The organism is Acinetobacter sp. YH12069 (genome assembly GCF_013419675.1).
Classification (GTDB): domain Bacteria; phylum Pseudomonadota; class Gammaproteobacteria; order Pseudomonadales; family Moraxellaceae; genus Acinetobacter; species Acinetobacter amyesii.
On record NZ_VOZS01000018.1, the window covers coordinates 1 to 51,034 of the forward strand.

Here is a 51,034-nt window from a genome sequence, read left to right on the forward strand (position 1 = left end):
GCAAGTAACTTGGACCAGTGTTGATCATTTAGCATTGTTCGAGGCATAGCGAGTGTAAAATTGGGTTTGGCGATTTAATTTTACTATCTCGCTATTTTTTTAATCAACAAATGTCAACAGATCCTATAATAAAAATTAAAAATTCATTCGCCATTTGCGAAATCTTCGAGCAATCATGTCCAAAAATCTTGCAACGCTGATTGGATTCAGTGCAATCTTACAATGGTCTTCTATTGTTGGTTTACTTAAGAAAATTAGTTTCAGTATTGGCCCTGATCTTGCTGTGCTCTTTATGTATACCTTGAGCGCAATTATTCTATTGCTCTTATTTAAAATTCCAAACCTTAAACTGGTTCCGCGCCAATTTTTGATATACGCCACCCTTTTATTTGTGATTTATGAGTTGTGTTTTTCGTATGCCATTGCTTTGGCTCAAACTGCTCAACAAGCGATTGAAATCAGTTTAGTCAATTATTTATGGCCGAGTCTGACAATTGCCGCGTTAATCTTATTTAAAGAATTAAAATTTAACTTTTTCGTAATCATTGGTTTAGCCATTTGTTTGGGTGGCATCATTTTGATCCAAACGGGTAATGGAAGTTTTAACTGGTCTACAGTCTTTACGAACATTCAGTCCAATCCATTAAGCTATTTTCTTGCTTTTATGGGAGCGAGTTTATGGTCACTCTACTGTGTGATTACACGTAAATACAGTCTTGGACATAACCCTATTTCATTCTTTTTCGTCGTGATCACGATTATGCTATGGCTAAAAATGTTGATATTTCACGGTATTCCGCGAATGCCTGCCGTAGACTTACATACCGGTATGTATATGTTGACCGTGTCCATTGTAACCGCTTTGGGTTATGCAGCGTGGAATGTAGGTATTATTAAAGGCAATATTACGATATTGGTGACTTTATCGTATTTTAGTCCGATTTTTTCTTCGGTTATTTCAATGTTTATATTACAGACACCACTGAGTTTAAGTTTTTGGCATGGTGCCATTTTGGTGACGTTAGGTTCGCTTGTATGTTGGATTTCAACCAGTTGGCCACAAATAAAAGCAAAATTAATGCAATTGCGTCATGAATAATATGGCGCAGTTAATTGCCTCTGATTATCTTAAACTGAATAACAAAACCGCGATTAGGCACAGCATGTGAAGTAACTGTGTTGGTGCAAAATATAGAAAATATTTCCATCCACCTGTGAGAAATGCATTCACACATTTTGAAATTGCATGGGCTGATAATCCAATCACCACAGCATAAACCAGTGTCAAATTATCGATATTACCTTGCATCACAACGGTTGCCATAGCTGCATGGACTTCAAAGAGTGATGCTAATAATGTCCCTAAAATTAAGCCTTTATCACCTAAAGCGAGATTTAATCCATACACAAGTGCTTGGATCAAAGTGAGCGTGATGGCAATGATTGCCGCCTGTTTTAAGCTAAACATTCGACTATCGGTATTTTCTAACGGCGCTGGTTCATTCGCTTCTACACAAAGTTTTTCGGGTTCTGTCTCTTTATTATGCTGAACTTGAGATGAGCCATAAATCAGATATAGCGCAGCAAGGACTAATATCAAGATGCCGACGATACTTGGTATAACTAATATTTTAAACCATGCAAAACTCACCCCAAGTACGATGATCAAGAGTTGAACCAATGTCGCAACACATGAAAAAAGTCCTGCCCCTGCATTACTTTTGGCACTGGCTTTTCCTGCTCGTACTTCCATACCTAAGCTTGCGATTGTTGCTGTGCTCGACACAAAACCTGATGCCAAGGCCGATAAAATAATGGCTTTATCAGAGGATAGAAGCCGCTTGGCGATGTGCGCTAATGACTGCACCACCAAGATCAATATCAGTAATTTTAAAATCACATAGGGATTTAATACTGAACCCCAATAGGCTTGATTCGGCGTTAAAGGTAAGGCAATTAGGATCAATGCCAGTAAAAAGACCCCATCTCTTAACTCATAGTCTTTGATCCAATGCGCTGCAAAATGATGTAAGCCTTTTTTTCCAAATAATATGAGGGTCAACACCACAGCCAAACAGGCAGCAAGTGGAATATTAAAAACACAAGCGGCACCGATCAAATAAGTCATTACAAAAGCAAGTTCAGTGGTTGTTCCAATATCTTGTTTTTGTTGACTTAATCCATAATAGCTAAACATACTGACGACAATTGCACCGATCACACCAACAGCTAAATGTATTAAAAAACACAATGCTCCAAACAACGCACAAATGGTAAATGAGCGTAAACCAGCAAAACTCTGTTCACGGTCCAAATTGTTGTTACGTTGACGCTCCAAACCGATGAGCAATCCACAGCCTAAAGCCGAAGCTAAAATAGTTAACAATGCTGGGAAGGATAATGTTTGTATGAGTATTTCCAAATTTAAGCCCTCCCATCAATACATTGTTTATATTGGCAATATAAATAAAAAATAATAAAAAAATTTAACGCTAAAATTCGAAAAATAAATATATAAATTGAACAACTTGAGCATTTTCAATCATGTTCAAAGTTTAGTCATCCTTTAAATCATAAACAATTCCATGATAAATATCTTAGTAAACATTAATTTTTCCCATATTTTAATTAAAAATATATTCGAAAAACTGACTTAAATTCGGCCTCTATTTGCCTTCATGACTGTTTAAAGCACAGATTAAGCCCAAATCACCATAATGGCCGCAATCACCACAAGGGCTAATCCCCAATGATCGGTTCTTGCGAGTTTTTCCTTAAAGAAATAGGCAGAGATTAAGAGGCTAAATAAGATTTCGATTTGACCTAGGGTTTTGACAATCGCAACCGTTTGCATGCTCATGGCAGTAAACCAGCCCAAGGACGCTAGAAAGCTACAGACACTAACGCGAAAGGTCAGACCGACTCTCTCCCACATGGCAATGAGCGTTTTGCGGCTAAATAGACTGAGGTACAGCAGCATAATCACACATTGAAAGCCAATTACACTCAACAGTACCCACGCCGCACGATGCAAAGTCGGTAAATCACTTAGCTCTAAACTGGCTTCACGAACCAATAAAGAGGTAATAGCAAAACTTAATCCACTCCCTACACCAATGCATAACGTTGGCAGAGATAATTTTTGTCGTTGAGAACCCTTGCTTAAAAGAAAAACGGCTATGCCACCAACCAAAACACCAATCCAACCAAATAAACTTAAATGTTCACTTAAGAAAATCACCCCCACTATGGCCGCAAAGATGGCTTCACTTTTCGCTAAACCGACACCGATGGCATAATTCTTTTGTTTAAAAAGCAAGACCATCAAAATCGTCGCTAAAATTTGACTTAGTCCTGCAATCACCACATAAACCCAAAACATAGGTGTAAATGTGGTTACCTGAGTCACAGGCTGTTGTTGGTACAACACGAACAAATAAATGCAGGCAAATGGGAGCCCAAAAATAAACCGTGCAAGGGTGACACCATACACATCAACAGTGGTACTGAGTTGCTTTTGAAATGCATTGCGCCATGACTGCATAAAAGCAGCCATTAAAGTGAATAAGATCCAAACTGGAAACATAAGAAAGGTGGTTTAACGGTGGATGCCTCATCAATTTACGCTTTTATTGAATTGAATGCGACCCAACACGGCCAGATTATTCATTGAACTTGGTTATAAATTCGTTGAAAAAAATTTATTTAAAAACCTAATATTAAGAGCTTGGTATGTATCAAAATTTAAGTTTTTATAAAAAACGCAAAGGCATGTCACCTTTGCGTTTTGCTCTTTACCAGTATTTAGTTAGTGACTTACATTAAGTTAGCTTCCTAGTAATACAGCACCAAATTGCTCACGTAGATCTTTTTTCAGCATTTTACCTGTTCCGCTCAATGGAATAGCATCCACGAAAATCACTTTATCTGGCACCTGCCATTTAGCGACTTTATCTGCATAATAATCCAAAATTTCTGTATCAGATAAATCGACATCTGGCTTTTTAATCGCAATTAGTACAGGACGCTCATCCCATTTCGGATGGCTCGCTGCAATCACAGCCGCCATTGCAATTTTAGGATGTCCCATAGCCAAATTTTCTAACTCAACAGAAGAAATCCATTCGCCGCCCGATTTGATCAAATCTTTTGAACGGTCACTGATTTTTAAGAAACCATCTTCATTCAGCGTAGCAATATCCCCGGTATCAAACCAACCATCTGAGGTTAATGCGGACTCTGTTTTGCCAAAGTAATTGCCAATAATCCAATGCCCTTGGATTTGTAAATTACCTGTCGTTTCACCATCACGTGCAACTTCATATGTACCGCTTTCTTCATCGGTAATACGTAAATCGACCCCAAATGGTGGACGACCTTGTGACAAACGCACTTGTAATTGTTCTTCTTCAGATAATAACAAATGTTTGGCTTTAAACTGGTTTGAAGAACCTAATGGACTGGTTTCGGTCATTCCCCAAGCATGAATCGTTTCGCAGTTAAATTGTTCTTTAAACACTTTTAACATCGCAGGTGGGCAAGCAGATCCACCAACCACATTACGCACTAAACTTTGGAGCTGACTACCCGCTTGCTGCGCAGCATTGATTAATCCCTGCCAAATCGTTGGAACACCCAATGCAACAGATACTTTATAATCATCAATCATTTGCGTCAGGCTCGCACCATCTAAACCTGGGCCTGGTAGCACTAAAGTGCAACCTACCATAGCCGCAGCATATGGCGTACCCCATGCATTGACATGGAACATCGGCACAACAGGCATCATAATATCTCGCGCTGAGATATTTAATGAATCCGGCATACAAATCGCATAACTGTGTAAGACTGTTGAACGATGGCTATACAACACGCCTTTCGGATTGCCTGTGGTACCCGAGGTATAACATAAAGAACTAGCCGATAATTCATCTAATTCTGGCCATGTATAGTCTGCAGATTGTCCCGCAATAAGTTCATCATAAAATTTAACATCTGGCACCGCTTCGACAATTGCTGCATCTGGTGCATCTAAACAAATAAAATGTTCAACAGATTTTAATAGTGGTTTTACTGCTTTGATTAACGGCAAAAAGGTTTTATCAAATAACATCACGCGGTCTGCGGCATCATTGATGATAAAAATTAATTGTTCTGGAAATAAACGCGGATTAATGGTGTGACAAACATAGCCGCTACCTGAAATAGCGTACCAAGACTCTAAATGACGGTGGTTATTCCAAGCGATGGTCGCAACACGATCCCCTAAATTTAAACCGAGTGATGCAAGAACATTGGCAAATCGTTTTGAATTTTTATGGACATCACCCCAAGTGGTTTTCGTAATCGTCGTGTCTGTATTTTTTGAAATTACTAAACTATCCGCATGATAGCGACCCGCATGTTCAATCATGCTACTAATCAAAAGCGGTTTAAACATCATATTACCAAGCATTCTTTGCTCCCACATTCATCCATATTGAGTTGTTGTTTTTCCACACTGTCCTGCAGATTTTTTAAAACTTTGCACCATGTCAAAAGTGATTGTTCTTTATCGACAAGGTTAAAGCAGTAGATATGAAACGCATATCCAAAACTGATTCTTATGTTTTAACCTTAATTGATTTTAGAATCCACTGTTTTATTGCTCAAAATATGAATGCTTTAGTGGTATAAAATGCAAAAATTAAAGCTTTAGCCCTATTCAAAATATAGTCTTATTTAGTTATAACACTGCTGCTTTAAAAATGTCGTTTTCAGTTATCAAATAATCGACTGAGTCAATTGGCATAAAAAAACCCAGTCTAGATACACTGGGTTCATTCATTGCATTAGCCGTTGCAGTTAAGTTGAAATAGTTACAGCACTTCAAACTCAATACGACGGTTTTTCTTACGACCTTCAGGCGTAGCATTGTCTGCTACAGGCTTATTTGAGCCCATCCCTTCAGTACTTAAGTTCGCCGCTGCAATATTTTTTGAAATCAGGTAGTTTTTAACTGCATTAGCACGATCTTGGCTTAAACTTAAGTTTTTCTCAGGATTCCCCGAGCTGTCTGTGTGACCAATAATTCGTACTTTTTTCCCACCGACGCGATTCAGTGCGACAACCATTTCATCTAAGATCTGTACCCCAGATGGCGCTAAAATAGCACTGCCCGATTCAAATTCAATAATACGATTACGTAAAGCCGCATTAATAATTGCCTGTTCAGCCTGATTGACAGAAAGCTGTGCATTGAAACGAAAAGGTGCTGTGACCAAAGACTGAAACTTGGTGGTCGTGGGTTGGATATCGTTTTGATTCGACATCTTGCCACTTAAATCGACTTGCGTTCCGCGAACAGAGAGTTTTCCCTGTTTTACTTTTTTTAAGTCATCATTAATCATTTGGCTTACGCTATTGCCCCAACCATTGGGTGCAGTAACCGCTCGAACCTGAATTTTATCAACCACATTTGCCTGACCATAGGTCAAATAGGCTTTATTTAATATTTCTTGCTTGGTTGCTTCATTCGGTACAGCGCCTTCAATCACAATAGGCTCTGCCCAAAGCAAAGTCGAACAACCTAAAATGCACACACTCGCAAGAAATTTGGGCAACATTGGTAAGATTCTTTGCATCATTATTCTTCTATAAAAGTCTGTCTAAAAAGTTTAATGCCATGAATAAGGCTGATCTGACGCTCACTCAAAGACTGTTCCAATACGGCTAAGCCTGCATTTTGTTCAAGATAAGGATCAATCCAACTGGCATCAATCAAGGAAACCCAATGATCACTTTGCATATTTTGGGTAAAAACATCATTGAGTGCAGTAATATCAGCACCTTGAAAACCAAACAGTAAAACTGGCGAATCACTGTGTAGGATGCCAATGAGTAACTCAGCATCTTGGTTTTCGACAAAGCGACTAATTAAATTGACCCAAAAAGCCGCAATTTCATAACAGTAACTAATATTATTGATCGGTAAGATCAACACTTTATTCAACCGAGACGTACCCTGATGAATAATCGGTTGTAGCAGCAAACCGAGACCAATCATGCTTTGCGCCAACTGATAAGGCGTAAAATTCAATAAACGTGCAAATGAATGCAACGTATGATGCTCATAAAAAGAAGAGGTTTCTTCTGTCCCGAACACTTGAATTTCGTTATTCAGTTTGCCTAATTTATCGAGCAAAATATCGGGATCGCGAATAGAACGCATCACTCGGTTACGCTGATATAAGTCAATTAAGGTTTGTTTATAACGATAAGGTGCATACAAAATATTATCGAAAGGATCATCGATTTCTAGCAGATGAGCCAGCACCATTGGAAATTGACGCTTTGAACTGTCTTCACTGCTAATCAAATTGGCAACCAAAAAACGCTTATCTTTTGGACTGGCAATAAAGAAATCTAATGAAGGCAGTGAGTTATACGCTGCATTAAAATTGTCTGAACGCATAGCGAACTCAAGCGCCTCCGTGATCCACTGATCGATTAACTGAATCAGTGAATATTGTTCACGGCTCTTTAAGAAGTCACCACGAGCTGGACATTTTCCATAATACAGCGGTGTCGTTCTCACTTCATACATCGTCACACTCCTTGTTCTTTTGCACGAATGCCACCGCTCTCATTTTTAAATTCATCATCATGGTGTTGCTGTTCCTTGTACAACACTCATCGGTGAAGTCGCTGGCGCTACAGGCGCTTGTCCTGCAGGCATCGTTTGCGCTGCGACGACACGAACACCTTTATTCGTCACCACTTGATCAACAAGAGTCATACCTGAATAGCCTGAACCTGTAGTTGGGCCAGATGCGTTACCACTAATTAAACGGAAGTTCACTTTTACAAACACTTTTGGATTTTGTTTGCTACGCCACACCATTTCAAATGAATTACCATTTTGTGTACGCTGAGCGCCTTCAACCAATCGGTTAATACCATATTCACCCGGCTCATCAAAAATCGTATGCGTTTGACCTTCCAAGTCAATTGCAGTAATACGTGCACCCGGAATTGCCCCTTTATTTGGCCAAACGAAGTTCACCCATTGCTGAACACCGTTTTCATACACCATACGCTGACCATCAATATCAATGGTATATGAAAGTAACTGTGTGTTTTCTAATGGGAAGAACTGGAAGTTCGATTGATTGGTTGCCGCAGGTGCTGCTTGACTCAATTCCCCTGTAGCAACGCCATTACTTGGCGCAACATAGCGTTGGAAATTCGCTACGAATTGTGGATTTAAACCAATGCCCAAATCTTTCCATGTTTTCGTGGTTAAGGTATAGCCACGACGAATCACCAATGGATCTAAATATTCTTTTACAAAGCGAGCGATACTTCCGTTTTCACCAAAAATTTGGCTAATTTCATTACTGGTCGCTTGTAAAGTAGCATTGCTATTAAATGGATATTTAGGTGCAAGATTGGTTGTAAATGGTTGATACGCCTGCATTGCCCACAACTTATTAATTTCGTTTTGAGCTGGAATCAAAAGAACTTCAAATGACTGAGTCACCGGCTGCATAAAGAGTTTTTGAATCAACTGTTGATCTAATTCATTCAGACCCACAGACATTTTTTCATCCACAAATTTTTGCGTGCTATTAAAGACAGAGCTTTGATCATTGATGGTTTGTTTCACCAATGTCATGCTTGCAGGCCCCATGTCACCGCCACTCTTCAAATCATTGAACTTACTACGTACTTGACTCAAAGACAGCATGTATTCATCTAAAATAGATTTGTTTTGCTGATCATCACGTTTACGAACCAGTTGATAGAACACATCAAACTCTTTTGCGATAACACCTTGACCGGCTTTAGAAGCAACTTGCTGTGCCTGCTGCGCATCATCACGGCTGAGAACTTTACGTTTAAACCACGCAATAAAGCCTTTCTGAGGTGCAGCCAGTTCTGCTTGAACAATTGGATTATCCCAGCTGGTTTCTTTCGCTATACGGTCGACCACTTTACGAATTGGCGAATTTTCAGGTTCACCTAAAATATCGATAAAACGTGACTGCTGAGCAACATCAGCACCCTTGCCATAATGTACTGCATTTAAGAATTTACGCCATTCAGCGATATATTCCTGCTTATAAAGTTCGGTTAACTGTTTACTGATCTGGTCTGGACTACCACTAAACGTCAGGTCATCAGAGCGATTGGTATTGAGTACCCAATCTTGAGTATCCGTCGGATTATTCGCAGCTTGGTTAATCGCATCTTTTACATAATCATTCCAAGCTTGGTAAGTAAAAATACCCGGCAAGGCATAACTACCCAACATGCTGTTTTGGCCTGTTTCACCTAATATTTGCTTCACTGTCACCGCAGGGAAACGTACCGAACCACGCATTTTAATTTCATTATAAACGCGGTCGCGTGCAGGAATACCCATGGTAACAGCCGTCAATAATTGACGTGTTTGATCAACCAATAAAGGATCAGATTCCATTTGCGGGAACGCAGGATCAGCAGCTAAAGTCATCGCATAAGATAAAACTTGTTCTGCTTTTTGAATCATTTCCCCACGTGGCATTTGACCACGATTTGAATCTAACCATGAACGCCAGAAACGAGTAACTTGGTCACTCAAATGGCTCGATTCCATATATTTATGATTGCTCATCATCAAATACGCCTTCAGTGCATTGTAGGCATCCTGAGGATTAGTATCCGATGGTTCTAAATAGGGCTGATTTGATTTCACAGCTTGAGTGATTTGCACATTGACGTGATTTTCTTTCAACGTCGCTTCATTGGCTTTAACGCGCTGTAAGTACTGCGCCATATTTTGCTGAGATGGTGCCAATACAATTTGTTGAATACCTCGTAAATACTCAACTTTGAGTTTTTCACGAATTTTATTCCCTTGGTATAAACCAAAGCTATATTTCAAAGGACGATCTTCATCAAAATGATCGAGCTGCTGTAAATGCCCTTGTAATATCAGCAATGCATCCAATTGAGTCGAAAGCTCACTTCCGCTACGGCTTTCCATTTGTACAACTTTGTCTAGGTCTGCCTGAACTTCAGCCACGAGTTGTTGGTTATTACGATACGACCAAACCCATAATCCAAGCACCACAGCAACCAATAATAATGCAGCAATAAATGCCATAAAACGCTGACGCTTACGTGCAGGATTGATATGTTGTTTAACCAGATTTTTATCTTTTAAAATGACGGTTGAAAAGAGTCCTTTTAAGAAATAACCATGATCTTGCGAAACAGAATTTGTCGGAATGCCAAACTCACTATCCGTACTTTTCACCAAATGAAAATCTTCAGCAATTTGTTCGGTCATTGGACTTTCAATCACACCTTCTTGCAACGCACTGGTGAAATAGAAACCACGGAATACCGGTTTAAACTGATAAGGGTTGTCTTGAAACAACGTACCAATAAAAGTTTTTAGCACTGGCTTTAAGCTTTTAAACTCTAGCGGAAATGTCATTACACTTGGAGAGATATTTTGCGAATGACGACGACTCAAGTGTGTCGTACTGACGCTCTTCAAACCATCATATAAAATTGAATAATGCTTTTCGAACATCTCAACAGCATGTTCGGATGAGTCTGGATCATAAGGCAGTGTTGCACCCCAAACTTGATCAAATTCATCCTTATCATAACAATCAAAAAATTCAGTAAAGCCAGCAATCAAATCCATTTTTGAAAAAACGATATACACTGGCGCAAAAATTTCTAAACGTTCCGTCAAATCCTGTATACGTGCGCGTAAGTTTTTGGCTAATTTGATTGATTTTTCAGGACTTTGACTAACAAGCTCCGCCACAGAAACAATCACGATTAAACCGTTAATTGGTGCTTTAGAACGGTTTTTTTTGAGAATATTTAAGAAACCTAACCATTCAGAATGGTCTTCGGCATAAACTGAATATCGACCTGCAGTATCGAGTAACACCCCATCTGTAGAGAAAAACCAATCGCAGTTACGAGTACCACTTAGACCTGCCGACACCATTTTCTGATGAGTTTCTTCAAATGGAAATCTAAGACCAGAATTATAAATCGCTGAACTTTTACCCGCTGCTGGGTTACCAATCACCATGTACCAAGGTAATTCATATAGGGCTGCATTCCCCTTTTTGTCGCCGAGTTTTGATTTACGGATAAGTTGAATCGAGTCTTTCATTTGCTGATTGATCAGCGCAAGTTCTTCTTTATTTTTTTGTTTACCGTATTCAGCTTCATTATCTTTGGCAATTGCCTCAGCAAGCTCTTCGCCTTGCTGTTTATGACGATAATGTTGTACTAACTCATAAATACCCCACAGAATTAATCCGAGAATATAAACAGCAACCACAATGTAAAAAGTCTTTTGCGGAATCGAATTATGCATAGCCACAATAGCTACAAAAAATGACAAAGCCACCATCGCTTTAGGATTGGTGACGTACTGCCAAACATAACCGAGGATCGTATAAAATAGTGTGTTCACAATGTTCTCAATTTCGTCTTAATTCTAATTAAACAGTTTCTTGTTCAAGTTCATCTTCGACTGAAAATGTTTGAATAAAAGCAAATGTCGATTCTTGGTCTGTGCTATAAATCATGGCAGTTAACTCTTCTGGCAAGTGCATACCCAACATGAATCCAAAAATTTTTGCCAATTGCTGGGTATTTCCAAGATTCTGTTTTGTATATAAAAAATGATAGGTTTCAATCGCGGTTTCATTAAATTTATGCTGTAATGTTTTCACCACTTTCATATCTGTAGCATCATCTAACATCAATAAAAAGGGTTGTTCTTGATCATACTGATCTAAATTATTCAGTGCTTGAAGCTCTAAATGACGTTTCAACTCAGGTTCATGTGCCACCACTTGTAGCACTTTATTTGGAATTAAGCCTCGAACTTGAACGTCTGAAGCAGCCAAACACCAACTCGATGTAAACTCTGCAGCAATGTATTTTTCTTGTAGCCACATCTTTTCATCAATCCATTCTTGATCGATTTCAGAGTCAGCATTGAGAATCAAACTGACTTCAGACTTTTGTTTTGAAATCATTTCTAAAATGGTTAACCATTCTGAATAAGCGACTTGAGTGCCGATAAAATGTGGCTCGATATGAATTTGTTCGGGAATGATCGAAAATCCGTCAGATAGATACTGCTGAATAATTTGGGCATAATCATCATTCCATTGATGAATCAAATTATCAGCAAGCAAAATATGGACATTTAAACGATTTAAACGTGAAACTTGCTGTGCATTGTTCGCCAAATGTTCTGGATGTTCATCTTGCGTATAATCTGAATCCACCCAACCCGGATGCATACGGTACTGATATGCCAATTCACTATCATAAAAGAGTGCTGATTGCTTCAGATGCTCAGCAATTAAAAATAGACTTTCAACGTGTTGCTCTAGTTGTTGCTGAATAAGTGACTGGATTCGTTTTTCACGCATGGTGATGGCACTATATTCATCATCTGCTTCTTCACTAGTAAGTTCATCTAAATCTTTGATTCGAAATGAAAGAACAGGCAAACCGTATGCATTAAATAACTTATCATCGAGTTCAGGACTTTTGAATTGCTGAATATCTTGGATGATTTGTTCGTTTTCACCAAAACTATGCCAAGCCGCTGAAGAATAAACATTTAAACGAAATTGCTGTACATCAATAGGCTTAGGTTTTGCTTGTTCAATGGCCTCAAGTTGTTGTTGCTCAGCTTGTTCTTCTGCACGTTTTTCAGCTTCAAGTTTTTTTTCTTTTTGATGTTGAATGCCTTTATAAATCAAATAAGGCGACAAAATAATTGCACATAAAGCTAAAGGAAGAAGTAAAAAGTATGTGACTAAATCGAAAGCCGTCGGGTCATAGCCTGTATCTCGCCAGTAAAAAATCACGAAAGCAGTACACAAAACAAAAAGCGTACTAAAGGTACCAATTATTAATTTCAGCATTATTATAAATTCCCCATTAAGGCATAACAGGTTTCTGTATTATCGACCTGTTTATTCGGCTGTAAAAATGCTCCCTGAGCTAAACCAATTCCGCTCAAAGAATTTAAACACACCGGTTTTATTTCTTCTTTTTGTAAAATTAAGCGCACATCCACCATTAATGTTGGACTGCACCAAGTTTGAATCATTTGTTTTAATTTTAGGCTGCGTGCCTGATTCGGTAAAAATGTTAAATAATCTTCATGATTTAAAGGTCCAATCACGATTTCAATTTTTTCGTCAATCTGTTGAATCTTCTCACCACAAAAAGTATTCAGCCCCAATAAGCTCGGCTGAGATCCACCTAAACATGTTCTCTGATCTTCTTCAAATACAAAAGTTTCAGGGATAAATTCTCGAATATCAAAATTCTGCTTAAAGATACAGTTCAGCATGGTTTTTAATGCATACGCTGTATTGTTTTGTCCCTGCATTAAACCTGAAAACTCTGCAAAATAATCATCTAAATCAGGCTGATCATGCTGGCTACGGATATAACCATTTAATGCATGTAAAATATCAAGATAGTGATTATCCTGCTCGATTTCATAACGAATAGGTAAATGATAATTTAAACTGGCATCAACATAATGTGCTGTTAATTTATGATTAAACAGCCCTAAAAACTTTTGAGTTTCGTGTCGCTGATGTCGCCCGCTGAGCTTAATCTTATTGGTATAACTATAAGGTAATGCACCTTGAATACCCGTTAAACCTACCATTAAATTTGTCAGTTCAACTTTCTCATCGTTGAACTCTAAACTTTCAATTTCAGTGTTCGGGAAGTTCAGATTAAGTGAACTATTAAACTCAAAGTCATTTGCCCAGTGAACTTGAGCCGCGCCATAAGGTGTATGTCTTAACAAACGAGTGGCTTGTACAAACTCGTAAGCTTTCGGTTCTTGAAAAAGTCCGTCAATTACAGAGCTTTCTTGCCACCAACGTTCTGCACGCATTGGTATAACTCCTGTTGACTATTTGCATCAAAAACCGAGACATCGACAAAGCTGTTCATATTGACTTTTAAGTTAAAGATATGTGCTAGCAATTGACTATATATATACAGGCTATGTCCTCTAAAGATATCTGCATCAATGTATAGCTGAACTTTTAAACCTCTGACAAATAATGGAAACGGTTTACTATCCACAAGTTTCTGCGTGGTAGAAAACTGAATATTTTTTATGGAGTCGATAATAATTTGGTTTTCTTTCGATTTAGGTAAATTATACAATTCCAAAAGTTCTTTAATATGAGAGACCGCATCGCCTTTCATTAAAGACATATTATTCAAAGATAAATGTGAAATGACCCGCCACTGTTCTTGTTTATTTTGCTCAAAATAATACGGTAACGACGGTCGTTTGAGCATCAGAGCACGACGTGCCAAATTACTATCATTCAGAGTTAATGCATTTTGATCTTTATTATAACTTTCGTAAGGTAACTCACGATTACTACATAGTAGTTCAGTACTAATAAAATCGGACTGAGTGCTATGTGGGTCTAAAGCACGAGATATGATTGAATAGTTTAATTCCTGATGTTTATTCTTCATCTGCTGCGGATTTAAACTATAAAAAAACTGGACTTTATCCTGATGATAATGACTCATTGCAAAAAAAGGCAGTACCGGATAATACACTTCATCTTGGTTACTTTTTTCACGCACCATATTCATTTTTAAAATGCTATAGGCTTGAAAATATTCAGGATAGTGTGCATCTGTCACCAATGGATATTCCATTCGCTTATGATTAATCTTTTGCGGCTCTGCTTGTTTATTGAAAAGATTAACAATTGGTGTAGCAAACAATTTAAAATTTGCAGCATTTAATTCAGAATAATTTCGAATCGCTGCTTGATCATTTAAATTGAGTTTAAAGTGCATTTGAACATCAAATTCACTATGTTCTAAACTTAAAAACTTAATGAAATCTAGATTTAGATTTAAAAAATTGAATTTTTCAGGAACACAAAAATATTCCATCAGTAAACGATATGCATGATGCGTATGTTGATCGATAGGTAGAACACTTTGAACTTCATCAAAGCCCATAATTTCAAATGGATTGGCAATATCAAAAATGTGCTGCCCCACACGAATCGAAAAACTTGTAGTCGATTTAAAAATACTATCTAAAACCTGCAAAGGAAAATTAGAAATAGCGTCTAAAAAGATCGGCAAAGTTTCATTTTTGAGTAAAGCGTGCTTATTCGAAAAAATTTCAAATCCTAAGCTCAATGTGGCATTTTGATTTAAATGCATATGTGCCGATGGATGAGTTTTGAAATTGAGCTGTTTTAATTGAATCGGTAATAATGTGACTTCTTGTACCGTCTGATATTCACATTGAACACCACGCGTACTTTTGGCTTTTAGACTGGTCGCCTTTGGAATAACGTGTAGATCTGTTAATTGCTTAATTTTATTTATATCTTCGAAGCTCACCACAGAACATGCAGGAAATGGTTTTAAATATTGAGGAAACATCACCTCAAAAATTGAACGGGTAAAAACGTCATAACTATCTGCAAGTTTTTTATCAATCCGTGCAGAAATTAAAGAAAAGGCTTGAATTAAACGCTCAATATGCGGGTCATCTATTTGTTCTTGGTTTAAAGACAAACGCTGGGCGATTTTGGGGTATTTACTGGCAAACTCACGGGACTGTTGTCCAAATTCCTGTAGTTGTTTTTCGTAATACGGTAACAGCTCTTCAATCACAGATAACCCACTTCATTAAGCTCTTGGAGAAATAACATATTGTTGTGTTGTTGGTTTTAATAAGGCATCAAAAATAACTGGTTCGTATAAAGGATGAATATTTAAATATGCCTGAATACTTAAACATAGTGCCCCCATATTATGGCCATCCATGAGCATTTCGACTCGAATCTGTTTTAAACGCGGTTCATGTGCAGCAATCGATTGCTCAATTGACTGGCAAATTTTGTCGCGATCCGATGGATTTGCTGTCGATAAGCCCACAAAATCGATAATACCAAATTGCAAAATAGACTTTTTTGCTAATGGAAAGTCATCAATCAGTTCATCTAACTTTGCCACCCGACTATTGAGGAGATCCTCTAAATCGGAAGCAACAGATTCACGAAGTTCTTGCAAAGACAGACCTTGAGTCTGCTGATCATCTGCTGGTAATAAGCGGTCAAATAAAGTCGTTCTAAAACCATAAGGATAAAGCTGATCGAGATTCATATCTTGTTATAAATATTTAAAAAAATGAAAATAGAGGCTACCCAAGTAAGCCTCTATCTGAATCCATCTATTACGCTGCGTATGAAGCAGTGTTGTTAGATAATGACCACTTCTTAGTAACAGCACCTTTCGCAGTACCGTTAATATCTTGTTGGTTATATGTCCACTCTACTGCAGCATATTTCAAACCAAATGATTCGTGTGGAACACCTTCATCATTTACAGTTGGTGTCACGCTAGAAACCAACACATGTTTCAGTTTGATTTGAAGATATTTAATGCGTTTGTCGCCATTCGCACGGTAAAAATCAATTTGAACTTCATCAAATGTATAACCTGCTGAACATGCTTCCCAAAGTTTAGGGCTTGTCGCATCTAAATCTTTAACAAAAACCATGTCAGAATGTTCTACACGTTCTGCAGTGTGACCACCCACACTTGAAGAAGTCGCAGATTTAGGTTGACGGATGTTATGCGTCCAAGAGTTAACTTCTAACCAACTCTTGTGCTCTGCATCACGAGATTCGCCGTCTACTTTGTACTTACCACGAAATTGAATGTATATATCTTTCATTGTTCTGAATACCTATTTATTTAAAGTTATTATAGTGTTGACCCAAAATTAATTTGAGGACTGAGGTAACTCGGTCACAAGTCGTAATGAAACAGACAACTCATCCAACTGGAAATGTGGTCTTAAGAAAACCACAGATTTGTAGTGACCAGGCAAAGCTGGATTTTCTACAACTTTTACAGAAGCTTCACGCAATGGATACTGAGCTTTAGCTTCTTGAGATGCACCATCATCAAGTAATACATATTGCGACAACCATTCATTTAAGAAGGTCTCAACATTACCCGCTGATGCAAAACTACCCACTTTGTCACGCATCATTGCTTTTAAATAATGTGCAATACGTGAAACTGCCATGATGTATTGGATCTGGCTAGACAATGCAGAGTTGGCATTTGCTGTATCGCTATCATATTTTTTAGGTTTTTGCGTCGATTGCGCACCGAAAAATGCTGCATAATCCGTATTTTTGCAGTGTACCAACGGAATAAAACCAAGGTCACTCAGTTCTTTTTCACGACGGTCAGTAATGGCAATTTCAGTTGGGCATTTAAAGACCACTTCGCCATCATTGGTTTTGAACGTATGGACAGGCAAGCCTTCAACTAAACCACCACCTTCTACACCACGAATCGCAGCACACCAACCATGCATATCAAATGCATTGGTTAAACGCGTACCAAAGGCATAAGCCGCGTTCATCCATAAATATTCATTATGATTTTCACCTGAAACTTCTTCAACGAAGTTAAATCCTTCAGTGGCAATGCCTTCTTTTGGATCATATGGCAAACGACCCAATACACGTGGCATTGTCAATGCAACATATCGTGCATCGTCACTTTCACGGAATGAACGCCATTGTACATATTCTGCTGTTTCAAAGATTTTAGATACATCACGCGGACGATCAATATCAGTAAAAGACTCTAGTCCCAACATATTCGGGCTAGCAGCCGAAATAAACGGTGCATGTGCAGCCGCCGCGACATGTGAAATTTGCTCAAGCAAATACATATCAGAAGGTGTACGGTCAAACTCAAAGTCACCAATCAATGTTGCATAAGGTGCACCACCGAATGATCCATATTCTTCTTCATAGATTTTTTTGAACAATGTGCTTTGGTCAAAATCGGTCGCACCTTGGAAATCTTTAATCAGCTCTTTTTTCGTCGTATTTAACATACGAATTTTTGTTAAAGAATTTGAAGGTGTTTCTTGGCAGAAATAATACAAACCACGCCATGTCGATTCAATTTTTTGAAATTCAGCATGGTGCATGATTTTACTTAACTGAGATGAAATCAACGCATCAATTTCAGCAATACGCTTATCAATTGATAAAGTCATATTGTCTGAAACGGTAATGGTACCTGCCATGACTTCTTTAGCAAGTTCACCAATCAAACTTTTTGCACGATCATGTTCTTGATCTGTACGCGCGATACGACTTTGTTCGACAATTGAATCTAAAAGTGAATATTCTTCGGTTGCTTCAAGGTTTGCAGCAGTTGCAGTATTATAATTACTCATTTTCTGCCTCCACGCTCAACTTACGAATTTGATCAGTGTTATGTAACACTTCATCCAATAAATCTTCTAGGCGTTCATTATTTGAAATTTTATTACGCAAGTCAGACAGACGCTCACGCGCAGCAACTAACTTTTGTAGTGGATCAACCTGTTGCACAACTTGCTCGGGAGTAAAATCGGCCATGCTCTTAAATGTAAGATCTACCGACATTTTTCCACCGTCTTCAGTCAAGGTATTTTCAACTTGAAAATTAGCACGTGGTGCTAAAGACTCCATGACTTCATCAATATTATCTAAATCAACATTAATGAATTTCTTGTCTTTTAATTTGGTTTTCTCTACTTCAGATGCCGCTGAGAAATCACCTAACACCCCTACAACGAATGGTAATTCTTTAATTTCTTTACCGTCGCCAACTTCAACATCGTAAGTCAATTGAACACGAGGAGGACGAATTCGTTGAAGTTTTTTCTGTACACTTTCACGTTTTGCCATGAGTGCTTTTCCTTGTTATTTATTTTTTAATGTATCGAAAGGTGAACCACTGGCAGCAGGTTTTTTCGCTGTAGTCTGCGTTTTTGCTGTCGTGGTAGTTTTCTTTTTGCTTGCTGCTGTAGTCGTTTGTTTAGACTTGGTAGACGCTGTATTGGTTCGTTTTTTAGCTGGTGTTGTCTGTTTAGGTTTCACATTGCTCGAAGATTCTGTACTTTTTTCACGAACATCTGCTGCAGCAGACGTAGATTTATCAATCGTCGGCTGAATATAACGAATATTATCCGACAACACTTTGGCAGGAGAATAGGTCTGTTCATCTAGAGTACGATTTTCATTACTCCGCATATGATTCAGCGCATTATAAGAAATAGCGATACCTGCTAAAAAAGTAACATCAGTAAGTTCAGGCGACTGATAGTTCTTTTCTCGCAGCAGATTGACCGCTTGCAATGCTTTTAAATTGTAACCATTGGCTTGATATTTTTTGGCAATATCTACAAAAATTTCATTTTTTAAGTTCTCATTTTTCTTATTTTTTTTGTCACATAACTGATTATAAAAACCAATAATCTCTGGATCTGTATCACCTACTGCCAGTGGATAATCCTTTAAACAGGATTTTTTCACAGATGCCGCTTTATCTTTTGCAAAAACGGTTTGTGTTAAACTGGCTGCTAAAATTATAGGTAATAAAACACTAAATTTATTCAAAATTGCCTCTGTATTTCTACGTGCTAAAACTTAATTTATGTGGAGAAATCACCACTTATTTTCCCGCGGGTTTTCTCTTCATTTATCAAAATTAAAAATATGCTGCAGATTTAACAAAAAATAAGCACATAGAGTCAATACAAAAATGTGCCAAATACTCCAAAGTTTGTTGACTATTTGTTTTTTTTTGTTTCATTTTATAAAAAAATCTTTTTCCTTTTTTTATTTAGTCTGTATTATATCGCCTAAAGCAAGACACTAATAATATATAAGGTGTTGATTTTAAAGTTTTTATTTTTATAGCAAGAAAAAAGAGATCACAGTCAAACTTGTAAAATTTTGTACTGTGGATTCTAAATTTGATGAGTTATTTATGAATAATTTAAAAGTTTTAATTACTAAACTTTCACCTCACGCCCGCATTTCACTCGAAAAGTCAGCCAATACATGTATTTCACAGCAAAATTATGAAATCGAAATTGAACATTTTTTACTCGAATTATTAACCTATAACAATAAAAATGACCTTCAAATACTCTTAGAAAAATACAAAGTTTCTGCAGATGGTTTGGCAGATGACCTCAAAGAAAGTATTGCTCAACTTCCAAAAGGAAATACGCGCACTCCTATTTTTGCCCAATCCATTGTGCGCTTACTTGAACAAGCTTGGTTATTAGCATCTGCTGAACAAGATCCACAAATTCGTAGTGGTCATTTACTTGTTGCGCTCCTTACCGCGCCAGATTTATACCAAATTGCAGCAAGAGCTTCTTCTCTTTTCGATTTATTACCTATCGATACGATTAAACATAAATTTTTAGATCTTTGCCTAAAGAGCATTGAAAATGAAGATTTAGCAACTGCATCACCAGATGAAAAATCAGCAGCACAAACGAATGCAACTACGCCAGTTAAAACACCTGCTCTAGACCAATACACCATTAATCTTACTGAAAAAGCTAAAAATGGTGGCATTGATCCTGTGATTGGTCGTGAGTTTGAAATCCGCTTAATGCTCGATATTTTGATGCGTCGTCGTCAAAACAATCCGATTTTAACGGGTGAGCCTGGTGTTGGTAAAACGGCCGTTGTTGAAGGTCTGGCATTAAAAATCGCAACCAACCAAGTTCCAGATGCTTTAAAAAACGTCAGCATTCATACTTTAGATATGGGCTTACTACAAGCGGGCGCCAGTGTTAAAGGTGAATTCGAAAATCGCTTAAAACAAGTCATTCATGAAGTTCAAGCCTCTGCACATCCAATCATTTTATTTATTGATGAAGCACACACGTTGATTGGTGCGGGTGGTCAAGCAGGTCAAAATGATGCAGCAAACCTGTTAAAACCGGCGCTTGCACGTGGTGAGTTAAGAACCATTGCCGCAACCACATGGGCTGAATATAAGCAGTATTTTGAAAAAGATGCCGCATTAAGCCGACGCTTCCAAGTAATTCAGGTTGAAGAACCGACTGAAGAAGTCGCAATCGATATGCTGCGTGCCATGATTCCCGTGATGGCAAAACATTTCAATTTACAAATTGACGATGAAGCTATCGTTACTGCAGTCCATGCTTCGCACCGTTATATCACTGGCCGTCAATTGCCTGATAAAGCGATAAGTGTCTTAGATACAGCTTCTGCGCGTGTTGCGTTAACGCAAAATGCACAACCAGTAAAATTGGATCAACTTCAAGCTCAATTACATAATTTGAAGCTTGAATTGGCGATTCTTGAAAATGAACATAAGAATATTCCGATTCACCACGAACGCATTGAAAGTGTAAAAACACAAATATCCGCGCTTGAACAAGAAATTCAGTCAACAGAAACGCAGTGGAAAAAAGAACTCGAAATCATTCAACAGATTAAAACACTTGAACAAGAGTCCGAGCAAAAACCAGAAAATATTGAAACTTTAAGCAATATTCGTAACCAATTGGCAACGTTACAAGGTCAAACGCCGCTTGTTTTTGAGCGTGTGAATGCACAAATTATTAATGAAATCATTTCAGACTGGACCGGTATCCCTGTTGGGAAAATGGTTAATGATGAAATTCAGCAAATTTTGAAGCTTGAAGCACAGTTAGAACAACGTGTGATGGGTCAAGATTATGCACTGCATCAACTGGTACAAGGCATTAAAACCTCCAAGGCAAAATTGGAAGATCCAAATAAACCTCAAGGCGTTTTCATGCTGGTTGGCCCAAGTGGTGTGGGTAAAACCGAAACTGCACTTGCGTTAGCAAACGAGTTATATGGTGGTGAGTCTCATTTAATCACCATTAACATGTCTGAATATCAAGAAGCACATACCGTGTCGTCTTTAAAAGGTGCTCCTCCAGGTTATGTCGGTTATGGCCAAGGTGGCGTACTGACAGAAGCAGTTCGCCGTAACCCATATAGTGTGGTTTTACTCGATGAGATTGAAAAAGCACACAGCGATGTTCAAGAGCTATTCTACCAAGTATTCGATAAAGGTACTTTGGAAGATGGTGAAGGTCGTGTTATTGACTTTAAAAATACCACTATCCTGCTGACTTCAAATACTGGCTCTAGTGCCATTATGCAGGCTTGTTTAAATCAGCCAGTAGAAGAATGGCCGTCAGCAGAAGAACTTCTAGATGTATTAAAACCAGCTTTATATAAACAATTTAAGCCGGCATTTTTAGGTCGTATGCGTATTGTGCCGTATTTCCCATTGCACGATGATCTGCTCGTACGCATTATTCAGCATAAATTAGGCAAAATCACCGCGCGTATTGAAAAACAATATGGTACGCAAACACGTTATACCGATGATTTAGTCGAATTATTATTAAGTCGCTGTACTGAGGTCGATAGTGGTGCGCGTAATGTCGATAACATTTTAAATGCGACGGTCTTGCCTGCTTTAGCCACTGAATTACTCATGGCAATGAGTGAGCAAAAGATTCCATCGGTCATTGAAATCGATGTCAAAGACGATGAAATTATTTATGTTTTAGATCCTAAAAGTAAACCTGCGAAAAAACGCAGCAGCAAAAAGACTAAAACCTTAGAAGCATAAGCTAGGAACGATGTAGAATATGAGTTTAGAGCTCGACGCTTTATTGCAACCGATTACGGATGATTTACCTTGCGGTAGTGATTTTTCATTTTCCAATGATTTTCATGCAATTAAAAAAGCTAAAACACAAGATGACCCGCTCTTGGATCAAGGCGACTGGATCGCAGAACCGAAACAAGCAGATTGGGGCTTTGTGCACCAAAAATCGTCAGATCTACTTCGCGAACAAACTAAAGATATTCGCTTATATGGTTGGTTGCTTGAAGCGTGGACTCACATTCATGGTTTTGAAGGGATTGCCAAAGGGATTGAACTTACACAAAAAAGTTTGCAAGACTTTTGGCTGCAGCTTCATCCTGAAATTGAAGATGATGACCTTGATCAACGTCTAGGTTTATTACAAGGGATAATTAATCAAATCCCAACATTAATTAAATCAGTTTCAATCGTTCATGGCGCGGCAGCTTATTCCCTATCCGACTATGATCGACTACTTCATGTTCAAAACCAAAGACGTAAATCCAACCATGAAGATGATGATCTAGAAGAGTCTTTTAATGGTATGGAACAGTTTGAACATGCCTTGTTCAATACGTCAAAATCAATTCAATACCAGTATTACCAACAGTTTTTAGATATTTTAAACCATTGGGAAAACTTAAAAACGACTCTTGATGATTTGATGGGTTTAGATGCGCCAAGCTTTGCTGGCATTGACTCTCAAATCGATATGATTCACTTGAGCTTGAAAAAAATCTATAAAGCAGATGCTTTTATCAATTCATCGAGCGCTGAACAGGTTCAATCAAATTCTCCAATTGAAAGCCAAACACTTTCCACTGTAACTTCCGTGCAGAATGATATGCAAATAATACAACAACAGCATACACAGCAATTTAAACCTCAAGTGCAAAATCATCTTGAAAACCGTGAACAAGCCATGAAAGTCTTGCAAGATATTGCGGACTATTTCCAAGTGAATGAGCCGCATAGCCCTGTCAGTTATATGCTGCAAAAAACCATTAAATGGTCACAAATGCCACTGCATGAATGGTTAACTCATGTGATTAAGGATGAAAACCCTCTTGAAGCTGTACAAGAAATGTTAGGTGTTCAGCAACAAAGTAATGAATCGAATAGCGACTGGTAAAAACAATGTTTAAAGCAGAAAAAATTTTATGGGGTGAAGGATTATTTTTACGCCCACAACACTTTCAATTACAAGATGCTTATCATGAACAGCGTTTAAACCATACGGTTCGCGCAACGATACCGTTCGCTTATGGTATTCAAAGTTTAATTTTTGATGAATCGCAACTCAGTACCAACACATTAGCTTTGAATAAAGTTGAAATGATTTGGCAAGATGGCGAGATTTATCAAGCACCTGCACAAGACTTATTACCTGAGCCTGTACTACTTGATTCATTAAATTTACGCGGTGAAATGCAAATTTATTTAGCATTACCAATCGTTCAACCGAATAAACGAAACGTCAATTTTGAAGAAAATACCCAATCGAGTCGCTATCATTCACATTTGACTGAAACTCATGATTTGTTTACAGATGCAACGGCTGCTGAAATCACTTTATTACGCCGCCGTGCAGAGTTCAAAATCTTTGAATTAGGCCAAGAACCACAGCACAATCTTGATGGTTTTCTTTACATGCCTATAGGCCGAATTAAGCGCCAAAGTTCAGGTAATTTTGTTTTAGATTATCAATTTATCCCACCAATATTACATATTAGTTCGTGTGATTCACTGATTACCGGGCTTAAACGAACGCTCAATATTATCAAAGCTAAAATTAAAACCATTCAATCGAATAATCGTGAAAACGAACAAAAGTTAATTGAATTCCGTTCTGGTGATATCGTTTCATTTTGGTTGGTTAATGCGCTGAATACTGCGCATGCGACCTTAAATCATTTATTGCAATATCCACTGATTCATCCTGAACGTTTATATTTTGAATTATTACGTCTGACAGGTTCTTTACTCACCTTCTCTACAGCTTATGAAGTAGATCAACTCCCACAGTATCAACATCATAATTTGCAAGAAAGTTTTGCTCAATTAGATGTGATTTTACGTGAGTTGCTCGATACGATTATTTCAAATCGATATATCAGTATTAACTTGAAAGAAACGCGTCAATCCTACTGGGTGGGCAGCCTTGAAAGTGACAAAATTACTCGCGATTCTCGCCTGTATTTAGCTGTTTCAAGTAGTGTGATGCCTACACATGACATTATTTCTTATGTACCGCTGCGCTTTAAAGTCGGTAATACCGTTGATGTTGAACAGCGTGTCATGGCGGCATTACCTGCTGTTCCATTGCAACATATGATGCAAGTGCCAACAGCAATTCCGGTACGTTCAGGTGTGAGTTATTTTGAAGTTGAGCCAAATAATGATTTGTATCAACGTATGCTTGATTCTGAATCCATCTGCGTTTACATACCAGCTGGCTTCCAAGATATCTCGATTGAACTTATTGCAGTGATGAATGGTTAAGGAGCAATCATGAATATTTCAAATAATGCCCCTTCACTTTTTGACGACGGTCAAATTGGATTAGGCTCTTCAAAACCAAGTGCTGAACCGAAAATCAACAGTTCAACCAATTTAGTTGATCTACTGCATGATGGTTTTTACATCGTGTTCTTACTCAAAAATCAATATGTTCCATCAAGCCCTGAAAGCTTCAGGACAAAAATTATGGATCTATTAAACCGATTTGAAAGCCAAGCTCGTAAGCTTCAATTCAGCAATGAAGATATCACGGACGCAAAATATGCTTATTGCGCTTTACTGGATGAAACCATTGTCACCCAACAAGATGCTCGCTTTTTTGATTTACAAAACAATTGGATGATGAATCCACTGCAATTAAGTCTTTTTGGTTCTCAGCTAGCTGGTTATCGTTTTTTTGAAAATTTAGAGCAAATTCGTTCTAAGAATAAAGATCGCTTAGCCGCACTTGAAGTTTATCATTACTGCATGCTCCTTGGTTTTCATGGTAAATACCGCCTTGAATCGATTGAAATGCTCAATTCACTCGTTGCACGTGTTGGCGATGAAATTGATTATATGAAAGGTAAAAAGGCGTTTTCGCCTTTCGCTGCATTGCCGGATCAAATTAAAAACATTATTCACCGTGAATTACCATTTTTTTGGATCATTATCTTTTGGGCTTTGTTTGCTGTATTAGCATTTGGTGGACTGAGATATATGTTATCTAGCCAAAATAATCAGGCGTTATCACAATATCAAAACGTCATAACTGCCCCATCGGAACAGGCTTATATCACCATTCATTTACCATAAGACTTAGACACCATGGCAAACGAAAAATCAAATAACGTTAGAATTTTACAGTCGACTCAAAAAAATAATTTACCGCCTTTAGCTCATGCTGCTATCGGCTTTCTTGTTGGTGCAGCGGTGATTATTGTTGTTGGCCTGGGATATTTTTATCTAAATTCTGACGATCAGCCTACAAATGCAGAAATGACTACTTCTGCCCCAACTGAAGATAAAGCTGAAACTGAGGCATCCGCTGTACCTCGTCAAAACGAAAATGAGCAAGCTTCAGCTGAAAAAGCACCGCAAACCGTTCATGCAACTGAAGAAAAAGATCAGGATAGTGGTTTATATTCGAATGATTTAGCTACTGCTTTCAATCATGGTAACACGGCTAAGGTAACTCAGCCTGTTCAAGCTGTGGCGAATAACCGTTCACCTTTTGAAATTACCCAACCGCAGCGCCCTGTTGTAGCTGCTACAACAACCGTTAAATCACATATTCCAAATACTATAGCGAAACCAAAAGCTTCGCCAACAACGGCCAAGGTGACCAAGCCTACAGAGCCATCTACGAAAGTAGTGAAAGAAGATGAGCACTTCGAAGAACCGATGGGCGGAACGCAAATTTCTGAAACCAAACGTCCAAAAGTGGTTGCTGCAACAAGCACTGCCAATGCGACTGTGAGCGCTACAGTTTCTCCATGATCATTTTTTTGGTTAGTTGTTTCTTTGTCTTAGCACTGGTGACAGTGCTTTGCTTTTCTTATGAGCTTAGAATTAAAGTTCAAGATTTTTTCTTTCAAATCATTCCACAAAGCAAAAAAAGAATTCAGCACGCCAAGAATTTTGCTTATGAACTGAACTATGCTGCAGCACCACAACAGATTCAATCACACTGGCATTTACAACAATGGTGGATTTTATTTGCAGGCTTTTTACTGTTTGCCAGTATTTTATTATTTGCTTTTACTCGCCCGATTACTGCAAGTAAAGTAGAAGCAGATTATTTACGCAAAGTCGATCCTCAAATTTACTCGATGCTCGATGGGCAAGTTTTAGATGCACCTCCTGAAGTCGAAGAATATCTTGTTCAAGAAGCAATTGCAGAAGAAGCTGCAATGATTGAGCAGCCATCTGTTATGGCCTCAAGCTTTAATCCAGAAGTTCAAGATATCCATACGCATTCATACTCTACAGATGTGCCTTCAGCAGATCGTAAATGGCATAAAATGAACCCACGTTATAAGCAGCGTTTATTGATGGTATTTAAAATTATGCGTGAACAGCATGGCTACGAAATGGTTTTGCTCGAAGGTTATCGGAGTCCTGAACGTCAAAATAATTTAGCCACCAATAAAAATACCACTCGTGCCCGTGGCTTCCAAAGTTATCATCAGTTTGGTTTAGCAGCCGATGTCGCCTTTAAACGCAATGGCAAAGTGGTCATTACTGAACGAGACCCTTGGGCTATGCGTGGTTATCAACTTTATGGTCAAGCCGCTGAGTCTGTTGGTTTAACATGGGGTGGACGCTGGAAATCTATTCAAGATTATGGTCATACAGAATATCGTATGCCAGGCCTGAAAAAAACTGCAGAGATGGCGGCATTACTCACCTCTGAAGGTCAGCTTCAAGCCAATAACATTTCGATTGAGTAATATTTCGATGTTGTGCCTGCAAAATATATTTGAAGGCACACCGTATTAATTTAAAAAATTTTGTATTTGCTCTATAACTTCAGTTGTTTTTTCTGCATGTAACCAATGGCCTGCACCTTCTATTTCTACAATTTTCGCATGTGGAAATTGGTGTTCTATCGCCTTAGTATGTTCCGCTTTTGAAATATAAGGTGATTGTCCACCTTTGATGAACAATACAGGCTGTTGCCAAGTATTTCCGAAATTTTCCCAACCAATAATTTGGTCATACTGTTTATACAGCGCATCTACATTAAACAACCATTGTCCTTTGCTAAAAGACTTGAGTAGAAACTGTATCACCATATCTGAATGAATATACTCACGCATAATTTCTACCGCTTGCTGTCTAGATTGAATTTGCGCATTTTGTACAGCAATCAAAGCTTTAAATATTTCATCATGATGACGTTCCTGATATGCAAAGGGCGCGATATCCAATACAACAAGTTGCTCTACCCGCTCTGAGATTAAAGCCAATTGCATTGCGACCTTGCCACCCATGGAATGGCCAATCACTGAGAACTTATCGATGCCAATCGCATCTAATGTCTCAAGTACATCGTTTGCCATCTCACGATAATCCATTTCTGTACTTTGAGGTGATTTACCATGGTTTCGTAAATCAAGCTGAATGACAGAATGTGAATTTTGAAAAGCTCTGGCAAGCATCCCTAAGTTACTGAGGCTGCCAAATAAACCGTGAATAAAGACTAGTGGATGCGTTTCGCCCTCTAATTTTTGATGATATTCGTAATTTAGGATCATTTTTGAATACTTTGCTATGTTGATATTATGATGCCTAGTTGATGGAATGAAATCAAATGACAGTTAAAAATTATTAGTCTTACTTAGGCTATTTGTATGTGGTATATGATTTAACTTGCTTAGGCTATTTTATAAATGAAATAGCCAACCGCAATCAACCTAAAAGATCTTTGTCTTTAATTTGCAGATTTAAAGTGATTAAAAGGAATTTTTAAATAGCGAATACCATTCCCTTCTGGTTTTGGAAATTTACCTGCATCCATATTGATTTGTATTGCAGGTAAAATCAGTTTTGGCATAGCCAATTTTGCGTCACGCTGAGTTCGCATTGTGACAAAATCTTCTTTTTTCGTACCAACGTGGATATGAATATTCTGCTGTTTTTGCGCATGTACACTGCTTTCACAGCAGTATTCTGACCGATTTTCTGGTAAATAGTCATGGCATAAAAACAAGCGCATTTCAGGTGCTAGCTGATAAATCTTTTGTACTGAATCGAATAATACTGCTGCACTGCCCTTGGGAAAATCACAGCGTGCTGTGCCATAATCAGGCATAAATAAGGTATCACCGACAAACACAGCATCATCACCAACCACATAGCTCAGACAAGCAGGTGTGTGTCCAGGCGTTGGAATGTTATACGCATTTAACTCGCCGATTTTAAATGCTTCATAATCTGCAAATAAATAATCAAAAGACTGATGTGAATTAAAATATTTCACATCAAAATTATAAATGGCACTGAATGTTTCCTGCACAATCTTGATGTTATGGCTCATCGCAATTTTGCCACCAAGAACCTGTTTTAAATATTGTGATGCCGTTAAGTGATCTGCGTGCACATGCGTTTCTAAAATCCATTCTACGCTTAGGCTATTTTCTTGAATATAGCGAACAATCAAATCTGCATGCTTCGTTTGAGTAGTTGCAGAAGCAGCATCATAATCCAATACACTGTCTATAATCGCACATCGTTTTGTTTGTAGATCAGATACCACATAACTGAATGTATTGGTATTTTCATCAAAAAAAGGTTGTACCTGTGCACGCTTTGACATTAATTTGCTCCCGCAAATTTTCGATGTAGATAGACGCCTGCAAACATCGCCACAACAAAATAAATTGCTTGATAGTAGCCAAGTCCAATCAAAGTAAAGGCTGGCGCTGGACAGATTCCTGCAATTCCCCAACCCATTCCAAAGATAACACTCCCCATGATGAGTTTTGCATCAATTTGATTATTACTCGGTAATTCAATCGCCGTCCCATCAAAGGTTGTCGGTTTTGATTGACGAACGGCCATTTGAAATGGAATAAATGCAACTGCAATGGCTCCCATCATCACAAAAGCTAAACTCGCATCCCACTGCCCTGTTATATCAAGGAAACTTAAGACCTTTTCTGGATTAGACATGCCAGAAATCATTAAACCTAATGAGAAAATTCCACCAAAAATAAAAGCCAATATATTTTTCATCATTAAGCTCCGATTACATGTCTCATTACATAAACTGTGATAATCCCTGCCAACATAAAACTAGCAGTTGCAACGAATGAACGCTTAGAAAGACGACTAATACCGCAAATGCCATGACCGCTAGTACAACCTGAGCCTAATCGAGTTCCGAATCCAACCAAAACACCGGCAATGATCATCATCCATGGACTTGCATCCAGCTCGATTGTCACAGAGGTCAATTGCCCGTAGATAAAAGGCACAATAAAAAGTCCTGCTAAAAACCAGATCGCGGGTGTTTTTAAAATCGTTTGGCGATTCAGCGTTTGCGCAATTAAACCACTGATACCTGCGATTCGACCATGTACGTATAGGTAGCCAACTGCGGCCAGGCCCAATAAGGTCCCACCGAGAAAAGCAGTTAGAAATGGATGCATATTCATCAGCCACAAAACATTATATGTTTTTATAATATGTTATTTAGAAAAAGATGCAAGCTCTCACGCCGAAATATTCGTTCTAATTTGCCTTTTCCTAATTTAATAATTTAACGGTTCAAAGGTGTTTGATTAATTTATTTAGAAATAATTTATAAACTTGAAAAATCACGGAATATTTCCTCGGAGATTTTTCAATAAAGGCTGTTTATTATGAAGTTAATTGAAATAATAGATAATTTATAGATCAATACTGATATCGCTGAGTGCATCGCTCACCCATGTTAAAGCATCTGAACCCAATTCTATAATATTCGAACCAATTTCAGCTAAGTCAGTCAAATCTACAGAAGATAAAGGATCAGATGATGTACTATTTTTTTGCTGTTCTTGTTCAGCTTGCTGCTCAATGGCTTGATCAAGATGAGTTTGATCTAATGGAGATGAGTTTGAATGTTGTTGTAATTCATAGTCATTATTCTGCATAAGTTCAGCCTGTTATGTTGTTTTCTATTACGTTCAGTTGATATTAATTTGGTTCAAACTCTTTAAGCACCTTATCTACAAACCACCAAGGTAAACGCTGAATACCTGAATTCATCTTTAAAATTTCAGCTTGTTCAATTTCCGCAATGAAAGAAGCATGCTGTCCATCGGCAGAGTTATCAAATAAATAACTACGATCCGTTGCTTCTACCGCCTGCATTAACAAATCCATACTTCGATAATAACGTTCGCGAATTTTTTGTTCTGGAACACCATGTCCACCCGTTTTCACTCGGTACTGAACACGTGAAATATTGATAACAGGATCAATAGTGGAAACATAATACAGATAGGTTCGAAAGCCTTTTCTTTTTGCTTCGCGTAGAAACTCCACCTTTGAAATATGGGACATCACTGTTTCAAAGGTAAAACTAATTTTTAGTTCTAAAAACTGCAAACGGATATAATCAATAATTCTTGCACAAAGATACGAGTCAATCTGGTCTGGATGAAACTCAATTTTCCACGGATCTAATATCTGAGGTTTACGTGCTAATAGAGGAATAAATTCTCCATCGGCGGGACGCTTTTTCGTATATAGAAAGTCAATTAATGCTTCGGATTTTAAAGCGGGATGGTAATCCAACAAATTGAGCCGGTGTGAATGTTTCAGTTGAGCTTCGAGTTCATCCGCATTTAAATATGCCCCAATATGATGGGGCAATAAATATTCTTTAACTGTGCTTTTACCTGAACCATTTGGACCCGCGAACATTCTAATGCGAGGTTGTGGAGGCATGTATTAAACAATTTCCTCTATTTTCTTTTTACGTTTTAAAATTTTAGGTAGATCATCCACTTGTACGAAGTCGGCTGAAACATCTTTTATTTGTACTTCTTGACCATTTTGCAGACGTTGAACCAGTTGTAGACCTTTTACATAAACCACAGTGGATGAAGCACTTGCTTGTTCAAAAGCATGGCGAAATGCATGGATAGCAAGGCTCGGGATCATATCGTCCTCATATTGGCTTGCTTTCATTACTGAAGTATAAGCTGTCATGGAAACAACTCCTCAAACATCAAAAATAATGTGTTCAATCATCTTATCATACTCGCAATATTTGTCTATTTATCCATCACTCATACTGAAAGGAAATCGATAAAAATTCAAAGTGCTTAAATCATTTGATTATCTTACTCGAAAAGAATGTCGTATATGAGTCAATGTGTGTGGATAGTAAATCAGGAATTAAGTAAAAGTTACCTACATTGGATTTATCACCCAATTAAGCATTTAATTTTTCACAAAAAAATAGCCACTTATTCAGTGGCCAAAAGAGAACGACATCAACAAGTTGATGTATTAGTACTGACCTATGCAACAGGACCAGGGATGTTTGTTGCATATAAATCGTTCTAACCTAATCATAATAATGTGATGGACTTATCATTTTAAGCATATTTTATATCATTTTCTGACAATCTACATTTTCAACTTCTAAGATTATTAGAAACTGCACCTATAGTGAATAATGCTGTAATAATTTTGAAATATTAGACCATTTCGAATTATGAAAAATAGAACAAAATGAAAGAAAGTTAGACTAGAGCCCAAAAGTTTTAGAAGAGAAATTTAAACCTAAATTATTTTGTAGGACTCGAACAAAATGCACTTTCGTTTAAGCCAGATGACTGCATACTCTGTTGCTGTTGTTGTAAGTAGTGCTGTGAAGCCACTCGCATTAGATTGGCCATTTCAAGAGCTGAGTTTTGCTGAGAAATTTCTAAAATCTGTCGATATGCATTCAATCTTAAACAAAATGCTTGAGTTTGCTGCTGACCCGTTGCAGTAGATGCAGGGTCATCTAAAATGGCTTTGGTTGAATTAATTTGCTCAGTATATGCTTTTATCTGAGCATTATATTCAGCTTGAGTCAGTTGTGGAGTAACCGCTTCTTTCACATTTGCATGTATTACAGAAGCAGTAAACACAGAGAAAATAAAGACATAAAGTTTATACATCAATGGAGAATGCATAAACTAAGCCTCATCACCTTCTTTCCAGACATCTTCATAATCATCAGCATCGATCATAAAACGATAGCCTATATCCAAAGCTAAATACGGTAGCACTTCAGGCACGACATCTTGCAGTTTACGCACAGTCATTGTTTCAAAGTTATCTGTGCCTTCAAGCTCACCACCATAAATATACCAACTGACATTTTCATCACCTTCTGCAGGCTTACGAATACCAACAATTGGATCTTTATTTAAGGTATGAACAGCCACAGCAATTACATCATCGCCCTGCACTTCTACATATGTAGAACCCACTTCTTCACATAAAAGTTTCTGTTCTGCAATCAGTTCTGCCAAAGGTGATGAATTTTGCGTATGTTTTGCCATGTCTGTTCTCAGGCCATATAGGTTTTCGGGCATTCTACCGTGAATTACACTTATATAGATAAATTTTTTCCGAGCGAAAGCATTCGTGCCTTGTTTTATCAATTCATTTATAGCAAAAGACTCAATGCGGTAGATTCCACGTAAAAGTATAAACAAGAAGAAAGGAAACTTATTCAAGACATATACCGTTCAAACACAGAAATAGACGAATAAAAAATAGAATCAGCATGCAAAGAACAAGCTTCTTTACAACCACAGATTTAACTTTTGCCAATACCTGTACAAATTTGGACAAATACCCGATTTTCCAAACTTACATGATTTATGAAAGAAATCGTCAATGCCTTGCACGCTTCATACATTTAAAACACTGACTAGAAAATATACAGGATGGTTAATACGCTTATATATAGGTCTATAAAGTATGACGTAGCCACGCAATAAATGTTCATCATATCTAAAGCTGCCTACTTATAAGGAAATGCTCCCACAGAATATTCAATTCACTGAGGCAAACAAAATATCTAGCTTGAGCCCTCTCATTTATGAAAACATTTTATTGATTTAGAAATATGCTTTATAAACCATAAAAAATTAACTATCTTTTAATTTTTATATACTTAACACAAAAACTTGCTTTATTCTTTTAAATAACTCGATTGAAAACCGCGAGCAATTTAGATTCCTTTACACTCGAAATAAGTTAAACCTTAGAATTTTTTAAATCGCTGTATAAATACCATCTTTACGGCTATGCATGCTTAGGCTGTTCAACTGACGATCTATAAGGTGGATACACAAATCATCTCACCTTTCAGATCATTTGTGCTGGTTATTGCTAAACGCATGCACCACGATAAAGCAAGTTTACACAAAAGATATCAACAGTTTTAGCCAATTGGGTTTAAAATGATGTCCTACAATATAACGATAAAAATGTAATCTTTTAACATTGCCAATTCTTTGCAAAGTTCGCATTATATAGCCCATTCTCGGCACATGCTTTTCACGTCATTTCAAAGAAATTATAAAAAAAATGTGGAATTTTATGCCATAATGAGCAAACTTTGCAGGTATCTTGCAAAGTAAATTTGCAACTTTTTATTGGAGCAGGCTGAATGAGCTCGACCATTTTGGTCATTCATGGACCGAATCTCAACTTACTGGGAAAACGTGAACCCGAAGTTTATGGCTATCTAACACTCGAAGATATCAACCAAAAACTGATTTCACAGGCTCAAAACGCTTCCATTTCTCTCGACACTTTCCAAAGTAATTGGGAAGGCGCTGTCGTCGACCGAATTCATCAAGCACAACAAGAAGGCGTTCAATTCATCATTATTAACCCAGCAGCCCTAACACATACTTCGGTTGCTGTGCGTGATGCCCTTCTTGGTGTAGCCATTCCGTTTATCGAAGTACATCTATCAAATGTCCACGCTCGCGAAGCATTTAGACATCACTCCTATCTATCTGATAAAGCCGTTGGCGTTATTTGTGGTTTAGGTGCAAAAGGTTATGCCGCAGCACTAGACTTCGCCATCGAAAAAATTCAACCAACTTCTCAATCTTAATTAGGAATACTGTTCATGGATATCCGTAAAATCAAGAAACTCATCGATTTGATGATTGAATCTGACTTACAGGCGATTGAAGTTAAAGAAGGCGATCAATCGATTGCTCTAACTCGTCGCAATCCAGTAGTTGCTGCCGCTGCGCCTGCAATGGCTGCGCCTGCCGCTGCACCTGCTGCACCTCGTTCACCACGTGGTGCTGTTGAGCCGTCTCCTATGGTTGGTGTGTTCTATGCTGCGCCAAACCCAGGTGAAGCACCATTTGTGAAAGTTGGTCAAACTGTATCTGCTGGTGAAACACTCGGTATCATCGAAGCAATGAAAATCATGAACCCAATTGAAGCAACTCAAAGCGGTGTGATTGAAGAAATTTTGGTTAAAAATGGCGAAGTGATCCAATTCGGTCAACCATTATTCCGCTATCGCGCTTAAGACCACGGGGAATCACAATGTTGCAAAAAGTTTTAATTGCAAACCGTGGTGAGATTGCGCTCCGCATCACCCGCGCTTGCAAAACTTTAGGAATTAAAACCGTAGGGATTTATTCCGATGCCGACAAAGACCTAATGCACTTACGCTTCTGTGACGAAGCAGTGTGCATTGGACCAGGTGCCAGCAGCGAAAGTTATCTCAATATCCCTGCCATTATTACAGCGGCTGAAATCACCGGTGCAGATGCCATCCATCCAGGTTATGGTTTCTTATCTGAAAACGCTGAGTTTGCTGAAATTGTAGAAAACTCAGGTTTTATCTTTATCGGTCCGCGTCCTGAACACATTCGCTTAATGGGGAACAAAGTTTCTGCCATTATTGCGATGAAAAAAGCTGGTGTACCAACTGTTCCGGGTTGTGACCATGCTGTAACGATTCACAATGCATTGGCAGAAGCCAAAGAAATTGGCTTCCCATTGATCGTAAAAGCTGCTTCTGGTGGTGGTGGTCGTGGTATGCGTATCGTTGAACGTGTCGACACGCTTCTCGAATCTGTACAAGCTGCTCAACGTGATGCGGAAATGTGGTTTGGTGACGACACCGTTTATATGGAACGTTTCCTTCAAAAACCACGCCATGTCGAAGTGCAAGTTCTTGCAGATGGTAATGGCCATGCAATTCACCTTTATGATCGTGACTGTTCATTGCAACGTCGCCATCAAAAAGTGCTTGAAGAAGCGCCTGCACCGGGTTTACCTGAAGAAGCACGTGCGCATATTCTTGAAGCATGTGTAAATGCTTGTAAATTAATGCAATACCGTGGTGCGGGTACATTTGAGTTCTTATTTGAAGAAGGTGAATTCTTCTTTATTGAAATGAATACTCGTGTGCAAGTAGAACATCCTGTTACTGAGCAAGTAACTGGTGTAGATATTATCGAGCAACAATTACGCATTGCTGCTGGCTTAGGTTTGGATCTTCAACAAGAAGATATTCAACTTAAAGGTCATGCGATTGAATGTCGTATTAATGCAGAAGATCCATCTACATTTATGCCTTCACCGGGCAAAATCGATCATTTCTATGCACCGGGTGGCGCAGGTATCCGACTAGATTCTCATATCTATCAAGGATATAGCATCCCACCATACTATGATTCAATGATTGCAAAACTCATTGCGCATGGTAAAGATCGTGACACCTCTATTGCGCGTATGAAACAAGCTCTCGAAGAGATTATCTTAACTGGCGTGAAAACCAATATTCCGCTACATAAAGATTTGATTCTTCAAGATAAAAATTTCTGCGAACAAGCAATGGATATTCACTATCTTGAAAAGCATCTATTAAAGAAAGTCGAAGGACATGAAGATAAATAAATCTTCAGCGTCAAAAAAACCACTCAAATGAGTGGTTTTTTATTTTCATAATAAAAGGTCTATAATCATGCTTAAGGCAAAACTCGACGCAATGTCGCAAAACACTGCTGAGCCTGATCGTTGGCACAGAAATTAATAACCGATGGACTTTTCCACTTTACAAAGTACTGTGAAATTTCGCCGGTTTGATCTTGAATATTGCCCGAACAATCCATCTGATTATTGTCATATTTCACTTGCAAAATCAGTGCTGGAATTTGCATATTCGGATCTTGTGCAGGTTGATAGTCATACACCCCTGATGACCACTCTTCACCGCTTTTGATCACAACATCATTATTACTCTTAAAATTATAATATTCGACGCACTTTTTATTGGTCGGAATTTCCATGCCCCATAAGCCAACCAATTCAGAACGTGTTGTCACCCTAAAGCTATTCACCGCTTCAACTTGATTTTTAGCCTCTGAATTTTGAGTTGTATTCTTATTATCTGCCGCCATCACCAACGATGAACTCAACATGAGTAAAACTGTAAGATATGCTATTTTCATACATTTAATCAGTCATATAAATCATGCTCTTAAAGTAACACATTTTTTTACAAATCCGCGGTTTATCACATTTTCATAACAATCATTTTTCATCTTTATCCAGAAAATCAATCTTCGTTAACGAAACTACAAATCAGCTAAATGCCAAACAAATCACACTATTTACAATAGAATAATATAAAATCTTTTTTATCGTTTAATATACGAAAAAAACGAATTCTCCCATATTTAACCTAGGCTTACATAAGCTAATGAAACTGCATTCGAATAGTCTTGCTCCGCTTAATACACGCCACAGCATGGCTTTTGTCATAGTCGCTGCAGTTATTTTTTGCTGCTGCTTAGTCGGTATTTTCAGCCGCCCATTAAGCTATTTAGCGATTTTTTGGCCTGCGAATGCATTATTGTTAGCATTATTCTTAAGGTTTCCCAAACTCAGTAATCTGGGAGGATGGTTAGGTGCATTTACCGGCTATATGCTCCCAGATTTAGTGACAGGCAATTATTTCCAACTCACCCTATTTCTTACTTTTTCAAATTTAACCAACAGCATGGTATCGTTATTTTTTATGCGATATTTTCAGGTGAACTATCAAAACTATAATAAAGGTTTCACCTTTCTGACCATGATTGTCATCATCGCCTGTGGTGGATGCCTTGCGGGTGCACTTTTTGCTATTTTCACCGTGCCTTATATTCCCAATACGTTTATGTCGACCGATCGATTGTCGATTGATTTTGGTATGTGGTGGATTACCGAAATATTGAATGCGCTGATTATATTACCGCTTATTCTGTCTTTTCCTAAACTGGCCGATCTTAAACTTTATTTCAAAGATCGACGTCATCAAAGCTTTCAGATCAATAAAATATTTCCGGCAATTGCAGTTGTCTTCTGTGTATTTTTAACAGCCGTTTCTGCAGGTCCAGGGGCAATTCTCTACCCTTTAGCGGCTCTAATTTGGGCAGCATTAACCTATCGATTATTTACCTTATCACTGATTAATGCCGTGGTAATTTTAGCGACCTATTACAATTTAAATGCGTTCTACTTACACGATTCTTCATTAGCCTATTTATCGACAGCAATTTCAGTTCGTATTGGCCTAGCCATGCTGATTCTCTCGCCGTTAATTCTTTGTATTATTAGCCGAAATCGGCACGAACTATATAAAGAGGTTTTATACCTTGCAAATCATGATAGTTTAACGCATGCGATGAATCGTCGATATTTTTTCGAGCAAGGTGAGCTTTACCTACAAAACCAAATTCAGCTTAACTTTTCCATTATCATGATGGATATTGATCATTTTAAACAATTAAATGATCAATATGGGCATTATGTCGGTGACCAAGTTTTACAAGAATTTTCGAGTATTGTGCGTAAGAATTTACGTGAAACTGATTTATTTGCACGAATTGGGGGAGAAGAGTTTAGTGTATTACTTACCAACATTGCAGCACCTGAAGCCCAAGGTATCGCTGAACGTATCCGAAAAGTCGTTGAAACCACACCAATTAGTATCGATGAACAAAATACAATATATATTACTGTGAGTATCGGCCTAATACACCAGTCTTTGCCCAATGCTCCAAGTTTGCAAAGTATGATTAATCAAGCCGATCAGGCATTATATCAAGCTAAAGAACTCGGCCGTAATCAAGTGATTTTAGTCCATTGAGACTTTTCAATATACTGAATTGTTTCAAGCTGGCTTTTGGTTCGTTTTAGGCAAGCCCACGACCAAAAACATGGCAGGTATAACCGCCAGTCCTGCGATCATAAAAATAACGGGTCCCGAAAGCATGTCCCAATATCGACCTGCTAAAATACTGCCACTCGCAACACCTAATCCCCACATCGTACTGTATAGCGCTTGACCACGCCCTTGTTGACTTGCAGTAAAATTTTGAAAAATGATCCGCATCGCGATTAAGTGGAATAATCCAAAACTAAAGGCATGAATAGTTTGCGCAGCAAATTGAGTGATAAACACCGTCGGATATAAGCCAACTATCAACCATCGCATCCCTGTTAGCCCCAGACAAATAAGCACTAAATTTCGCCAAGAATATCGATTAAAAAATACATTTGCATAGGCAAACATAATGATTTCTGCAATGACTCCGACAGACCATAAAAAACCGATTTGGCTCGTCGAAAAATCAGCCTGCTTAAGGTAATTGCTATAAAAACTATAAAAAGGCGCATGTGAGAAGAGCAGAAAAAATTCAATCATAAAAAAACTCGCTACAACTGGCCGCTTTAAAATAGGCCAAAGTGGTTCAAGTTTTTTCTGTGAAGATGGTGCAGTAGTGGGCTCTTTAATCGTAAATGACCAAATAAATGCGAGAAATGCAATGCATAACAACATGATAGGCAGCATTGAAACAGGTATTATTTCTAGCAAAGCCCCTATTCCAAATACGCCAACAATGAAACCAACTGATCCCCATTTTCTGACTTTTCCATAAAGTTCTGCACGACGCTCAGCCAACCAAAATAAAGTTACCCCTTCAAACTGAGCTAAAATGGCATTTTGAAAGAAACTGAATACCAACATGAGTAATGCAACAGACTGAAAACTGTTTGGAATTATAAAAATCAGAAACCAAATACAGGCTTCCATCCATGTTGCGATTCGAACTAAAAGCATGCGCTTTCCGGATTTATCTGCAATCCACCCCCAAATAAATGGCGCAAAAAAACGTGTCACAATTGCAATCGAAGATAAAACACCTATTTCTTGATAATTAAACCCTTGATCCTCTAAATACAAACTCCAATACGGCATGAATGTACCCACTATTGAATAATAGAAAAAGTAGAATCCACCGAGTTTGGATTGGATTGGAATGTTAAGCATCAAACTGTATTCCTTAGTATTTACAGTAAGTTATAAACTTTTCAGAGTTGTATGCTTTTGCATCTAAAAGGCTTGGTTAGGATATGACGAGTATACAAATTTATTTTAATTAAATTATTTCAAAATTTGTACAATTTTATCAAAATATCAAATTTCCTCATTATTCTACTTATTAAACAATATGTTATTTTTACTTATAAAACTCTCATATGTTAATAAAAACCGCCCATTTGGGCGGTTTTTTATCTATTGGCTCTTAGTTCGAACTAAATTTAAAAAATGCAGATGACGCTCATATTGATCAATGACATCTTGCAAGATATCTTCTTGCGTCCATTCGATGATGTCATAATTTTGACCACCTTCCCTCAAAAATACTTCAGCTTGATAATCTTGCGTAATTTCTCCTGAATCAATCATAAAGCTTGGTGTATTTTTTTCTTGGACAACTACTTGGTAGATAAAGTTAATCTCATCTTGATGGTTTACACGAAGCTGCAAGCCATCATCTATCGTGTTTACCGTCACATCTAAATGACGACGCTTAAACTCTTTCTGTAGATTTGAAAATGCCTGGCTTACCGTTGTATCAATATATTGTTCAACTTCTTCACGTGTATGCGGATAATGCATAATCAATCCTAAACGTTGCTGCCAACTTCTTGGATTATGAATTGCTCTAGGTGTAATACGCGCATCCTGTAATGCTTGCATCTTGGTTGCATCTAAATGTAGAGCCTTGACTAAGCCCCAGCAAATTAAAAGCATTACAAAAGTGAATGGTAATGCACTCAACATTGTTGCAGATTGCAAAGCACCTAAACCTCCTGCAAACAACAAAACAATCGCAAGAACAGCCATTAGAGTTGTCCAAAACAATCGTTGCCATGTTGGGGAGTTCTCAGATTTAGCTGTTAAATAATCTGTAACAAGTGCACCAGAGTCCGCTGAAGTCACAAAAAATAGCATAACCAATATGGTCGCAACAAAACTCATAATGCCTGAGAATGGCAAAGTTCCTAAATACTCAAATAGCGCAACGGATGAGTCTCGTTGTACTGCAGAAATCAGTGAGGTATTCGCTTCGTTTAAGATGCTATAGAGTGCAGCGTTGCCCATCACTCCCATCCAGATCAGCGTGAAGCCTGTTGGTATAAGTAAAACACCTACAATAAACTCACGAATAGTACGTCCTTCAGACACACGCGCAATAAACATACCTACGAATGGCGACCATGAAATCCACCATGCCCAGTACATAATTGTCCAACCACCAATCCAACCATCAGATTGATAGGCATATAAATTAAAGGTCATGTTAAATAAGTTTGAAAAATACTGACCAGCATTTTGTATAGTCGCTTGCAATATAAATATTGTTGAACTAGCAAAAAATACAAATAATAAGAGGGTTAATGCTAAGCCTAAATTGATCTCTGATAATCGTTTAATACCCTTGTCTAAGCCCATAAATACGGACAAAGAGGCCATAGCTGTAACAATGACAATTAGAATTAGTTGCGTCGTCGTTGAATATTCAATCCTGAATAGATAATTCAGGCCGGAGTTAATTTGGGTTACACCAAAACCTAATGTCGTTGCGACACCAAATACAGTACCGATCGTCGCAAAGGTATCTACACCATCACCGATTGGACCATAGATTTTTTTTCCTATGAGAGGATATAACGCAGAGCGAATTTTTAGAGGTAGATTGTGTCTATAAGCAAAGTAAGCTAACGCTAAGCCAACGATGGTGTAGATTGCCCATGCATGAAGTCCCCAGTGGAAGAAGGTTACGCGCATGGCTTGCTGCGCTGATTGGATCGTTTCAGGATCACCAGTTGGAGGTGATACATAGTGCATCACTGGCTCCGCGACACCGAAGAACATTAAGCCAATACCCATACCAGCAGTAAATAGCATAGCGAACCAAGAACTATTACTATATTTGGGCTGGCTATGATCTAAACCTAATTTAATTTTACCCATATTTGAACAAGCAATATAAATAAGCACTATTAGAAAAATGGCTACAGATAGCACATAGTACCAACTGAATGAGTTTGTAACCCATTGATTTAGTTGTTTAGTAATTAGATCAAAAGCATTGGGAGCTAAAAATACAATGGCAATGAAAATGCCGATAATAACAACTGTGCTAATAAACACATTTGGATTCACATTGGAATACCATGACGGTTTCAATGAAGACATACCTTCCCTATTCCGTTTTATTTGTAAGACAGATCAAAATTGATCAAAGAGATATCCGCTAACTGCGGAAGAAACAGGCTTGTAAAGATGAGTGCTGGCGATTGTAATTTCGCTCTATACGATAAATATTAAAAATATTCATGTGCATAAATTGAAAATTAAAGGCTGACTCAATCTAAGCCACTGTTTAGAATGTGCACATGTTATCATATTTTTAGATACTAAATTAAATATTAAGCAATTTATTAAATTAAGAAAACGATCAATTTAATGTCTTCATTCTAAATTCATTATATTTATCAATATCATTTTTCTTAATTTCTTATAATTTTCCAATTAATACAAAACTCAAAAAACCACTTTTTGGTGGTTTTTTGAATATTTTTTATCACTTATATAATTTCATCTGGTTGGTTTTGCTTCGGTTACTTTCTAAGCTATCCAGATAAAGTAAGTTTAGCGAACTGCTTCAACATGCAATTTATAATTAACTGTTCTATTATTCCGTGCCGTATTCCGCATTTGGTAGATCTGAATCAAATAATTGCCTGATTCTGGCAGCTTGAATTTTCCAGATGCTCCTGTTGTAGATCCAATCACCAAAGCGTCTGCTTTTCCTGGTTTATCACCAGGAGCATATATATTAATTTGGGCTAAATCATGATTGCTTGTCAGCTTATAGCTTAAAGTTTGTCCAGCCTTAGCATTCAAACTATACTGAATGTCATCGTAGCCTTTAAATGATCCTGCAACTGTAGTACCAATAGCACCTTTTGCAAACTGAATGGGTTTTACTGGTGCAGCAGATACACTTGGCGAAACCGCCGCAGACAAAGCCAAAGTTATTGAACCTAACAAAGTTAATTTTTTCATCACTATGTGCCATTTTTAAATTGATCATTTTTAATCATGTGAAATTCTATATTTCATCAATGATTTTTCATTTATATCGTAAGATGCACAAAGCACTTTTGCCATTTCCTTTTGTTATCCATTGATATAAAAAAACCGTACGAAAGTGGCTTATTTTTTACTTGAGCAGTCCGTATCTTGCATGTGAAAGTGTCTGTAATTCAAACATGTGGTCGTAATCATAGTTTGGCATTATGAATCCACATTTTTACTTACGTTTGATATGGCACTGCTCATAGAGAACATATTGTCGTTGAGCATGCTCATCAGTAATGGTGGGGACTAAAATTAGAAAAGTGTCGTGAGGTGCTTTATCTATGGTCTATATAATCCATATTTATTAGACTTCTTTCATAAGTCAGTTTTTAATCAATACCTAATTCACAAAAAAATGTTCCCTCTCCTTTTCAAAGATGAGCGCAATTATGCGCAAGAGGGAGAGGATTTATATGAAAACTCCCCCTCTCCTTTTACGGAGTATGCAGCTCATTCCTGAGAAAGAAGAAGATTTCAGTATTAATCTTGCTACGAATTAATGATTATTTTTTAAAATATAAAAGATATTTATTATATTAATAAAGTCTTATAAAGAAAATTTCTGCAATATCAACTTGGATTTGATGCTTACTAGGAATAATCACGATACAATTAGAATGCATAAATTTATTTAAAGGATGATTGCCTAAATTCTTATCAATATCAATCAAAAATTTTCCAGAGTCATCCTGTGTATAATTTCCAAATAATAATTGCATTTTATCGTTAGTTTTGTAGTTTTTAATGAATCCTCTGTGAAAATTATTTTTTATAAAATTAGGGTCAGTTCTATTTAAAATATATCTCACTCCGACATTTATTGTCATCGCAATATCATCAACATCTCCTAAGAGGTTCACGATAGTTGCTTTGTCTTCAATAGTGTGAGTTTTTAAACCTCTATAATTACCTTGGGTGTCTAATATTTTTTCCGTTTTATTGATTGGATGTGAACGATGATCACTTCTAAAAACTTTAAATTTTTCCTCATTTAACGTGAGCATGTTGATTGGAGTATTAGTTGACGATTGATCAAAAGTAGCGAGTTTAGGTAAAGTTAAAATACCACCACTTGAAGAACTAGCGCTGCAAACTAGAATTAAATCATACTCTGCTGTCAGTACATGAAACTCATCAGTAAACCGCTCTTGTGAAGATGTTAAAGCTGGATTAATAATAGGATTTTTTTGTTCAGTTTCAATTTTGAAAGCATGCTCTAATCTAATTGGTTTTAAGATTTTGACTCCAACATCATCGTACCCCCATTGCTGCAAAATATTTTGAACATAAATGCATTCTTCACTAATTTTTTCTTCAGTATCATAGTTATACATACTAACTATAATGATTTTAGGTTTTTTATATACTTCAATTTCTCTTAAACCTGCCCTTGACAATACGATTACTTTTTCAGCATTAATTTTTTCATTTTTTTGAACCAAACATTCACCTTGTTGGATAATGCTTCCTTGTTTTATCACACCTTCAAATTTTTCTATTGGTGAAAGAACCTTATAAGAAAAGGGATCTTCAAGATCTAACCTACTATCATCTTCTTGAATAACAGCATCTATTTCACAAGGCAGTTCGATATTTTTAGGGAGTCTAATAATAGAATCTTCTTTGTAATCAATTTTGTATATATCTTTGGATCGATAAAGTTCTGCATCCCAGAAATACATATTATTAATTTTTAAAAAGTTATTTGCTTTGATATTTTGAGTCATATGTGAATTAATGCCCCAACCAGCAAATTTTGATAAATTTTTAGCTGGATAGTTATTTGAAGCGATAACATTTTCTGCAACTCTCCTACCTATAGCTTTGTCCAAAGAAATGCATTCTGTTGGATAGCCTTTGGGAAGTCGTGGATGCAGTCCATGGAATAAATCTATTAATTGTCTAGGGAAATCATCAGGAACATTTAATTCTAGTTTCATTATTAAGTACCTAATGGCTGTTTCTAATTAATATTAAAGTATGGCGGCAAGCTGAGGCTTTCATAAAAAATATGTTCAATTTTTACAATAATATGAATTAAGTAAAGATTAATTGACGTAAAATTAACACTTTAAGGTACTTTTTATCAACTCTTTGTTTTAATAGGGCACAGTCTTCCAAACTGCATGTAAACACAAAACTGGTATGAACAAAGAAAGAAATCAGGACAGACGGGCTGGAAAAGTTTAGACCGCTACGGTGATGGTCAGGCCTGTGATTGCCTGCCGGGTGGAAATAGGAAGAAGTGCCCGAAGAAGAAAAGATAAAATTGAACAAGTATATTGATTATATTTTAATCCATTAGATTTAATTATTCCCGAATGTATTTCAGTCGAAATATATTTTAAGTAAATTATGCTTACTAAAAATTATGAATAAATTTGGATCAATAATGCATATTAAACCACTTTTACTTTTAGGCTTATTTGGTCTATTAACCGGGTGTCAAGTTGTAGAAACTGCTGATAATAAAAAGTCAGTTTCTATGTTACCGCTACATATTCCAAAGGAAGCACGCTACCTAAATACTGCTGCAAATGCACCTATTTCAGAAAAGCGAAAAGCTTATGCTAACCAACTCGTGAGCTCGGGCCAAAAATATGCCACGATCAAAACAATTCCTTATGAGTTTTTCCAAGGATCAGGTTCTTTAAGTGCGTACCCTTACACGGTTTACACTTTTGACCAGCAACGTGTGAAATTTGTAGAAAACTCACTACTCAGCCCATCAACTACACAAACAAGATTTGATCATTCGCAGGTGAAACTCAAACTACCAGTTGGTCAACACGACATTGTTTTCGTAAGTGGCATTGGAAATCATAGTTACTTTACTGAGATCAAAAACGTGACTTTAGAAGAAAATAAAGATTATGTGATTGGCGTAGATCGTAACCCAAATACAAAACCTCTAGTTTTCATTGCTGAATATGAAGTTGACTCTCGATTTAAAGCGACTGAGCCAGAATCTATTGTTATTACAAAACGTATTGTTGAAGGTGTTGAGCATGCAAACCTTAAAAAAGTCAAAGTTTATTAAAACAGCTACTGGCTTAGGGCTATTAACTTCACTGTTATTGCTCCAAGGCTGCGTACGAATGATGCTACCAACCTCAGAAACTGAATTGGTCACAAAATCAATCAATGGTGGTGGTTCAGTAGAAGTTCCTTTGGACTATGTACAATCCTATGCAAACTTAAAGCAGGCATATGGAAAATGCGTGGAATACAGGACTTATAATGATTATTTGAAAGTTGAAGCTAACCTAGATCGTGAAAATAATATTGGGACTTTTTATGGCAGACCGCCATATGGGACTTATATTTTTAAGACTACAATTACGCCTATAGATTCAACTTCATCTAAGCTTACAATCTATACAATACGTGGCAGTCTTCTGACAGACAATGCCAATCAAAATGTATTAAAAAAACGTTTAGAGCAGGATAAACTTCGTGCATTAGGTCAAGATCCAAAATGCAATAAAGGTTAATTTGTACTTAAATCAAAAGAGTGCATATGGCACTCTTTTTTATTAGACTGATTAAAAATAAATTCATCTTGCTAATAATTGACCAATTTCTAAATTTGAATATCCACGATCTTTGAAGATTAAAACAATTGCTTGTTTATACATATCAGAATCGGAAGATTTATATTTATTAATAAGTTGCAGCTCTGAATTAAGCTGGAAATCATTTTTTATAGTCAATACTTCCGTAGAGACTTTGTTAAAAATCTTGAAATTAAACATACAGGCACTCGTTATCCGCGTTATAGCGGCCCGACTACAACAAATACCTGCCTTAAATTAACCAGACACCCTTGACCAAAAGGATTGCAAATTAAGACAATATTTGCAAGTTTTCGCATTTCCAAAAGATAAAAAATATCCAAAACACTATAAATAGGTCGTAAAACGCTCAAATCAAAACTTATTTCCAAATAATACAATGTAATTTATCTGGTCAAGAACGTAAGAACATAAAGCCCTTTGTATCCCTTCTATTTCAATCCCGGATAACACGACATATTTACGATAGGCTAAATGTTCACTCACATTGAAATAGGAAAATATTCCAATGACTACTATTAATGTTGAAAATATTAAAAATCATGCAGATGTTATTGCTTCTTGCGGTACTAAAGTCGGTGAAGTTGACCACTTGCAAGGTTCGGATCAAATTAAACTGACTAAACATGGTGACGGCCATCACCACTTAATTCCAGTTTCATGGGTTGGTGAAATTACAGACAATAAAATTGTACTGACTAAAGACTCTCAAGAAGTTAAAGATACTTGGTTGAAGCTTAAAAGCTCAATCCTAAAAAAACCCTCTTAGTGAGGGTTTTTTTAATGTCTTCTGAGAATTGTCATTGGAGGAAGTTAGTCTTTATCTAATGTATGAGGTGTTGTTGTCTCCTCATTTTCATTACTATCTTTTTGCTGGCAACCTACCAGCCCCAATACTAGTACCACGCTTATAATTGCTAACGCTTTCATACTTAGGCCTATATATGTGTTAAAGCTCTACACTAACAAAGCATGAAGGTTACTGTGTATTGAATTAAAAATAAGAAAGCCCTCAATTGAGAGCTTTCTTAAATAGAATGAATTTAGGTGCATCTATAAATATTTAAATCCAAAAACCTATTTTGTACGCTCAATATGAATTACATCAATATCAGTAGGTTTAATACGATGAGTATCAACCTCCCCGACTACATGCACTTGATCACCCACTTTGAGTTTAAGCGGTTTCCATAAATCATCATCAACGTCTATATTGATCGCACCTGTTGAATCACTTAACTCAAAATCATCACCTGCAATATGTTTAGTGATTTTTCCTTTTAGCGTTACACCAGATTCATCTGATAATTTTTTTGCTTGGGCAATTGTTACAACATTTTTTTCAGCTTCTTTTAATAACGCTGCATCGGACTTTGCAAATGATGTATTTACACTGAATAAGGCAAAACCACCAAGTACTGCACAAAGTATTTTTTTCATACTTATGACTCCTATTAATTAATTCTGTTCTACGAACTATAAGACTTTTCAGTCTAATATATTTGGATAATTTTCATATCTTTCAAGTGTAAAATCCCCTTCAAATGAAGTGAATGGGACTACGGTTAACTATAAAACATATAAATGTAAAAGTAGAATCCTGTTAGTTTGTACTAGATTAGAAATTAAGCATTAGCATCTATTCATTAGTATTTACAGAAACTTATAAGATTTTCAAAGTTGTATATTTTTACATCAAAATGGCTTTAATAAAATCAGATGAGTATACAAATTAATTTTTATTAAAGTATTTGAAAAGCATATATTTTTGAAAATAAACAAGAAAATTCATTACTTTAATTATTCAGTGATAGGATACTTCTAACCCATAAAAGTATCATAAGCATTAAAAAATCGCCATTTCACTCACTATCTGATTTACTTCAACAACATATATATTTTGCTTTAATAGGAGAATCTTGATGAGTTTTATAATTCGAGACGAAAAACCAGAAGATATACATGATATTGCAGAATTAACCAAAGCCGCTTTTTTAAATGTAGAACACTCCAGTCATACTGAGCAATTTATTGTGAATAGCCTTCGAGAACATGACCAACTCACGATTTCCTTAGTCGCGCTTGAGAACAATACCCTCGTGGGTCATGTTGCTGTTTCGCCAGTCTCAATCTCCTCAGGTGAAATGGGCTGGTATGGTTTAGGTCCAATTTCCGTTTTGCCAAATAAACAAGGTATGGGCATCGGTACTTTACTCATGAAAGCATCACTTGAGAAACTAAAACAATTAGGAGCAAATGGCTGTGTTCTGCTAGGTGATCCGAATTATTACCATCAGTTTGGTTTTAAATCATATCCTCGTTTAAGGTTACCAAACGTGCCTCAAGAATACTTTCAGGCTATCAGCTTCATCGACCATATTCCTACTGGTGAGGTTCACTATCATGAAGCCTTTAATGCAACTGAGTAAAAAATGTCTATATTTTTCCTATATTTTCATGCATAAAAGCCGCTCATTTGGGCGGCTTAGTTTTAAGGGAAATAACAAAAGGCTATATTTTCAGCATAAACATTGTGAGTAAATTCATATTTATCCACTACAATTTATCATTTTCAAATCAAAAAAATAAAATCAACTTCGAACTTTATTTTATGCATATTAGTCACTATATTAAAAATTCATAGAATAAATGAAACAACGTGAAAACTTGAAATTAACCTTTTGAAAAGAAGACGGCGCCCATAATGGAAACAAAGCATTATATTCTCAAATTGGTTGCTAGCTGTATTTGTCTAGCTTCAACATACACATCTGCATCTCCTGTACCTTCCAAGATAAATGAAGGTCAAATCGCCAATATAACAGCCCTTACACCCGGTACAATACTATCTTTACAAGTCCAAACGCATGATCTTTTTAGTAATGCAGCAGAACGATATATCATCAGTTATAGAAGCCGAGGTGTTCATTCAGAACCGATTGTTGCTTCTGGATATGTCCTATTACCTAAGGGTAAAGCCCCTAAGGGCGGCTGGCCAGTTTTGGCTTGGGCACATGGTACAACTGGTGTAGCTGATACCTGCGCCCCTTCGGGTGATTATGCAGATGGACCCGTTCACATATACCAACAAATTGCAGCCAAAGCTTTAAACGCTTGGCTTGCTCGTGGCTATGCAGTCGTTGCGCCGGATTATCAAGGTTTAGGTACACCAGGCGGCCACCCCTATATGAATGCTCAAAGTCAGTTACACACTGTCGTTGATGCAGTCCGTGCGATGCATCAATTAAAATCAGTAAAATTGAGTAAAAACTGGTATGTCATGGGCCACAGTCAAGGCGGTGCCGCGTCCCTAACCGTGGCCGCGTTTGGACAAAAGGATGCTCCTGAACTCAATTTACGCGGAGCAATTGCATTGGCACCGGGCGGCTACCAATATGAAGGGATTGCTGAATATGTAGCAACTCAGTCTAATATTGATCCGAGCGTTGCAGCATTTTTACCTATCGTCCTATTAGGTGCTGAAGCTGCAGAGCCTACACTTTCAGCAAAAGATTTTGTCAGCCCAGAAATGCAGAAAATCCTCAATCAAGCTCGCAATCGCTGCTTATCAGAACTACAAAATGAACTAAAAGTATCGCCAAAAACTGTTTTTAAACCCAATGTAGATTTAACGCCATTGACCCGTTATTTAAAAAAACAGTCGATCGAATTTATGACACCTCAGGTACCTTTACTGTTAGTACAAGGTGATCAAGATCAATTGGTAGATTATCGGGGTGTCCATGCTTATTACCAAAAAGTCTGCAAGGAAAATAAACCCATAGCCTTTCACCCAATTAAAAATGGTGACCATCGTGATTCACTCAAACAAAGCGAATATTTAATCGACAACTTTATTCACTCAATTGAGAATAAGACGTATTTAAATACCTGCCCAATAAACTAATACTTAAAATTTTATATCAATATTTTTGATAGAAAATTCATTATGTAATTTTATTTATTAAGTTTTTTATTCAAACCTAAAGATGTTGGCTGTCAGCCTAGATCAATTTGGATTAATAAAATAAAAATACACAACTAAACAAATCAAAGAAATAGTTGAAATGAATAAATAAGTACCCGTTGTATTAAAGCTTTTTAGAAATTTAAATAAATCCATTATTTCTTCCCCCCATGAAAAAATAAATAAATTATACTCAATAATATCTCGTGGATTAAATAGCCGTTGGTCGAATAGCTAGAGCTATGGATCAAGTGATCATTAGATCTCTTTCATAAATCAAAAAACGATCTTCTTTTTGGTTAATATTTGCACTCCGGATTTCTTAGCATTCGTGCATAATCTGCGGATGAAATACATCGATTCAAACAAGCTTTCTGATCCTCA

Annotated in this window: 46 protein-coding genes; 16 read left to right on the plus strand and 30 right to left on the minus strand. The window is 37.2% G+C overall.

The window, feature by feature from the left end; all coding sequences use genetic code 11:
* The first annotated feature begins 175 nt into the window (after positions 1–175).
* A complete protein-coding gene (yddG, locus tag FTU16_RS12800) occupies positions 176–1,099 on the plus strand; it encodes an aromatic amino acid DMT transporter YddG (RefSeq protein ID WP_180163408.1) in 924 nt (307 codons plus the stop codon).
* A gap of 24 nt (positions 1,100–1,123) precedes the next feature.
* Here yddG and FTU16_RS12805 read toward each other — a convergent pair whose 3' ends face one another.
* The 14 genes from FTU16_RS12805 to FTU16_RS12870 form a co-directional block, all read right to left on the minus strand.
* Entirely contained in the window at positions 1,124–2,422 is a 1,299-nt protein-coding gene (locus FTU16_RS12805) for an MgtC/SapB family protein (protein WP_180163409.1), read from the minus strand.
* 276 nt (positions 2,423–2,698) lie between these two features.
* The gene (locus FTU16_RS12810) at positions 2,699–3,586 is read right to left on the minus strand and encodes a DMT family transporter (protein WP_180163410.1); all 888 of its coding nucleotides are present in this window, start codon (positions 3,584–3,586) and stop codon (positions 2,699–2,701) included.
* A gap of 240 nt (positions 3,587–3,826) precedes the next feature.
* Entirely contained in the window at positions 3,827–5,455 is a 1,629-nt protein-coding gene (locus FTU16_RS12815; protein WP_180163411.1) for a long-chain-fatty-acid--CoA ligase, read from the minus strand.
* 403 nt (positions 5,456–5,858) lie between these two features.
* A complete protein-coding gene (locus FTU16_RS12820) occupies positions 5,859–6,605 on the minus strand; it encodes an OmpA family protein (protein WP_257221031.1) in 747 nt (248 codons plus the stop codon).
* Positions 6,606–6,625: 20 nt separating this feature from the next.
* Positions 6,626–7,585, minus strand: a complete 960-nt coding sequence (gene tagF, locus FTU16_RS12825; protein WP_168379476.1) for a type VI secretion system-associated protein TagF — start codon at positions 7,583–7,585, stop codon at positions 6,626–6,628.
* A 57-nt stretch (positions 7,586–7,642) separates the two neighbouring features.
* A complete protein-coding gene (tssM, locus tag FTU16_RS12830; RefSeq protein WP_180008120.1) occupies positions 7,643–11,473 on the minus strand; it encodes a type VI secretion system membrane subunit TssM in 3,831 nt (1,276 codons plus the stop codon).
* A 28-nt stretch (positions 11,474–11,501) separates the two neighbouring features.
* The gene (locus tag FTU16_RS12835) at positions 11,502–12,947 is read right to left on the minus strand and encodes a hypothetical protein (RefSeq protein ID WP_180163412.1); all 1,446 of its coding nucleotides are present in this window, start codon (positions 12,945–12,947) and stop codon (positions 11,502–11,504) included.
* Between the two features lie 2 nt (positions 12,948–12,949).
* Positions 12,950–13,942, minus strand: coding sequence for a type VI secretion system baseplate subunit TssG (gene tssG / locus FTU16_RS12840; protein WP_180163413.1), 993 nt, complete (start codon positions 13,940–13,942; stop codon positions 12,950–12,952).
* A complete protein-coding gene (gene tssF, locus FTU16_RS12845; protein WP_180163414.1) occupies positions 13,906–15,714 on the minus strand; it encodes a type VI secretion system baseplate subunit TssF in 1,809 nt (602 codons plus the stop codon). Before tssF ends, tssG begins: the two co-directional genes overlap by 37 nt.
* Before the next feature lie 15 nt (positions 15,715–15,729).
* Positions 15,730–16,206 carry a type VI secretion system baseplate subunit TssE gene (gene tssE, locus FTU16_RS12850; protein WP_180163415.1) on the minus strand — a complete coding sequence of 159 codons (477 nt, stop codon included), beginning with the start codon at positions 16,204–16,206 and terminating at the stop codon, positions 15,730–15,732.
* A gap of 70 nt (positions 16,207–16,276) precedes the next feature.
* Complete coding sequence (locus FTU16_RS12855; protein WP_078190771.1) at positions 16,277–16,780, minus strand: type VI secretion system tube protein Hcp; 504 nt, start codon at positions 16,778–16,780, stop codon at positions 16,277–16,279.
* A 48-nt stretch (positions 16,781–16,828) separates the two neighbouring features.
* On the minus strand, positions 16,829–18,313 hold the full coding sequence (gene tssC, locus FTU16_RS12860; RefSeq protein WP_180064163.1) for a type VI secretion system contractile sheath large subunit: 1,485 nt from the start codon (positions 18,311–18,313) through the stop codon (positions 16,829–16,831).
* Positions 18,306–18,809 carry a type VI secretion system contractile sheath small subunit gene (tssB, locus tag FTU16_RS12865; protein WP_078193364.1) on the minus strand — a complete coding sequence of 168 codons (504 nt, stop codon included), beginning with the start codon at positions 18,807–18,809 and terminating at the stop codon, positions 18,306–18,308. The genes tssC and tssB overlap by 8 nt, the downstream gene beginning before the upstream one ends.
* Positions 18,810–18,824: 15 nt before the next feature.
* A complete protein-coding gene (locus FTU16_RS12870; RefSeq protein ID WP_180064164.1) occupies positions 18,825–19,520 on the minus strand; it encodes a hypothetical protein in 696 nt (231 codons plus the stop codon).
* A 373-nt stretch (positions 19,521–19,893) separates the two neighbouring features.
* Between FTU16_RS12870 and tssH the strand changes: the two genes are divergently transcribed.
* Genes tssH through FTU16_RS12900 form a run of 6 tightly spaced genes read left to right on the plus strand, consistent with a single transcriptional unit; the run spans position 19,894 to position 27,536 of the window.
* Positions 19,894–22,566: a type VI secretion system ATPase TssH gene (tssH, locus tag FTU16_RS12875; protein WP_180163416.1), complete on the plus strand. Its 2,673-nt coding sequence runs from the start codon at positions 19,894–19,896 to the stop codon at positions 22,564–22,566.
* Between the two features lie 19 nt (positions 22,567–22,585).
* Positions 22,586–23,716, plus strand: a complete 1,131-nt coding sequence (tssA, locus tag FTU16_RS12880; RefSeq protein ID WP_180114219.1) for a type VI secretion system protein TssA — start codon at positions 22,586–22,588, stop codon at positions 23,714–23,716.
* 5 nt (positions 23,717–23,721) lie between these two features.
* Positions 23,722–25,086 (plus strand): type VI secretion system baseplate subunit TssK, encoded by a 1,365-nt coding sequence (gene tssK / locus FTU16_RS12885; protein WP_078193368.1) that lies wholly within the window; start codon positions 23,722–23,724, stop codon positions 25,084–25,086.
* Positions 25,087–25,095: 9 nt separating this feature from the next.
* Positions 25,096–25,899 (plus strand): type IVB secretion system protein IcmH/DotU, encoded by an 804-nt coding sequence (icmH, locus tag FTU16_RS12890; protein WP_111885479.1) that lies wholly within the window; start codon positions 25,096–25,098, stop codon positions 25,897–25,899.
* A gap of 12 nt (positions 25,900–25,911) precedes the next feature.
* The gene (locus FTU16_RS12895) at positions 25,912–26,583 is read left to right on the plus strand and encodes a hypothetical protein (RefSeq protein WP_180163417.1); all 672 of its coding nucleotides are present in this window, start codon (positions 25,912–25,914) and stop codon (positions 26,581–26,583) included.
* Positions 26,580–27,536, plus strand: a complete 957-nt coding sequence (locus FTU16_RS12900) for a M15 family metallopeptidase (protein ID WP_180163418.1) — start codon at positions 26,580–26,582, stop codon at positions 27,534–27,536. Before FTU16_RS12895 ends, FTU16_RS12900 begins: the two co-directional genes overlap by 4 nt.
* 45 nt (positions 27,537–27,581) lie before the next feature.
* Here the strand turns inward: FTU16_RS12900 and FTU16_RS12905 are convergent, their stop codons facing one another.
* The 9 genes from FTU16_RS12905 to FTU16_RS12945 all read right to left on the minus strand — a co-directional run bounded on the left by FTU16_RS12905 (position 27,582) and on the right by FTU16_RS12945 (position 33,137).
* Positions 27,582–28,343, minus strand: coding sequence for an alpha/beta fold hydrolase (locus tag FTU16_RS12905; protein ID WP_180163419.1), 762 nt, complete (start codon positions 28,341–28,343; stop codon positions 27,582–27,584).
* Positions 28,344–28,519: 176 nt separating this feature from the next.
* Positions 28,520–29,404 carry an MBL fold metallo-hydrolase gene (locus FTU16_RS12910; RefSeq protein WP_180163420.1) on the minus strand — a complete coding sequence of 295 codons (885 nt, stop codon included), beginning with the start codon at positions 29,402–29,404 and terminating at the stop codon, positions 28,520–28,522.
* Complete coding sequence (locus FTU16_RS12915; RefSeq protein WP_180163430.1) at positions 29,404–29,823, minus strand: DUF6691 family protein; 420 nt, start codon at positions 29,821–29,823, stop codon at positions 29,404–29,406. Before FTU16_RS12915 ends, FTU16_RS12910 begins: the two co-directional genes overlap by 1 nt.
* 2 nt (positions 29,824–29,825) lie before the next feature.
* Entirely contained in the window at positions 29,826–30,239 is a 414-nt protein-coding gene (locus FTU16_RS12920) for a YeeE/YedE family protein (protein ID WP_180041447.1), read from the minus strand.
* A 240-nt stretch (positions 30,240–30,479) separates the two neighbouring features.
* Positions 30,480–30,725 carry a hypothetical protein gene (locus tag FTU16_RS12925; protein ID WP_180041448.1) on the minus strand — a complete coding sequence of 82 codons (246 nt, stop codon included), beginning with the start codon at positions 30,723–30,725 and terminating at the stop codon, positions 30,480–30,482.
* Between the two features lie 43 nt (positions 30,726–30,768).
* Entirely contained in the window at positions 30,769–31,524 is a 756-nt protein-coding gene (locus tag FTU16_RS12930) for a zeta toxin (RefSeq protein WP_252725865.1), read from the minus strand.
* Positions 31,525–31,527: 3 nt separating this feature from the next.
* Complete coding sequence (locus FTU16_RS12935; RefSeq protein WP_168379492.1) at positions 31,528–31,788, minus strand: hypothetical protein; 261 nt, start codon at positions 31,786–31,788, stop codon at positions 31,528–31,530.
* A gap of 584 nt (positions 31,789–32,372) precedes the next feature.
* Positions 32,373–32,765, minus strand: a complete 393-nt coding sequence (locus FTU16_RS12940; RefSeq protein WP_180008108.1) for a hypothetical protein — start codon at positions 32,763–32,765, stop codon at positions 32,373–32,375.
* A 3-nt stretch (positions 32,766–32,768) separates the two neighbouring features.
* Complete coding sequence (locus tag FTU16_RS12945; protein WP_180163421.1) at positions 32,769–33,137, minus strand: hypothetical protein; 369 nt, start codon at positions 33,135–33,137, stop codon at positions 32,769–32,771.
* Positions 33,138–34,255: 1,118 nt separating this feature from the next.
* Here FTU16_RS12945 and aroQ point away from each other — a divergent pair.
* From aroQ to accC, 3 genes are read left to right on the plus strand one after another with little or no spacing between them, the layout of a single operon-like run.
* Complete coding sequence (gene aroQ / locus FTU16_RS12950) at positions 34,256–34,711, plus strand: type II 3-dehydroquinate dehydratase (protein WP_078190789.1); 456 nt, start codon at positions 34,256–34,258, stop codon at positions 34,709–34,711.
* Positions 34,712–34,726: 15 nt separating this feature from the next.
* Positions 34,727–35,143, plus strand: coding sequence for an acetyl-CoA carboxylase biotin carboxyl carrier protein (gene accB, locus FTU16_RS12955; RefSeq protein ID WP_078190790.1), 417 nt, complete (start codon positions 34,727–34,729; stop codon positions 35,141–35,143).
* Between the two features lie 17 nt (positions 35,144–35,160).
* Complete coding sequence (gene accC, locus FTU16_RS12960) at positions 35,161–36,522, plus strand: acetyl-CoA carboxylase biotin carboxylase subunit (protein ID WP_078190791.1); 1,362 nt, start codon at positions 35,161–35,163, stop codon at positions 36,520–36,522.
* A 71-nt stretch (positions 36,523–36,593) separates the two neighbouring features.
* Here the strand turns inward: accC and FTU16_RS12965 are convergent, their stop codons facing one another.
* On the minus strand, positions 36,594–37,076 hold the full coding sequence (locus tag FTU16_RS12965; protein WP_180163422.1) for a hypothetical protein: 483 nt from the start codon (positions 37,074–37,076) through the stop codon (positions 36,594–36,596).
* 251 nt (positions 37,077–37,327) lie between these two features.
* On the opposite strand from FTU16_RS12965, the gene FTU16_RS12970 reads away from it, so the two are divergent.
* Entirely contained in the window at positions 37,328–38,758 is a 1,431-nt protein-coding gene (locus FTU16_RS12970; RefSeq protein ID WP_180163423.1) for a GGDEF domain-containing protein, read from the plus strand.
* Between the two features lie 24 nt (positions 38,759–38,782).
* Here the strand turns inward: FTU16_RS12970 and FTU16_RS12975 are convergent, their stop codons facing one another.
* The 4 genes from FTU16_RS12975 to FTU16_RS12990 all read right to left on the minus strand — a co-directional run bounded on the left by FTU16_RS12975 (position 38,783) and on the right by FTU16_RS12990 (position 45,048).
* Complete coding sequence (locus FTU16_RS12975; protein ID WP_180163424.1) at positions 38,783–39,943, minus strand: MFS transporter; 1,161 nt, start codon at positions 39,941–39,943, stop codon at positions 38,783–38,785.
* A 246-nt stretch (positions 39,944–40,189) separates the two neighbouring features.
* Entirely contained in the window at positions 40,190–42,160 is a 1,971-nt protein-coding gene (locus FTU16_RS12980) for a choline BCCT transporter BetT (protein WP_180163425.1), read from the minus strand.
* A 456-nt stretch (positions 42,161–42,616) separates the two neighbouring features.
* Entirely contained in the window at positions 42,617–43,033 is a 417-nt protein-coding gene (locus FTU16_RS12985) for a DNA breaking-rejoining protein (RefSeq protein WP_168379498.1), read from the minus strand.
* A 611-nt stretch (positions 43,034–43,644) separates the two neighbouring features.
* Positions 43,645–45,048: a hypothetical protein gene (locus FTU16_RS12990; protein ID WP_180114225.1), complete on the minus strand. Its 1,404-nt coding sequence runs from the start codon at positions 45,046–45,048 to the stop codon at positions 43,645–43,647.
* Between the two features lie 452 nt (positions 45,049–45,500).
* Between FTU16_RS12990 and FTU16_RS12995 the strand changes: the two genes are divergently transcribed.
* The gene (locus FTU16_RS12995; protein WP_180163426.1) at positions 45,501–46,148 is read left to right on the plus strand and encodes a hypothetical protein; all 648 of its coding nucleotides are present in this window, start codon (positions 45,501–45,503) and stop codon (positions 46,146–46,148) included.
* A complete protein-coding gene (locus FTU16_RS13000; RefSeq protein ID WP_180009667.1) occupies positions 46,117–46,602 on the plus strand; it encodes a hypothetical protein in 486 nt (161 codons plus the stop codon). The genes FTU16_RS12995 and FTU16_RS13000 overlap by 32 nt, the downstream gene beginning before the upstream one ends.
* A 63-nt stretch (positions 46,603–46,665) precedes the next feature.
* Here FTU16_RS13000 and FTU16_RS13005 read toward each other — a convergent pair whose 3' ends face one another.
* Entirely contained in the window at positions 46,666–46,863 is a 198-nt protein-coding gene (locus tag FTU16_RS13005) for a hypothetical protein (protein WP_180163427.1), read from the minus strand.
* A 328-nt stretch (positions 46,864–47,191) separates the two neighbouring features.
* Between FTU16_RS13005 and FTU16_RS13010 the strand changes: the two genes are divergently transcribed.
* On the plus strand, positions 47,192–47,452 hold the full coding sequence (locus tag FTU16_RS13010) for a DUF2171 domain-containing protein (protein ID WP_180163428.1): 261 nt from the start codon (positions 47,192–47,194) through the stop codon (positions 47,450–47,452).
* A gap of 308 nt (positions 47,453–47,760) precedes the next feature.
* On the opposite strand, the gene FTU16_RS13015 is transcribed toward FTU16_RS13010, so the two are convergent.
* Positions 47,761–48,123: a NirD/YgiW/YdeI family stress tolerance protein gene (locus FTU16_RS13015; RefSeq protein WP_180109205.1), complete on the minus strand. Its 363-nt coding sequence runs from the start codon at positions 48,121–48,123 to the stop codon at positions 47,761–47,763.
* A gap of 482 nt (positions 48,124–48,605) precedes the next feature.
* On the opposite strand from FTU16_RS13015, the gene FTU16_RS13020 reads away from it, so the two are divergent.
* Positions 48,606–49,112: a GNAT family N-acetyltransferase gene (locus tag FTU16_RS13020; RefSeq protein ID WP_180163429.1), complete on the plus strand. Its 507-nt coding sequence runs from the start codon at positions 48,606–48,608 to the stop codon at positions 49,110–49,112.
* Between the two features lie 272 nt (positions 49,113–49,384).
* Positions 49,385–50,590, plus strand: a complete 1,206-nt coding sequence (locus FTU16_RS13025; protein WP_180090209.1) for an alpha/beta fold hydrolase — start codon at positions 49,385–49,387, stop codon at positions 50,588–50,590.
* Positions 50,591–51,034 lie beyond the last annotated feature (444 nt).

Excerpts from the sequence above, each read along its gene's own strand:
- FTU16_RS12915 (WP_180163430.1), bottom strand. The coding sequence starts at position 29,823 with ATGAAAAATATATTGGCTTTTATTTTTGGTGGAATTTTCTCATTAGGT.
- FTU16_RS12940 (WP_180008108.1), bottom strand. The coding sequence starts at position 32,765 with ATGCATTCTCCATTGATGTATAAACTTTATGTCTTTATTTTCTCTGTG.
- FTU16_RS12810 (WP_180163410.1), bottom strand. The coding sequence starts at position 3,586 with ATGTTTCCAGTTTGGATCTTATTCACTTTAATGGCTGCTTTTATGCAG.
- accB (WP_078190790.1), top strand. The coding sequence starts at position 34,727 with ATGGATATCCGTAAAATCAAGAAACTCATCGATTTGATGATTGAATCT.
- FTU16_RS12895 (WP_180163417.1), top strand. The coding sequence starts at position 25,912 with ATGGCAAACGAAAAATCAAATAACGTTAGAATTTTACAGTCGACTCAA.
- tssG (WP_180163413.1), bottom strand. The coding sequence starts at position 13,942 with ATGCGTGCAGAACGTTGGTGGCAAGAAAGCTCTGTAATTGACGGACTT.
- icmH (WP_111885479.1), top strand. The coding sequence starts at position 25,096 with ATGAATATTTCAAATAATGCCCCTTCACTTTTTGACGACGGTCAAATT.
- FTU16_RS12820 (WP_257221031.1), bottom strand. The coding sequence starts at position 6,605 with ATGTTGCCCAAATTTCTTGCGAGTGTGTGCATTTTAGGTTGTTCGACT.
- FTU16_RS12980 (WP_180163425.1), bottom strand. The coding sequence starts at position 42,160 with ATGTCTTCATTGAAACCGTCATGGTATTCCAATGTGAATCCAAATGTG.
- FTU16_RS12935 (WP_168379492.1), bottom strand. The coding sequence starts at position 31,788 with ATGACAGCTTATACTTCAGTAATGAAAGCAAGCCAATATGAGGACGAT.
- FTU16_RS12815 (WP_180163411.1), bottom strand. The coding sequence starts at position 5,455 with ATGCTTGGTAATATGATGTTTAAACCGCTTTTGATTAGTAGCATGATT.
- FTU16_RS12970 (WP_180163423.1), top strand. The coding sequence starts at position 37,328 with ATGAAACTGCATTCGAATAGTCTTGCTCCGCTTAATACACGCCACAGC.
- FTU16_RS13010 (WP_180163428.1), top strand. The coding sequence starts at position 47,192 with ATGACTACTATTAATGTTGAAAATATTAAAAATCATGCAGATGTTATT.
- FTU16_RS13015 (WP_180109205.1), bottom strand. The coding sequence starts at position 48,123 with ATGAAAAAAATACTTTGTGCAGTACTTGGTGGTTTTGCCTTATTCAGT.
- FTU16_RS13005 (WP_180163427.1), bottom strand. The coding sequence starts at position 46,863 with ATGTTTAATTTCAAGATTTTTAACAAAGTCTCTACGGAAGTATTGACT.
- FTU16_RS12835 (WP_180163412.1), bottom strand. The coding sequence starts at position 12,947 with ATGCTGAAATTAATAATTGGTACCTTTAGTACGCTTTTTGTTTTGTGT.
- FTU16_RS12965 (WP_180163422.1), bottom strand. The coding sequence starts at position 37,076 with ATGAAAATAGCATATCTTACAGTTTTACTCATGTTGAGTTCATCGTTG.
- FTU16_RS12910 (WP_180163420.1), bottom strand. The coding sequence starts at position 29,404 with ATGTCAAAGCGTGCACAGGTACAACCTTTTTTTGATGAAAATACCAAT.
- tssC (WP_180064163.1), bottom strand. The coding sequence starts at position 18,313 with ATGAGTAATTATAATACTGCAACTGCTGCAAACCTTGAAGCAACCGAA.
- yddG (WP_180163408.1), top strand. The coding sequence starts at position 176 with ATGTCCAAAAATCTTGCAACGCTGATTGGATTCAGTGCAATCTTACAA.
- tssA (WP_180114219.1), top strand. The coding sequence starts at position 22,586 with ATGAGTTTAGAGCTCGACGCTTTATTGCAACCGATTACGGATGATTTA.
- FTU16_RS12925 (WP_180041448.1), bottom strand. The coding sequence starts at position 30,725 with ATGCAGAATAATGACTATGAATTACAACAACATTCAAACTCATCTCCA.
- FTU16_RS12995 (WP_180163426.1), top strand. The coding sequence starts at position 45,501 with ATGCATATTAAACCACTTTTACTTTTAGGCTTATTTGGTCTATTAACC.
- FTU16_RS12945 (WP_180163421.1), bottom strand. The coding sequence starts at position 33,137 with ATGGCAAAACATACGCAAAATTCATCACCTTTGGCAGAACTGATTGCA.
- FTU16_RS12975 (WP_180163424.1), bottom strand. The coding sequence starts at position 39,943 with ATGCTTAACATTCCAATCCAATCCAAACTCGGTGGATTCTACTTTTTC.
- accC (WP_078190791.1), top strand. The coding sequence starts at position 35,161 with ATGTTGCAAAAAGTTTTAATTGCAAACCGTGGTGAGATTGCGCTCCGC.
- tssK (WP_078193368.1), top strand. The coding sequence starts at position 23,722 with ATGTTTAAAGCAGAAAAAATTTTATGGGGTGAAGGATTATTTTTACGC.
- FTU16_RS12855 (WP_078190771.1), bottom strand. The coding sequence starts at position 16,780 with ATGAAAGATATATACATTCAATTTCGTGGTAAGTACAAAGTAGACGGC.
- tssE (WP_180163415.1), bottom strand. The coding sequence starts at position 16,206 with ATGAATCTCGATCAGCTTTATCCTTATGGTTTTAGAACGACTTTATTT.
- FTU16_RS12920 (WP_180041447.1), bottom strand. The coding sequence starts at position 30,239 with ATGCATCCATTTCTAACTGCTTTTCTCGGTGGGACCTTATTGGGCCTG.
- FTU16_RS13000 (WP_180009667.1), top strand. The coding sequence starts at position 46,117 with ATGCAAACCTTAAAAAAGTCAAAGTTTATTAAAACAGCTACTGGCTTA.
- FTU16_RS12930 (WP_252725865.1), bottom strand. The coding sequence starts at position 31,524 with ATGCCTCCACAACCTCGCATTAGAATGTTCGCGGGTCCAAATGGTTCA.
- tagF (WP_168379476.1), bottom strand. The coding sequence starts at position 7,585 with ATGTATGAAGTGAGAACGACACCGCTGTATTATGGAAAATGTCCAGCT.
- tssB (WP_078193364.1), bottom strand. The coding sequence starts at position 18,809 with ATGGCAAAACGTGAAAGTGTACAGAAAAAACTTCAACGAATTCGTCCT.
- FTU16_RS12990 (WP_180114225.1), bottom strand. The coding sequence starts at position 45,048 with ATGAAACTAGAATTAAATGTTCCTGATGATTTCCCTAGACAATTAATA.
- FTU16_RS13020 (WP_180163429.1), top strand. The coding sequence starts at position 48,606 with ATGAGTTTTATAATTCGAGACGAAAAACCAGAAGATATACATGATATT.
- FTU16_RS12985 (WP_168379498.1), bottom strand. The coding sequence starts at position 43,033 with ATGAAAAAATTAACTTTGTTAGGTTCAATAACTTTGGCTTTGTCTGCG.
- tssH (WP_180163416.1), top strand. The coding sequence starts at position 19,894 with ATGAATAATTTAAAAGTTTTAATTACTAAACTTTCACCTCACGCCCGC.
- aroQ (WP_078190789.1), top strand. The coding sequence starts at position 34,256 with ATGAGCTCGACCATTTTGGTCATTCATGGACCGAATCTCAACTTACTG.
- FTU16_RS12900 (WP_180163418.1), top strand. The coding sequence starts at position 26,580 with ATGATCATTTTTTTGGTTAGTTGTTTCTTTGTCTTAGCACTGGTGACA.
- FTU16_RS12905 (WP_180163419.1), bottom strand. The coding sequence starts at position 28,343 with ATGATCCTAAATTACGAATATCATCAAAAATTAGAGGGCGAAACGCAT.